The organism is Klebsiella michiganensis (genome assembly GCF_002925905.1).
Taxonomy (GTDB): domain Bacteria; phylum Pseudomonadota; class Gammaproteobacteria; order Enterobacterales; family Enterobacteriaceae; genus Klebsiella; species Klebsiella michiganensis.
This window is the reverse complement of sequence record NZ_PRDB01000008.1, coordinates 229,925-283,119: the sequence shown is the minus strand read 5'-3', so window position 1 is coordinate 283,119 and position 53,195 is coordinate 229,925. Positions and strand designations below refer to the sequence as shown.

The 53,195-nt window shown below is 57.3% G+C and carries 44 protein-coding genes (1 of these 44 cut by a window edge); 23 read left to right on the top strand and 21 right to left on the bottom strand.

Translation table 11 applies throughout. The features are described 5' to 3' along the window. The 4 genes from CDA56_RS18385 to CDA56_RS18370 all read right to left on the bottom strand — a co-directional run. On the bottom strand, positions 1-719 hold a 719-nt coding region (locus CDA56_RS18385), incomplete at its 3' end, for an aminoimidazole riboside kinase (protein WP_104011388.1). 281 nt (positions 720-1,000) lie between these two features. After that, complete coding sequence (locus CDA56_RS18380) at positions 1,001-1,792, bottom strand: ABC transporter ATP-binding protein (RefSeq protein ID WP_025107094.1); 792 nt, start codon at positions 1,790-1,792, stop codon at positions 1,001-1,003. Then, on the bottom strand, positions 1,789-2,871 hold the full coding sequence (locus CDA56_RS18375) for a FecCD family ABC transporter permease (protein ID WP_032748538.1): 1,083 nt from the start codon (positions 2,869-2,871) through the stop codon (positions 1,789-1,791). Before CDA56_RS18375 ends, CDA56_RS18380 begins: the two co-directional genes overlap by 4 nt. A gap of 6 nt (positions 2,872-2,877) precedes the next feature. Then, complete coding sequence (locus CDA56_RS18370) at positions 2,878-3,996, bottom strand: ABC transporter substrate-binding protein (RefSeq protein WP_103814643.1); 1,119 nt, start codon at positions 3,994-3,996, stop codon at positions 2,878-2,880. A 274-nt stretch (positions 3,997-4,270) separates the two neighbouring features. Between CDA56_RS18370 and CDA56_RS18360 the strand changes: the two genes are divergently transcribed. The 10 genes from CDA56_RS18360 to CDA56_RS18315 all read left to right on the top strand — a co-directional run bounded on the left by CDA56_RS18360 (position 4,271) and on the right by CDA56_RS18315 (position 16,763). Beyond that, positions 4,271-4,663, top strand: coding sequence for a hypothetical protein (locus CDA56_RS18360; RefSeq protein WP_004130158.1), 393 nt, complete (start codon positions 4,271-4,273; stop codon positions 4,661-4,663). Positions 4,664-4,970: 307 nt separating this feature from the next. Beyond that, positions 4,971-5,453, top strand: a complete 483-nt coding sequence (locus CDA56_RS18355) for an RcnB family protein (protein WP_014228264.1) — start codon at positions 4,971-4,973, stop codon at positions 5,451-5,453. 441 nt (positions 5,454-5,894) lie between these two features. Next, positions 5,895-7,073 carry a M20 aminoacylase family protein gene (locus tag CDA56_RS18350; RefSeq protein ID WP_103814641.1) on the top strand — a complete coding sequence of 393 codons (1,179 nt, stop codon included), beginning with the start codon at positions 5,895-5,897 and terminating at the stop codon, positions 7,071-7,073. Between the two features lie 19 nt (positions 7,074-7,092). Beyond that, complete coding sequence (locus tag CDA56_RS18345) at positions 7,093-7,869, top strand: ABC transporter substrate-binding protein (protein WP_004848539.1); 777 nt, start codon at positions 7,093-7,095, stop codon at positions 7,867-7,869. A gap of 131 nt (positions 7,870-8,000) precedes the next feature. Next, positions 8,001-8,954 (top strand): aldo/keto reductase, encoded by a 954-nt coding sequence (locus CDA56_RS18340; RefSeq protein ID WP_014228266.1) that lies wholly within the window; start codon positions 8,001-8,003, stop codon positions 8,952-8,954. 342 nt (positions 8,955-9,296) lie between these two features. After that, on the top strand, positions 9,297-11,534 hold the full coding sequence (locus CDA56_RS18335) for a TonB-dependent receptor (protein ID WP_103814638.1): 2,238 nt from the start codon (positions 9,297-9,299) through the stop codon (positions 11,532-11,534). 267 nt (positions 11,535-11,801) lie between these two features. Beyond that, positions 11,802-13,178, top strand: a complete 1,377-nt coding sequence (gene pheP / locus CDA56_RS18330; RefSeq protein ID WP_103814636.1) for a phenylalanine transporter — start codon at positions 11,802-11,804, stop codon at positions 13,176-13,178. A 150-nt stretch (positions 13,179-13,328) separates the two neighbouring features. Beyond that, the gene (locus CDA56_RS18325; RefSeq protein WP_014228269.1) at positions 13,329-14,570 is read left to right on the top strand and encodes an MFS transporter; all 1,242 of its coding nucleotides are present in this window, start codon (positions 13,329-13,331) and stop codon (positions 14,568-14,570) included. 16 nt (positions 14,571-14,586) lie between these two features. Next, complete coding sequence (locus CDA56_RS18320) at positions 14,587-15,612, top strand: sugar phosphate isomerase/epimerase family protein (RefSeq protein WP_103814634.1); 1,026 nt, start codon at positions 14,587-14,589, stop codon at positions 15,610-15,612. Next, entirely contained in the window at positions 15,612-16,763 is a 1,152-nt protein-coding gene (locus tag CDA56_RS18315; protein WP_103814632.1) for a Gfo/Idh/MocA family protein, read from the top strand. Before CDA56_RS18320 ends, CDA56_RS18315 begins: the two co-directional genes overlap by 1 nt. Positions 16,764-16,800: 37 nt before the next feature. On the opposite strand, the gene CDA56_RS18310 is transcribed toward CDA56_RS18315, so the two are convergent. Further along, entirely contained in the window at positions 16,801-17,217 is a 417-nt protein-coding gene (locus CDA56_RS18310; protein ID WP_014228272.1) for an Exc2 family lipoprotein, read from the bottom strand. A gap of 601 nt (positions 17,218-17,818) precedes the next feature. On the opposite strand from CDA56_RS18310, the gene CDA56_RS18305 reads away from it, so the two are divergent. Beyond that, positions 17,819-18,460, top strand: a complete 642-nt coding sequence (locus CDA56_RS18305) for a helix-turn-helix transcriptional regulator (RefSeq protein ID WP_025107086.1) — start codon at positions 17,819-17,821, stop codon at positions 18,458-18,460. Here the strand turns inward: CDA56_RS18305 and CDA56_RS18300 are convergent, their stop codons facing one another. The 7 genes from CDA56_RS18300 to CDA56_RS18270 form a co-directional block, all read right to left on the bottom strand. After that, a complete protein-coding gene (locus CDA56_RS18300) occupies positions 18,461-19,144 on the bottom strand; it encodes a fimbrial biogenesis chaperone (RefSeq protein WP_025107085.1) in 684 nt (227 codons plus the stop codon). Next, a complete protein-coding gene (locus CDA56_RS18295) occupies positions 19,141-20,775 on the bottom strand; it encodes a hypothetical protein (RefSeq protein ID WP_064374599.1) in 1,635 nt (544 codons plus the stop codon). Before CDA56_RS18295 ends, CDA56_RS18300 begins: the two co-directional genes overlap by 4 nt. Beyond that, complete coding sequence (locus tag CDA56_RS18290) at positions 20,765-23,302, bottom strand: TcfC E-set like domain-containing protein (RefSeq protein ID WP_046876903.1); 2,538 nt, start codon at positions 23,300-23,302, stop codon at positions 20,765-20,767. Before CDA56_RS18290 ends, CDA56_RS18295 begins: the two co-directional genes overlap by 11 nt. An 8-nt stretch (positions 23,303-23,310) precedes the next feature. Continuing rightward, the gene (locus CDA56_RS18285; RefSeq protein ID WP_025107082.1) at positions 23,311-23,988 is read right to left on the bottom strand and encodes an EcpB family pilus assembly chaperone; all 678 of its coding nucleotides are present in this window, start codon (positions 23,986-23,988) and stop codon (positions 23,311-23,313) included. A 64-nt stretch (positions 23,989-24,052) separates the two neighbouring features. Continuing rightward, positions 24,053-24,631 (bottom strand): common pilus major fimbrillin subunit EcpA, encoded by a 579-nt coding sequence (ecpA, locus tag CDA56_RS18280; protein ID WP_004111140.1) that lies wholly within the window; start codon positions 24,629-24,631, stop codon positions 24,053-24,055. 70 nt (positions 24,632-24,701) lie between these two features. Beyond that, the gene (locus CDA56_RS18275; RefSeq protein ID WP_025107081.1) at positions 24,702-25,319 is read right to left on the bottom strand and encodes a LuxR C-terminal-related transcriptional regulator; all 618 of its coding nucleotides are present in this window, start codon (positions 25,317-25,319) and stop codon (positions 24,702-24,704) included. A gap of 675 nt (positions 25,320-25,994) precedes the next feature. Then, the gene (locus CDA56_RS18270) at positions 25,995-26,393 is read right to left on the bottom strand and encodes an NUDIX hydrolase (protein WP_025107080.1); all 399 of its coding nucleotides are present in this window, start codon (positions 26,391-26,393) and stop codon (positions 25,995-25,997) included. A 211-nt stretch (positions 26,394-26,604) separates the two neighbouring features. Here CDA56_RS18270 and CDA56_RS18265 point away from each other — a divergent pair, with 211 nt between their 5' ends. Continuing rightward, positions 26,605-27,585, top strand: a complete 981-nt coding sequence (locus tag CDA56_RS18265) for a LacI family DNA-binding transcriptional regulator (protein ID WP_014228283.1) — start codon at positions 26,605-26,607, stop codon at positions 27,583-27,585. A gap of 5 nt (positions 27,586-27,590) precedes the next feature. Here CDA56_RS18265 and CDA56_RS18260 read toward each other — a convergent pair whose 3' ends face one another. Together CDA56_RS18260 and CDA56_RS18255 are read right to left on the bottom strand one after the other, a co-directional pair. Further along, entirely contained in the window at positions 27,591-28,835 is a 1,245-nt protein-coding gene (locus tag CDA56_RS18260; RefSeq protein WP_014837733.1) for a mechanosensitive ion channel family protein, read from the bottom strand. Positions 28,836-28,912: 77 nt separating this feature from the next. Beyond that, entirely contained in the window at positions 28,913-30,340 is a 1,428-nt protein-coding gene (locus tag CDA56_RS18255; RefSeq protein ID WP_103814630.1) for an MFS transporter, read from the bottom strand. Between the two features lie 109 nt (positions 30,341-30,449). Between CDA56_RS18255 and CDA56_RS18250 the strand changes: the two genes are divergently transcribed. Beyond that, positions 30,450-31,316, top strand: coding sequence for a helix-turn-helix transcriptional regulator (locus CDA56_RS18250; protein ID WP_025107079.1), 867 nt, complete (start codon positions 30,450-30,452; stop codon positions 31,314-31,316). Between the two features lie 263 nt (positions 31,317-31,579). Here the strand turns inward: CDA56_RS18250 and nfsB are convergent, their stop codons facing one another. The 3 genes from nfsB to CDA56_RS18235 form a co-directional block, all read right to left on the bottom strand. Then, positions 31,580-32,233: an oxygen-insensitive NAD(P)H nitroreductase gene (gene nfsB / locus CDA56_RS18245; RefSeq protein ID WP_103814627.1), complete on the bottom strand. Its 654-nt coding sequence runs from the start codon at positions 32,231-32,233 to the stop codon at positions 31,580-31,582. A gap of 118 nt (positions 32,234-32,351) precedes the next feature. Beyond that, on the bottom strand, positions 32,352-32,720 hold the full coding sequence (locus CDA56_RS18240) for an MmcQ/YjbR family DNA-binding protein (RefSeq protein ID WP_032694574.1): 369 nt from the start codon (positions 32,718-32,720) through the stop codon (positions 32,352-32,354). Beyond that, positions 32,720-33,301, bottom strand: coding sequence for a TetR/AcrR family transcriptional regulator (locus CDA56_RS18235; RefSeq protein ID WP_004848568.1), 582 nt, complete (start codon positions 33,299-33,301; stop codon positions 32,720-32,722). The genes CDA56_RS18240 and CDA56_RS18235 overlap by 1 nt, the downstream gene beginning before the upstream one ends. A 190-nt stretch (positions 33,302-33,491) precedes the next feature. On the opposite strand from CDA56_RS18235, the gene CDA56_RS18230 reads away from it, so the two are divergent. Together CDA56_RS18230 and CDA56_RS18225 are read left to right on the top strand one after the other, a co-directional pair. Beyond that, the gene (locus CDA56_RS18230) at positions 33,492-34,592 is read left to right on the top strand and encodes an MBL fold metallo-hydrolase (RefSeq protein ID WP_014228309.1); all 1,101 of its coding nucleotides are present in this window, start codon (positions 33,492-33,494) and stop codon (positions 34,590-34,592) included. Positions 34,593-34,624: 32 nt separating this feature from the next. Continuing rightward, complete coding sequence (locus CDA56_RS18225) at positions 34,625-34,966, top strand: RamA family antibiotic efflux transcriptional regulator (RefSeq protein WP_004848570.1); 342 nt, start codon at positions 34,625-34,627, stop codon at positions 34,964-34,966. 36 nt (positions 34,967-35,002) lie between these two features. Here CDA56_RS18225 and CDA56_RS18220 read toward each other — a convergent pair whose 3' ends face one another. After that, positions 35,003-37,147, bottom strand: a complete 2,145-nt coding sequence (locus CDA56_RS18220; protein WP_103814625.1) for a TonB-dependent siderophore receptor — start codon at positions 37,145-37,147, stop codon at positions 35,003-35,005. A gap of 153 nt (positions 37,148-37,300) precedes the next feature. Between CDA56_RS18220 and CDA56_RS18215 the strand changes: the two genes are divergently transcribed. After that, a complete protein-coding gene (locus tag CDA56_RS18215) occupies positions 37,301-38,923 on the top strand; it encodes an alpha/beta hydrolase-fold protein (RefSeq protein ID WP_103814623.1) in 1,623 nt (540 codons plus the stop codon). Here CDA56_RS18215 and CDA56_RS18210 read toward each other — a convergent pair. Beyond that, the gene (locus CDA56_RS18210) at positions 38,852-39,100 is read right to left on the bottom strand and encodes a DUF1158 domain-containing protein (protein ID WP_004848573.1); all 249 of its coding nucleotides are present in this window, start codon (positions 39,098-39,100) and stop codon (positions 38,852-38,854) included. The two genes, CDA56_RS18215 and CDA56_RS18210, sit on opposite strands and share 72 nt — an antisense overlap. A gap of 494 nt (positions 39,101-39,594) precedes the next feature. Here CDA56_RS18210 and CDA56_RS18205 point away from each other — a divergent pair, with 494 nt between their 5' ends. From CDA56_RS18205 to CDA56_RS18195, 3 genes are all read left to right on the top strand, one after another. After that, positions 39,595-42,318 carry a cation-transporting P-type ATPase gene (locus CDA56_RS18205; RefSeq protein ID WP_170064941.1) on the top strand — a complete coding sequence of 908 codons (2,724 nt, stop codon included), beginning with the start codon at positions 39,595-39,597 and terminating at the stop codon, positions 42,316-42,318. 69 nt (positions 42,319-42,387) lie between these two features. Then, positions 42,388-43,470, top strand: coding sequence for an efflux RND transporter periplasmic adaptor subunit (locus CDA56_RS18200; protein ID WP_103814621.1), 1,083 nt, complete (start codon positions 42,388-42,390; stop codon positions 43,468-43,470). 10 nt (positions 43,471-43,480) lie between these two features. Further along, complete coding sequence (locus CDA56_RS18195) at positions 43,481-46,573, top strand: efflux RND transporter permease subunit (RefSeq protein WP_103814619.1); 3,093 nt, start codon at positions 43,481-43,483, stop codon at positions 46,571-46,573. 620 nt (positions 46,574-47,193) lie between these two features. Here the strand turns inward: CDA56_RS18195 and CDA56_RS18190 are convergent. Together CDA56_RS18190 and CDA56_RS18185 are read right to left on the bottom strand one after the other, a co-directional pair. Continuing rightward, positions 47,194-47,913 carry a phosphodiester glycosidase family protein gene (locus tag CDA56_RS18190; RefSeq protein ID WP_103814617.1) on the bottom strand — a complete coding sequence of 240 codons (720 nt, stop codon included), beginning with the start codon at positions 47,911-47,913 and terminating at the stop codon, positions 47,194-47,196. A gap of 51 nt (positions 47,914-47,964) precedes the next feature. Then, positions 47,965-49,080: a YbdK family carboxylate-amine ligase gene (locus CDA56_RS18185; protein WP_103814615.1), complete on the bottom strand. Its 1,116-nt coding sequence runs from the start codon at positions 49,078-49,080 to the stop codon at positions 47,965-47,967. A 514-nt stretch (positions 49,081-49,594) separates the two neighbouring features. On the opposite strand from CDA56_RS18185, the gene CDA56_RS18180 reads away from it, so the two are divergent. The 4 genes in view from CDA56_RS18180 to CDA56_RS18165 are tightly spaced (at most 18 nt apart) and all read left to right on the top strand, a layout consistent with a single transcriptional unit that may run on beyond the window. Beyond that, the gene (locus tag CDA56_RS18180; protein ID WP_014228317.1) at positions 49,595-51,259 is read left to right on the top strand and encodes an ABC transporter substrate-binding protein; all 1,665 of its coding nucleotides are present in this window, start codon (positions 49,595-49,597) and stop codon (positions 51,257-51,259) included. A gap of 18 nt (positions 51,260-51,277) precedes the next feature. Beyond that, positions 51,278-52,231 (top strand): ABC transporter permease, encoded by a 954-nt coding sequence (locus CDA56_RS18175; RefSeq protein ID WP_004848587.1) that lies wholly within the window; start codon positions 51,278-51,280, stop codon positions 52,229-52,231. A gap of 2 nt (positions 52,232-52,233) precedes the next feature. Next, complete coding sequence (locus tag CDA56_RS18170; RefSeq protein ID WP_103814613.1) at positions 52,234-53,127, top strand: ABC transporter permease; 894 nt, start codon at positions 52,234-52,236, stop codon at positions 53,125-53,127. 3 nt (positions 53,128-53,130) lie between these two features. Next, positions 53,131-53,195, top strand: the start of a protein-coding gene (locus tag CDA56_RS18165) for an ABC transporter ATP-binding protein (RefSeq protein WP_103814611.1). It continues 979 nt past the right edge of the window; the window shows 65 of its 1,044 coding nt (coding positions 1-65); it begins with the start codon at positions 53,131-53,133; the stop codon falls past the right edge of the window.

Sequence of the window (53,195 nt, the reverse complement as noted above, 5' to 3'; positions counted from 1 at the left end):
GGCTTGGCGCTGAAATGGGTAAACTGCTGCTGAAAGGCGGCAAGTACGCCGGCTTTGCCCTGGGTCACCAGCAGCAGTTCAGGCTGATAGCGTTCGGTCACGCTGGCGATTCCGTAGGCTAAATCATCACTGCCGCTGATGAATACCAGCTCCTCTTCCGACAGCTTCACCACGTTGGCCATGCGCAGGGCGCGATCGAGGCAGGCGTGCAGCAGCTCCTGATCCTGCCAGAGGTCCGGGCGGATATTGGGGTCAAAGCTGACCCGGCCGCCGGCATGTTTGATGCTTTCCATCGCCGAGAAGGTGGTGCTGCGGCTGGGCTCGGCGCTGAGCGCGATGGAGCAGACGTGCAGCCACTGGTTGGCGGTAAACTGCGGCAGGTCTTCTTCCGCCAGAAACAGGTCCGCGCTGGGGCGCACCATAAAGGTAAAGGTACGTTCCCCCTGATCGTCAAGGTCGACCACCACGGTGGAGGTACGGTGCTGGCCGTCGAGGCGCATATGGCTGACGTCGACCTGCTCCTGTTGCAGGGTATGGCGCATAAAGCGGCCAAACGGATCGTCGCCGACGCGGCCGATAAATCCGCTGTCGCCGCCAAGGCGGGCGATACCGACCGCCACGTTAGCCGGGGCGCCGCCGGGGCAGCGCAGCAGGCGGCCTTCGCTCTCCGGCAGCAGGTCCACTACCGCGTCTCCCAGAACCCAAACTTTTGCATTCATGTTGAAAATTCTCCATAGCTAAACTTAATTAAACCGGTTTAGCACATTAAAGCATAGCGACAGAATGAGGGGAACGTCACGGGCGGAAAAGTGCCAATCAGGACATAAAAACGTGAGCTGGTTAGCAAAAGAGCGATGATTCGGCCAGGCGGGAGGGGCTTACGGTGGCGGCGGGCGAGATGGCGGCATAACGCGGTAGGCCGGAGAGGCGCAGCGCGCCGCCTCCGGAAAAGCCCTGGAGAGAGGGGATCTCAGGGCTTGATGTTCAACGCCGCAGCCGCTTAAGCCCCCGCCGCCAGACCGTCGATAATCACCTGCATCACCCCCTGAGAACAGGGCTCGATGCGCCCGCGCACGCCGTAAACCGCCGCCAGAGCCTGCGGGGTAATCACCTCGGCCGGCGCGCCGTCCCCCAGCAGTTGTCCCTCTTTCAACATCAGCACGTGATCCGCGTGGCGCAGGGCGATATTGATGTCGTGAACCACCACCAGCGTGATGATGTTGCGCCTCTGCGTCTCCTCACGCACCAGATCCATCACGTGGAACTGATAGTTTAAATCCAGCGCGCTAAGGGGCTCATCCAGCAGCAGCAGGGCTGGCTGACGGATAAGCGATTGCGCCAGGCCGACGAGCTGCTTCTGCCCGCCGGATAGCCGGTCGAGGTAGCTCAGCGCCAGATGTTCAATGCCTAGCTGGCGCAGCAGAGACATCACCTGTGCCTGATTTTCCGGGCTGTGCGCTCCTCCGGCGGCGCGTTGAGCGACAATAATCGACTCCAGCACCCGCAAGTGCACGCCGGCGGGCAGCGTCTGCGGCAGGTAGACCACTTTTTCCGCACGCCGGGCAAAGGGGAGGGCAAGCAGATTCTCACCGTCCAGCGACAGCTCGCCCGCGGACGGCCCCAGCCCGGCCATCGCCCGCATCAGGGTGGATTTCCCGCTGCCGTTGGGGCCGAGCAGCGCGGTGATTTTACCGCGCTGCAGCCGCGGTACCGTCAGGTCGCGAATCACCTGACGTCTGGGATAACCGGCGCTGAAATGGGTCAGCGCCAGTCCGGATACAACATGGCTCATACGTGCCCCCGATGGCGCAAAATAATGCTCAGGAAAAAAGGCACCCCCACCAGCGAGGTGACGATGCCCACCGGAATCACTGCGCCGGGAATCAGGTTTTTTGCCGCAACCGAAGCCAGCGACAGGACGAGGGCGCCGATTAACGCGCTGGCCGGCAGGTAAAAGCGGTGATCTTCGCCGAAAACCAGCCTGGCGATATGCGGCGCCACCAGGCCGATAAAACCGATTGGGCCAACGAACGCCACCGAAATCGCCGACAGAACGCTGATGCGCAGCAGGGTGGTCAGGCGCAGGCGGCGCACGTTGATGCCGAAGCTGACGGCCCGGTCCTCGCCGAGGCGCAGCGCGGTCAGCTTCCACGCGCTGCGCATTGATAGCGGCATGACGACCGCCAGTATCGCAAGCAGGATCCCCACCTTTTGCCATGAAGCGCGGTCAATGCTGCCCATCGTCCAGAACACCAGCCCCTGGAGGGTATCTTCGTTGGCGACAAACTGCAGCATCGAGACCAGCGCATTGAAGGTAAACACCAGCGCGATCCCGAACAGAATGACGCCGGAGGTGGCGACCTGGGTCCAGCGCGTAATGCCGTCCAGAAGCAGCGCCGCCAGCAGGGCGAAGATAAAAGCGTTGGCCGAGACAAACCACTGGCCGGGAATGCCGGGAATCCCTATCCCCAGCACGATAGCCAGCGCCGCGCCGAATGCCGCCGCCGAGGAGACGCCGAGCGTAAACGGGCTCGCCAGCGGATTGTTAAGGATGGTCTGCATTTCCGCCCCGGCGAGGCCGAGAGCCAGGCCGACGACGATCGCCATCAGCGCATAGGGCATGCGGATATCCCAGACGATCGCCCGCGTCCCGGCGCTGGCGCTGGCCGGGTCGGTAAGGGTTTGCCAAAGCGCCTGCAGCGACAGGCCGGATGGCCCCATCACGAAGTCGAGCAGCAGCGAGGCGACAATCAACAGCGTCAGCAGCAGCAGCATGATGGCGCGGCGGCGCACAATGTGACGGTAGTTTGCCATTACGTCACGGCTATCGACGCCGAACGCGACGATATCGGATTCAGGAGAGAGACTCATGGCTAATTACTCACCTTGTTGCCAGGAAAAAACAAACGGCAGATCGGGAAGGGTGGTGAAATGACGGACAATGTAGTGCCAGCTATCGTCAGGGTTGAGGTCGCTGAAGGTCTGGGGATAGATATCCTTCGCCAGATACGCCATCCCGACGATATTCCACGGATGGTTGTAGAAGTGGTGGTAAATGCCGTAAGCGCGTTTTGCTTCAATCGTCGGGATGTTGCTCACGCCGGTGCGCGACAGCAGCCGCTCCGCCTGACGATTGACCTCCTGGGGATCGGCCTGTAAACCGAGCGGCAGCACCTGGCTATTCCCGCGTTTTGAACCGGTCATAATATAGGCATCCGGCTTCATGCTAATCACTTTTTCCAGCGACACAAAGCCGGAAGCGCCCGGCAGCAGCTGCGAGCCGATATTGTTCGCGCCGACGGCTTCGACCAGACCGCCCCAGCCGTTGTGGCCGTGGGTAAAGCAGCAGGCATCGCTATTACCCGCCAGCGCCTCGACAAAAACGTTAGCCTTCGGCGTGATGTTCGCGGTTTTCTGGCGGATGGCGTCCAGCTGCTGACGGTAATAGTCGGTATAGGCTTTGGCGTTTTCTTCACGGTTAAGGACTTTCCCCAGCAGATCGATACTCGGGGCGGTGTCTTTGCCGGGGTTGATTTCATAATCGACGAACAGCACGGGAATATTCAGCGCGCTGAGCTTGCTGATGACACCGCTCTCCTCCAGCGCGGGCTTCGCGCGAAGCTGGGCGATCATCAGGTCCGGCTGGCGGGAAATGACGCTCTCAAGGTCAACGTTGCCCTTATCGCTAAAGCCCATATCGAGGATCTGAGCGGATTGCGGCCACTTCTCTTGCAGCATTTTCCAGGTATTGATGTCCTGTTTTCTGGCCAGGTTATTCCATGCCACGACGCGCCTGAAGGGGTTGTCGCGGTCGAGCAGGGCCATGGCCATAATATCGCGACCATCCTGCAGGATAATGCGCTGTGGCTCATGCTGGAGCGTAATCGCGCGGCCGACGAGATCGGTGACGGTGAGCGGATATTGCGCGGCAAAGCTACAGAGAGGAGTGGAAATCAGGGCAGTAAGGATGAACGAACCTACTGATTTTCTTGCCATAATATGCGTTCCGTTTGCTAATTTATAAATATAATGATTCTGAGAATTATTCTCGTGTAAACATAAACGGCAAGTATATCAACGGCAAATGACTTAAAATGTAACAAATTTGTTGGAATTTATTCGCGCATTCAGAAGCGGGACGCGGCAGACCAAAAGTCGATAGAAAAGTCCGAAATCAGTTTTAAGAACAATCCCTAAAGCCAGACGGTAAAATCTTGTGCCATGCTAAATGCGACTCATAACATTAAGTTCGTTAGCGAGAGAGGACATTATGAAAAAAGCAATGATTGCGTTATCTGCGATTCTGGTAGCAGCTCCTGTTTTTGCTGCAACAACGACACACGCAACCGACGATACCGTCGCGGCGGCCCATGAAGGGGCGAATACCGCGAAAGAAAAACTGCACGAGGCCCAGCACCAGGGTGAAGAGCAGCAGCTGAAAGCCAAACACGCGGCAGAAGGCAAAAGCGACAGCGTAGGCAGCGAAGTCAGCGAAGGCGCGCAGAAAACCTGGAATAAGACCAAAGAAGGAACTGAGAAGGGCTGGAACGCGACCAAAGAAGGCACCGAAAAAGGCTGGAATAAGACCAAAGAGGTCAGCAAAGAAGGCTGGGATAAAACCAAGCAGGGTGCCGAAGAGCTAAAAACCAAAGTCACTGAGTAATCTCTGGCTATTTTCTAAAAAAGGTCGCGAAAGCGGCCTTTTTTGTTATTTGGTGCGCTTTGTTCAGCGTCGGGATAATATTTTTAAAACGTTATAATGCTCTCTCCCTGAATTTTTAGCCGCACTGCGGCGGCAGGTTCATAAGTCCCCGGGAGCACCGGTCGCCAGGTGAACGGGGGAATGCATCCAGCCAGGACATGCGCCTTAAAAGATGAAAGGTATAAGCCAGGAATTGTCCTGGTTATATTGTTACTCACTATTCCTCCACATTTTCCCGGTACAAAGGAAATATATCAGGAGGTGTATTATGAAAAAGATTCTTTCACTGGCGATTATTCTATCTTGTGCTTTGACTTCCGTCTCCTGGGCGGATGGTCCTGGCGGCAACAACCACGGTCAGCAGCAGGTCTGGCAGCAAGACGCCGGCCGCGGCGGCCCGGACGGCAACCGTCAGCAGGGGCCGGGCAAGGGGCCGCAGGCCAACAATCATCAGGGTAACGACGATAACCGTGGCCCGTCGCGCGGTGACAAGGGGCCGCAGGGTAACTCTCATCAGGAGCGCCATGAGCGGGACCATTTCGCGTGGAACGGCCATGATTTTCGCAAAGGTCAGCCGGCTCCGGAACGTTATCGCGGCAATGATTACCGGATAAACGACTGGAACGATCGCGGATTACCGGCACCGCCGCACGGGCAGCACTGGTCCTATATTGACGGTAACTATGTGCTGATTGCCGCCGCGACCGGGATTATTACGTCGATCCTGATTAACGGCGCGCTGAGCCACTAACCTTTTCTGCTTTAACCTCGCAACCGCCTCCTCCGGAGGCGGTGCTGTGCACCTGTTCGCGCTACCGATTTCCCCGCGTCTGAGGGACGGTAGTCCGGCCAGCCTGGCGCTATTGGGCACTGCCCACCCGCCCCTGTTCTCACATCAAATCCGCTTAAAAACCGCAAAGTTGAAAATATCATCCTTGCGCCTCTTCTTTGATGTTTTATCTGCTTATTTAGGCTTTATAAATGAGTATTGTGCTTCATGATTAATAAAAGGCAGAGAATGTAAGACGTTTCCTGGTTCAGGTGATAGTAAAACTCGTCCGCTTCGCCGTTAAATCGCTATGAATAAATCAGATGAAAACCCCGCGCGGAATAAGAAATCCTGCTTGCAATAAACCCTTAGCACGTTAAGTTATTAAAGCTTAGCACCTGATTCTATATCCCGGAGACCGGCATGACCGACTGTGTAATTCCTGAAATTAAAGCCACCGAAGATGAAATGATTGCGATCCGTCATTATTTGCACGCCCATCCGGAATTAAGCCTGGAAGAGTTTAATACCAGCGAGCTGGTGGCCGGAAAACTGACCGAGTGGGGCTATACGGTGACCCGCGGGCTGGCGAAAACCGGGGTGGTAGGAACGTTAAGCAAGGGCGATTCGCCGCGTACTATCGGCCTGCGCGCCGACATGGACGCGCTGCCGATTTTCGAAGCGACCGATCTCCCGTGGGCCAGCACCGTGGCCGGAAAAATGCACGCCTGCGGCCACGACGGCCACACTACCATTCTGCTGGCGGCGGCGAAATATATCGCCTCGCCGGCCTGCCAGTTCAACGGCACGGTACACCTGATTTTCCAGCCCGCGGAAGAAGCGATCGGCGGCGCGGATTTAATGATCAAAGACGGCCTGTTTGAGCGCTTTCCCTGCGAGCGCATCTTCGGCCTGCATAATATGCCGGGCCTGCCGGTGGGGAAAATCGGCTTTTACGCCGGGAATTTTATGGCCTCGGCGGATACGGTAAAAATCACCATTACCGGCTACGGCGGCCACGGCGCGCACCCCGAGCGCACCGTCGATCCCATTGTTACCGGCGCGGCGCTGGTGATGAATCTGCAAAGCATCGTTGCGCGTAACGTACCGCCGGGCGAAACCGCGGTGGTGAGCGTCGGCACCTTCCAGGCGGGTATCGCCTCCAACGTCATCCCTGAGAACGTGGTGATGGAGCTGAGCGTGCGGGCGATGAAGCCGGAAATTCGCGACCTGCTGATTACGCGGATCAAGGAGCTCGCTGATTTTACCGCCAAAAGCTACGGCGCCAGCAGCGAGGTAGCGGTTTTTGACTCCTATCCGGTACTGACCAACAGCGTCGAAGAGACCGAATTCGCCAAAGCGCTGGCGCTGGACGTCTTTGGCAAGGAGGGCGTGCTGGAATCCATTTCGCCGATGAACGCCAGCGAAGATTTCGCCTTTATGCTCCAGCAGCGCCCCGGCTGCTACTTCCTGCTGGGCAATGGCGAGAAAGGCGGGAAGGGCAGCTGTATGGTGCACAACCCCGGCTATGACTTTAATGATGACATTATTTCTACCGGCGCGACGCTGTTCGCCCGGTTAGTTGAAACACACTGCCGTTGATCTCTGGAGTCCGTAAATAATGAAAAAATCTCTTCTGCTGTGGGTCGCGCTGATGGCCTCAACTTCAGCCCTGGCCGCAGAAAATAAGGAAATTCGCTTTGGCGTCGATCCGACTTTCGCGCCGTTTGAATGGAAAGATCCGCAGGGTAAGCTGGCGGGTTTTGATATTGACCTCGGCAACGCGATTTGCGCCCAGCTGCAGGCGAAGTGCGTGTGGGTGGAAAGCAACTTCGACGGCATTATTCCGGCGCTGAAGGCGCGTAAGTTCGACGCGATCCTCTCCGGCATGTATATGACCGAGAAGCGTAAAGAGCAGATCGGCTTTAGCGACAAGCTGTACAACGGCCCGGTGTTCCTCGTGGCGCGTAAAAACACCCTGGCCGGGAATACCGTCGAGCAGCTGAAGGGCAAAACCATCGGCGTAGAGCAGGGCTCGGCGCAGGAGACTTACGTTAACCAGCACTGGCGCACGGCCGGGATCAATATCGTCGCCTATCAGGGGGCGGATCGCGTGGTTCAGGATCTGGAGTCCGGGCGTATTGACGGCGCGGTGCTTTCCGGGATGATGGCCGACTACAGCTTCCTGCAGCAGCCGCAGGGTAAAGATTTTGCCTTCGTTGGCGGCCACCTGAAGGACGACAAGCTGTTCGGCGCCGGCGCGGCGATTGGCCTGCGCAAAGAGGACGATGCTCTGCGCCAGGAGATAAACGGCGCGATTGCCACTATTCTCGCCGACGGCACCTATAAAAAGTTAGCCGGGAAATATTTTAGCTTTGACGTCTATTCCGGGACATAATGTTGTTATGCATTCAGCGGGCACGGATAGCCCGCTTCAAGCTTCCTTTTCTTACTATCCCGTAATTGTCCTTTTCTGGCCCTCACGGCGTTCCGAAGGATACTGAATATAAGCGATAAGGAGTGAACGGCATGATGACACGTCCCTTGGGCAAAACCGGATTTTCCATCGCCCCGCTGGTGTTTGGCGGTAACGTTTTTGGCTGGACCATCGATGAAAAAACCAGTTTTGCCATTCTTGATGCGTTTATAGACCACGGCTTCGATGCTATCGACACGGCGGATGTCTACTCCCGCTGGGCGGATGGCAACCAGGGCGGCGAGTCTGAAACCATTATCGGCCGCTGGCTACAGGCGCGGCCAGGCATGCGCGATAAGGTAAAGCTCTTCACCAAAGTGGGTTCCGATTTAGGCCTTCCCGGTCATAAAGGGTTGAAAAAAGCCTGGATCCAGCAGGCGGTGGACGACTCCCTGCGACGCCTGAATACCGATTATATTGACCTCTATTTCGCCCACTGGCCGGACCCGGAAACGCCGGTCGCCGAAACCCTCGACGCCTTCCACGCCCTACAGCAGGCGGGGAAAATCCGCGCCATGGGCGCCTCGAACCTCGATGCGCAGCAGCTTTCAGGCGCGCTGGAGGTGTCGCGTAAAAGCGGCCTGCCGGCCTGGCAGGTGCTGCAGCCGGAATACAATCTTTATCATCGCTCGGCTTTTGAGGGCGCGCTCTGCGACCTGTGCATCAGCCGCGATATCGGCGTGGTGACCTACTACAGCCTGGCGTCCGGCTTCCTGACCGGCAAATACCGCCAGCAGTCCGACCTGGCGCAAAGCCAGCGCGGGGGCGGTATCGGCAAATATCTCAATCCTCGCGGGCTGCGTATTGTCGATACCCTGGTTGAAGTGGCGGAGCAAAGCGGCGCTAAACCTGCCGAAGTCGCGCTGGCCTGGCTGATGAGCCGCGACGGCGTGACGGCGCCCATCGCCAGCGCCACCAGCCTCGCTCAGGTGGAGAGCTTTGCTCGCGCCGCCGCGCTGAGCCTGAGCGCCGGGCAGCTGGCGCGTCTGGATACCGCCAGCGCGTAGTGATTGAGGCCGGAGCCTGTCGGGTTCCGGCCTTTTGTCTCTCCGCGTTTTGCTGCGCGCGCTTCCTCACCTTTCGCCCAAACCTCTGCGGCGAATCCCTTTCAGCGAAAAATGAAACGTTTTTCCAGACGGCAAAAGCCAGGCTTGATTACGATAAGATAATGCGTATAGTTCTCATTCTTCTTCTTGTTTGCGGTTTTGTCAGGAGATAACCTGCGTACGTCGCGGGCTCACAGGGAAACGGCGAAGGCACTGGATGGGGCTCACAGGCGCAAGACCGGAAACGCGAATTTCGGCGGCGGAGTCACTATCGGATCGTTGATTTTGTTCAGGACTGATCTTATGAAACGCACTCTCCCGGCGCTGGCCGTCTCTGCCAACTTAAGCGGCTGCGCCGCACCGGCTTTCCCGCTGCGGAAAACGCTACTGGCGTTAACCGTTGGCGCAATCTCCCATTCGGCAACGGCGGCGGAAAACGTCGCCGAACGCCAGAAAAGCGAAGAAACGATGGTCGTTCAGGCCGCATCCGCCAGCGATTTTAAAGCCGGCGGCGATTTGATAGTGCCCGCCTATCTCGATGGTCAGATAGCCAACGGCGGCCGTCTCGGGATGCTCGGCGAACAAAACGCGATGGACGTTCCGTTTAGCATCATCGGCTATACCTCGAAGCTTATCGAGGATCAGCAGGCGAAAACCATCGCCGATGTGGTCAGCAACGATGCCGGGGTTCAGCCGGTGCAGGGCTACGGTAACTACGCCGAGACCTACCGCATTCGCGGCCTTAAATTTGACGGCGATGATATGACCCTGAGCGGGCTGGCGGGCGTGGTGCCGCGTCAGGTGGTGGATACCGCCATGCTTGAGCGGGTCGAAATTTTTAAAGGCGCCAACGCTCTGCTTAACGGTGCGGCCAGCTCCGGCGTCGGCGGGATGATCAACCTGGAGCCTAAGCGCGCGGAAGATACCCCGACCGCCCGCGTGGGCGTCGACTATACCTCGGATTCTCAGGTCGGCGGTACGCTGGATTTGGGCCGCCGCTTTGGCGACGACAACCAGTTCGGCGCGCGGGTGAATCTGGTGCACCGCGAAGGCGAGGCGGCGGTGGAGAGTGATAAGCGCAGAACCACGCTGGCCTCCATAGGGCTCGATTATCGCGGCGAACGGATGCGCAGCTCGTTTGACTTTGGCTATCAGAAAAAAACCTTCCACGGTAGCCCGATGGGCATCAACATTTCGGGCGTCGATTTTATTCCGCGCCTGCCGGATAACACCCACAACTACACGCAAAAATGGGCTTACAGCGATATCGAAAATGAGTTCGGTATGCTGAGAATGGAATACGACATTGTCGATAAATGGACCGCCTACGCCGCTCTGGGGGCGCAGCATGCCCATGAAATCGGTCTCTATAGCGCCTCGAAGCTGATTGACCGGGCGGGCAACGCCACGGCGGGGCGCCTGGACACCAACCGCTATATGGATACCGCCAGCGGCATGGCCGGGATACGCGGCGAATTCGCCACCGGTTTTGTGTCGCACAAGGTCAACGTCGGCTATTCGGCGAAAACCCAGAACGACAAAACCGCGTGGCGGATGTCGAAGGCGGCGGATAATCCGCTGGTGAATATCTACGATACCCGTCCGGTTGCGCCCCCGGCGAACGCATCATTCGGCGGCGACTATGGCGATCCGCTCACCAGCGGCCGCACCCGTTCCCAGGGCTGGCTGCTGAGCGACACCCTCGGCGTGCTGGACGATACGCTGCTGTTCACCGTCGGCGCCCGTCATCAAAAAGTGGTGGTGCGCAACTACGATAAAGTCACCGGCCTGCAAAGCGATGCGTATGACGATAGCCGCTGGATGCCGACCTATGGCGTGGTCTATAAGCCGTGGCAGGTTCTCTCTTTATACGCTAACCATACCGAAGCCCTGCAGCCGGGCAGCAATGCGCCAACCTCCGCCGCTAACTATGGGGAAAGCGTCGGAATTATTCACTCAAAACAAAACGAAGTCGGGATGAAGGCGGATTTTGGCCGCATTGGCGGCTCGCTGGCGCTGTTTGAAATTAAAATGCCTTCCGCCTTCCTGGATAGCCAGAAACGCTATGGCCTTAACGGCGAGCAGCGCAATCGCGGCGTGGAATTTAACGTTTTCGGCGAACCGCTGTACGGCCTGCGCCTTAACGCCAGCGCGACCTGGCTGAAAGCCGAACTGTCGAAAACCAAGGATGGCGTCAATGATGGTAAAACGGCCATCGGCGTACCGGGCTTCTACGCGGTGCTTGGCGCAGAGTATGACATCAAACCTATCGACGGCCTGACCGCCACCGCACGCCTCAATCACTCGGGTTCGCAGTATGCCGACCAGGCGAACAGCAAGAAGATTGATAGCTTCACGACCCTGGATCTCGGCGTGCGCTATCGTCTGGCGCTTAACGAGAACCAGAATCAGATGACGGTACGCGCGGGCGTCGATAACGTGACGGATGAGAACTACTGGTCCGGCGCAGACGACAGCGGAACCTATCTGTTCCGCGGCGAACCGCGCACGTTCAAGGTTTCGGTCGGCTACGAATTTTAAGGCAAAACCGCAGGAGCGGGCAGGGCGGCTCGCCGGTTGTAATAAATCAATGAATGTATAAAGCCAGGGCATCTGCGGCTTGAAGTATGACGATTTTATACCCTAAATAATTCGAGTTGCAGGAAGGCGGCGACGCAGGGAATCCCCAGGAGCTTACTCCAGTAAGTGACTGGGGTGAGCGAGAAAAGCCAACGCACATGCAGCTTGAAGTATGACGGGTATAAGTGTTAAAAGGTGCCCCTTCATATATACACACAGGGGAGCGACGTGAAAGACGCGTCAACATCGTCGGATGCCGTAGAGGAAAGCGGCCCGACGCTTCATCGCGGTTTACAGAACCGACATATTCAACTTATCGCCCTTGGCGGCGCCATCGGTACCGGCCTGTTTCTCGGCATCGGGCCGGCGATTCAAATGGCGGGACCGGCCGTACTGCTCGGCTATGCCGTCGCCGGGATCGTTGCCTTTCTGATCATGCGCCAGCTGGGCGAAATGGTCGTCGAAGAACCGGTTTCAGGCTCCTTTGCCCACTTTGCTTATAAATACTGGGGCCCGTTCGCCGGTTTTCTTTCCGGCTGGAACTACTGGGTGATGTTCGTGCTGGTCGGGATGGCGGAGCTGACCGCCGCCGGGATCTATATGCAGTACTGGCTGCCGGATGTGCCGACGTGGATCTGGGCCGCCGCGTTCTTCATCATTATCAACGCCGTAAACCTGGTGAACGTGCGCCTGTACGGCGAAGCGGAGTTCTGGTTCGCGCTGATTAAGGTGCTGGCGATTATCGGCATGATCGGCTTTGGCCTGTGGATGCTGTTCGGCGGACACGGCGGCAGCAAGGCGGGAATCGATAACCTGTGGAAACACGGCGGTTTCTTCGCCACCGGCTGGCACGGCCTGATCGTGTCGCTGGCGGTGATCATGTTCTCCTTCGGCGGACTGGAGCTTATCGGCATTACCGCCGCGGAAGCGCAGAACCCGGAAAAGAGCATCCCGAAAGCGGTCAACCAGGTGGTATACCGTATTCTGCTGTTTTATATCGGCTCGCTGGTGGTTCTGCTGGCGCTCTATCCGTGGGTGGAAATTAAATCCGACAGCAGCCCGTTCGTGATGATCTTTCATAATCTCGACAGCAACGTGGTTGCTTCCGCGCTGAACTTCGTGATTCTGGTAGCGTCGCTGTCGGTTTATAACAGCGGCGTTTACTCGAATAGCCGGATGCTGTTCGGTCTGTCGGTACAGGGCAATGCGCCGAAGTTTCTCGCCCGCGTCAGCAAGCGAGGCGTGCCGGTTAACTCCCTGCTGCTCTCGGGGATTATCACCTCGCTGGTGGTGCTGCTTAACTATCTGCTGCCGCAGAAAGCCCTCGGCCTGCTGATGGCGCTGGTGGTAGCGACGCTGCTGCTGAACTGGATTATGATCTGCCTGGCGCACCTCAAGTTCCGCGCCGCCCAGCGGCGCAAAGGGCGCGAATCGAAGTTTAAAGCCCTGCTGTCGCCCGCCAGCAACTATACCTGTATCGCCTTTCTGGGGCTGATCCTGGTGCTGATGTGCACCATTGACGGAATGCGCCTGTCGGCGATTCTGCTGCCGGTGTGGATCCTGTTCCTGTTTGTGGCCTTTAAAACCCTGCGCCGTTCGGCGTAGCACGATCGCCCCGTCGTCCGGCGGGGCATTATCTCTTTTTATTGTGATCTTCTTCGCGCTTAGCGTATTTTGCGCGCGACCTTCTTTTTGTAATCGATTACTTTTTATTTGAGCGTATTTGTAATCGATTACTTTTTGAGGGCGGTCGAAATGGTCACAACAACCGAAGGTCGTGAAAGTCCCCGCGTAGCCCACCGTTTTCTGGTGCCGCGGCTGTCGTTAATGATGTTTATGCAGTTCTTTATCTGGGGTAGCTGGTCGGTGACGCTGGGGCTGGTGATGACCCGCTATGAGATGTCGCTGCTGATCGGCGATGCTTTCTCCGCCGGGCCGATTGCCTCTATTCTCTCGCCGTTTGTGCTGGGAATGCTGGTCGATCGCTTTTTCGCTTCGCAGAAGGTGATGGCGGTGATGCATCTGGCCGGAGCGGTTATTCTGTGGTTTGTCCCGCAGGCGCTGGTGGCGCAAAACGGCGCGCTGCTGATTGGCCTGCTGTTCGGCTACACCCTGTGCTATATGCCGACGCTGGCGCTGACCAACAACATCGCTTTCCACAGCCTGGCGAACGTCGATAAAACCTTTCCGGTGGTGCGCGTCTTCGGCACCATCGGCTGGATTATCGCCGGTATCTTCATCGGCGTCACCGGTATCTCCGATACCACCGGCATTTTTACCCTGGCGGCGCTCTGCTCGGCGGCGTTGGCCGTTTATAGCCTGACGCTTCCGCACACGCCGGCGCCGGCGAAAGGGACGCCGGTCCAGTTTCGCGATCTGCTGTGCGCCGACGCTTTCGCGCTGCTGAAAACGCGCCACTTCCTGATTTTCTCCCTCTGCGCGACGCTGATTTCGATTCCGCTGGGGACCTACTACGCCTATACCGCCTCTTATCTGGCGGATGCCGGCATCGCGGACGTCAGCACCGCGATGTCGTTCGGTCAGATGTCAGAAATTTTCTTTATGCTGGTGATCCCGCTGCTGTTCCGCCGCCTCGGGGTGAAATACATGCTGCTGATCGGCATGGCGGCGTGGTTTGTGCGCTACGCCTTCTTTGCGCTGGGGGTCAGCGAAGAGGGGCGCTTCCTGCTCTATCTCGGCATCCTGCTGCACGGCGTGTGCTATGACTTTTTCTTTGTTGTCGGCTTTATCTATACCGACCGCGTGGCCGGTGAAAAAGTGAAGGGCCAGGCGCAAAGCATGATCGTGATGTTCACCTACGGTATCGGCATGCTGCTGGGGTCGCAGATCTCCGGCGCGCTGTACAACCATCTGGTGGCAGGCCAGAGCGTACCGCAGGCGTGGGTGACCTTCTGGTGGATCCCGGCGGTGGCCGCTGCGGTTATCGCGCTGATTTTCCTTTTCTCTTTCCAGTACAACGAGAAAGAGCAGCGTTAATTTTTCAGGAGGTGGTATGAAAACAATCAAAGGACCGGGCATTTTCCTGGCGCAGTTTATCGGCGCGCAGGCGCCGTTTAATACCCTGGAGGGCCTGGCGCAGTGGGCCGCCGGTTTGGGCTATCAGGCACTGCAGATCCCCTGTAACCATCCGGCGATTTTCGACGTTGAACGCGCCGCCGCGAGCCAGACCTACTGCGATGAGGTGAGCGGCATCCTGGCGGAACAGGGCCTGGCGTTCGGCGAGCTGTCCACCCATCTTGAGGGGCAGCTGGTGGCCGTTCATCCGGCTTATGATAAGGCCTTTGACGCGTTTGCGCCCGCCGCGCTGCGCGGTAACCCACAGGCGCGCCAGCAGTGGGCGGTAGAAAAAGTGCGCCAGGCGGCGGTGGCCTCGGCGCGTCTGGGGCTGAAGGCGCATGCCACCTTTTCCGGGGCGCTGGCGTGGCCTTATTTTTATCCGTGGCCGCCGCATAATCAGCCGCTTCTCGATGAGGCTTTTGATGAACTGGCTCGGCGCTGGCGACCGCTGCTGGACGTTTTTGACGAGCAGGGCGTGGATGTCTGCTACGAAATCCATCCCGGCGAAGACCTGCATGACGGCGTGACCTTCGAGCGTTTCTTGCAGCGGGTCGATAACCATCCGCGCTGCAATATGCTCTATGACCCCAGCCACCTTCATCTTCAGCAGATGGACTACCTGGCGTATATCGATATCTATCATTCGCGAATCAAAGCGTTTCACGTCAAAGATGCCGAATTCCGCCGCGACGGGCGCAGCGGGGTCTACGGCGGCTATCAGAACTGGCAGCAGCGGGCGGGGCGTTTTCGTTCGCTGGGCGATGGGCAGATCGATTTCAAAACGATTTTCAGCAAGCTCACCGAGTATGATTTTGACGGCTGGGCGGTGCTGGAGTGGGAGTGCTGCCTGAAGGACGCCGAGGTCGGCGCGCGCGAAGGCAGCGAGTTTATCCGCCGCCATATCATCCCGGTCTCCGGGCGGGCGTTTGATGATTTCGCCGCAGGCAAGGAGGAGGAATAATGATTCAGGTCGGCATTATTGGCTCCGGATTTATCGGGCCGGCGCATCTGGAAGCGCTGCGCCGGGTGGGCGACATCGAGGTGGTGGCGGTGTGCGACGGTTCGCTGGAGATGGCGCAGCAGAAGGCGCGCCAGCTCAACGTGGCGCACGCCTACGGTAGCGTTGAGGCGCTGCTGGCGCATCCCGGGCTACAGGTGGTGCATAACTGTACGCCGAACCATCTGCATGCGCGGATTAACCGACAGATCCTCTCCGCCGGACTGCACGTCTTTTCAGAAAAGCCTCTCTGCATGACCGCGGAGGAGGCCCGTGAGCTGGTGGCGCTGGCGGAAAGCGCCGGGGTGATTCATGGCGTCAGCTTTGTTTATCGCCAGTTTGCCATGGTGCAGCAGGCGGCGGCGATGATGCGCAACGGCGATGTCGGGAGGCTGTTTGCGGTGCACGGCAGCTATTTGCAGGACTGGATGCTGCTGGAGACCGACTATAACTGGCGGGTGGATTCGGCGCAGGGCGGGGCCTCGCGGGCGATGGCCGACATTGGTTCCCACTGGTGCGATACGGTGCAGTTTATGACCGGCCGACGCATTGTGGAGGTGATGGCGGACCTCTCCATCGTCTGGCCGACGCGCCAGGCGCCCGTGGCCGGTGACGCGACGTTCAGCCAGCGTCGCGATGATATCGCGTATGAAGCGCGGCCCGTCGATACCGAAGATTTGGGGTCGGTCCTGTTTCGCTTCGACGATGGCAGCAAAGGGAGCTTTATCGTTTCGCAGGTCAGCGCCGGGAGAAAAAACGGCCTGACGGTGGAGATCGGCGGCAGCCGCTGTTCGCTGGCCTGGGATCAGGAAATGCCACAGCGGCTGTGGATTGGCCATCGCCAGGGGCCAAACCAGCTGCTGAGCGACGATCCGAGCCTGATGCTCGGCGAGGCCGCCGCCAGCGCCCACTTCCCCGGCGGGCATAATGAAGGCTGGCCCGATGCGTTTAAAAATATGATGCTGAGCTTTTATCAGGCGGTGCGCGCCGGTGAGATGCCGCCGGCATCGTCACGGCGTTTCGCCTCGTTCTACGAGGGGGCGGACGTGATGTACATCATTGCGGCGATAGTGAAAAGCCATCAGCAGCAGCGCTGGGTGAAGGTGGAAAGATAAGCCGAAGGCGCGGTGCGTATTTCGCGCACCCGCTGGGTTATTTCACGCCAAAATAGCCGTCGAGATACGTTCCGGCCAGTTCATTACCGAACAGCACGGCGTCTTTATTTTCCATTTCGTTATCCCATTTATCGCTGACGTTGCCGGTAAATGCGTGCTGGGTTTTTGTGCCCTCTGCCACCTGCTGCCTGATTGCGTCGGCGGTACGGCGGGCGTCGCTTTCGCTCATCCCCGACTTTCTGTCCTGCTGGCCGCGGGCATAGATGTCGGTAAAGTTCGGCAGATTTAAGCGGTAGTTTTCCTGACGGTTACTAACGAAGTTACCGCCGACGAAATCGCTGCGGTGTGAGACAAAATAGTAAGCGTGGCGTTCCGGGGAAGATTTTGAGGAGGTACAGCCGGAAAGGGCGGCAAGCGAACAGCCGAGCGCGATAAACGCTATTTTTAGTTTCATTGATATCATCATCCATAATTATTAGAACAGGTACACCGATCATTCGGCTACAGAACAAAACGGCTAATTATGTCTGTACGGTAGCACCTGAAGACCCATGAATCCAAGGGTCTTCAGGCAGCATTTTTTAGTTCTGCGCCAGCCCGCCATCAACGTAGTCTGGTGGTTGCTGACAGCCCCTCGGACCTTATCAGCGGCAATATCGACTACGCGTATTTATCGACTGGCTGGCGGAAGCATTTCCGGCGGCGGCGAGTGGGCTACTGCCCACCGGAGCCAGAGAATGACGATTGCCGGCGAATATTATGCATCGCGTGATGATAAATTAAGTCACAAAATTGTATGCTCGCTTCGAGTAAGGGAATCAGGGCAGTGATGTTTTGCTATATATGATATAGTTAAATTATATGAGGGTTCTATTAAAATATTTAATAAAAGGTGTTAACGCTATTTTTCCGAAGGTCTGGAAGTATAAATTAGTCTTTTGTTTTCTATGGTTATAGTAAATGTAATAGCGGCAAGAATTTTTGTTTATAGTATGTTTGATATTCCATATGTATCTTTTTGAAAATATTTTTTAGCCACTCAAGAGGTAAGCGTAATGCCGGCAGGTAACCATGAGATTAAATGTATGGCGTGTGGTTTAAACTGCCCTATTGAAGCGGAAGATAAAATGGAGCGATCCCTTTGCGGAGAGAGGAAGTTTTCTGTATGGCCAGATAAAAACTATTTTTTTAAGCGAGCGGTTAATGATTTGGTTTTTCGTGAAATTACCTGTTTTCTGCCTGAAGGAATGGTGGTGGTGGATTTCTCCCTCGACAATATTTTGTATTTTCTGCATGAGGAGTGGGCTGAAAAACTGCAGGAGACCGGGCTGAAAGTTATTTTACTCGCGGATAAGAGCATGCTGCCCATGGCTAATTTTTGGATGCTGCGCTCCGGATTATTATGGTCGGTGGTGGAAGTCAACGATAGCTTAAGCAGCTTAATCAAGAAAATAAAACGCATCATGCTGGGGCGAAATCTTCGCTGCCGGCGCACACCGTCGCTGACGGAGCATGAAATGAAGACGCTGCGCCTGCTGGCGGACGGGCATTCCAGCCAGGATATCGCCCGCATCATGGCGTGCGATACCCGCAGCGTCTACCGCTTTCAATACTCTTTATGCAAGAAGTTCGGCGGACTCAATCGCCTGCGCGAGCTGCGCTTCAGGCATAACATACCCGCTCTGGATCGGCAGTGATTAGTCAGAGGCATCGGTAAAGCAGCTGCTCCCTAAGCGATGGTATTTACCCAGTGCGACAATAAATTTTTTATTACCGTATTGAGCCTTAGGATCTTTCCAGCTTTCCCCTGGCAGCATGTAAAATTGCGTTGAACTTTCATCATCACCATTGCATCCTTTCTGGATAACAACTCTAAAAAAGGTGTTACCGGTATTTTTAATAGTGCCTGTTTCTTCGTTTATCTCATACTTGAACTGCGTTTTACGCGGGCGCACGATGAGAATGGTGCTCATAGACACTGAGGGAACGACATCCATTTGTTTCTGGTCCTGACGCCAGGGGAAAATCGTAACCGGGGTTTCCTTAAAAATTACCCGATAATATCTCTCAACGGCATCTTTAGGCCCACGGTAATAGAGTTTAAAATATTCCTGGCCATTCGCCTGTACCGTGAACTTCAGCGGCGACCAGACCAGATCTTTATCCTGGCCGGGAACAGGTCTTTCATCTCCGCTGCCCGGTCGGGAGATTTTATAAGCCGATATGGTATACAAATTGTTGTTTTTTGTATCATTGACTATTGGCCGGGAGATAAAATCTTTACTGGCATCCATATCATAGATAATAGAGTCAAAGTACACCGCAGACGCGGGCGGCATCCACAGCCCGCATAATCCGATGACAAGGATTTTTTTCATCATACCCCCCGATCGACGCCAATCCAGGTGGCGGTCACTTTCACATCTCCGGTAGCGTTGACGACACCCATCCAGTCATGGCCATTGGTGGTGAACTGTGAATGCGGGTCATCCATCGGAAACAGCAGTTTCAGCGTAGTGGTAAAAAAGAAACCATCGTTAATGTTGGCGTTCCAGGCCGTCTGAACCCAGGCGGCATTGGTCATATCGACAGGATCTTCGCCGCAGCTGTTGCGGACTTTTACCGCTTTACCGGTAGCGGACGTCCATTCGAGGTAGGCCGGGACAGGCACTTTTAGCGTCTCGTCCGCTGAGGTAAACAGGCAGTACGGCAGACCATACATGTTGATGGAGTCGCCGATGACCTGGGCGGTGATGCTATCGGCCTGACGCGATGCGGAGGTGGTGACTTTATACTCAAAGGTGATGGGCTCTTCGCTACCGATCTTGCCGGATGCTTGTGGATGCGAATGCCCGTCGCTGGCGACAATGCTGATGCCGTATTCCCGCGGGATGAGGTTAATTAATGTTGATGGCGTGAACTGATAATAACCCGATTGTGTGGTGACGGCGTTATCAAAATAGAAGGTAAACAGAGAATCCTTGTTGGTTAAATCCGTTCCCGCCTTGAGGACTTTTTGGAAAAAGGCGTTGGACAGGAACACGTAGACGTAGTTACCTGACGGTGTGAAAACCTGGTTATAGTCGACGGTAGTGCTACTGTAGTTGTACCAGGTTGCCCCATCACCGCTGAACCTTACTTCCGATGCGGAAGGAGAGAATCCCAACATTGCCGTATCAATGAGCATCCGGATATCAAGGCTGGAGGTGAGTACTTTGGTCTCCTGTAAATTGTAAGACACCATTTTACAGATGATTCCCGAAGCGCTCGTCAAACCGCTCCCTACCACGCCCATCTGGCATAAATCAGAGCCGAGGTTAACGCTTGGCGTGCCATCGCTGGCAATCCACACTTCTGCCATAGCACCGGTACTGTTTAACTTCAGATGCGAGACCTTTTCGAGGTTGAACGTGTAGTAGCGCCATGTTCCCCCGCTGGGGAGATCTTTACAGCGAACGCCGGAGGCAAAGTCATAATCGGTATTGGTATTCATGTAGCAAAGATTAAGCTGCAAAGAATCGATGGTCCCCACCGGCCGATCGCGAAAATACTCATAGGCCGACTGGCTCAGCGCGCCGGCGCCGTAATAACCGTTTGCTACGGTGTTGCCGGACATCGCGTGATAGTAGCCGTCTTTATCGATGACATCGGGAGAAATATAGCCAGACGCCGGGCAGTTTGCGCCCGTAGACATGCAGCGGATCCCGAGAAACGGCTGGTTAATGGGCGAATTCTCGATCCACAGGTCGAAGTAGCGGTTGGCGTAAGCCCAGCCTACGTAGGTTATATACCCCAGGCTACGCTGGTTAGTCGGATATTTTGTCCAGACGTTGGCTCCAGTGAAGCGCGGGTCGAGGGAGCTGGTGGTGATGAAATATTCGTCATCGACATCATTGTCGATAAACATATAGGAGTTGCTGCCGCTTCCGCTGTTGCTGGGGGTGAGCGCCATAGCCGGCGCAGCCAGCAGCCAGCCGGCCAGCAGCATGATGCTCTGGGGTTTAATAGACATTCTTAACATCTCCAGTCACTGATGCCGTTTGTTGTTGGATCTCACAAGGAATCTCCCCGACCCACACGGCGCCTTTCGCTTCATTCAGATCCAGATCCACTTCGCAAATGCCGCCGAATTTATCCACCAGGGTAATCACTGGATAACGCTTATCGACGTCCATGGCGAACTCACCGAGTTCGTCGGTTCGGGTTTTACCAATGTGGTTATGAATATCGGCGTTGGCGTAGTAACCGCCGCGACGGTCTTTCACCCGGCCAAATACGGTGACCAGCTGTTTGACTTCCGGATTAATCACGCTGACGTTGCCCGGATAGAGCACGACTTTGCTGCGGCGGTCGGTAACGATGTCGACGCTGTCTTCTGAGTTTTTGTCGTTCATCAGCTCCACCTTATATTCCGCGTAAGGCGGAAGGCTGATGAAGTTGCTTTTGCCGGTGAGGGGATAGCTTTGACCGTTGATCTGCGCCATCATCCGGCCCTTGCCGCTGAAATTGGTATTCACCACCAGGCCTGCGGTTTGGGTACCTTTTCCGGCATAGATATTTTTTTGCGTCCAGGCCACGCTGCCCTGCGAGCTCAGGCTGTAGTTTGAGCTGTGCTGCGATGAGCGGCTGACGGAGACGGTGCCGGCGTTATATTTGGTGTCATAGCTGACGTAACCATTGGTTGCGTAATCGTCGGCGCGATAGCTGCTATCGTCATTTTTATTCTGTTTAATTTGTTTCGAAACCGATGCCCCCACCTGGGTAATGGCGCTGTTGTCGAAGCTTTTGCGCAGCGTGGCGTTCGCCAGCATGTTTCCGTTCTGGCTGGACACCCCGGTGCTAAGCCAGGTAGAGAAGGGGATAGAGATATCAATATTGACGTACTTATCGCGCAGATTTTCGTGGTTGTTGTACTGATAATTCTGAATACCGGCGCGCAGAGAAATCGTCGCATAGCGATTGGCTAACAGCGATTGATCGTAATCGACGTTGGTATAGGTGCTTCCGGTATATTTATTATTGGTTCGGCTGACGCTCAGCGTACCGAGGAACGGCGCTATTTTGCGCAGGTTAGCGTTAGCGCCTACGGTAAAATAGTCGTTCTGCTGCATGGGCAGCGCGTTACCGATAGAACCATACTGGCGCGACCCCCACAGGCTGCCGTACCCATCCGGTAAACTCATATTGAAGGTGGAGGTACTCTGCCAGCTGCCGTCGGTAGCGAGCAGACCCTGCTGGTTAAAGCTGAACGAGTTGTTGAAAATAACGTTCGCTTCCGTTTCATTGACGCCGTTATTGTCAAAACCGTAGAGCGTGGTTTTCAGATTCACGCCGGAAAGCCAGGGTTGGCTGGTTGCAGCGGCGACCCCGGCAATCCACGTATTCCGTGTGCCATAATTGATGTTGTAGTTGTGGCGATAGTCCATCTTGTTGTATTCGAGGCTGCCCGCGAAGGTTTGCCATGAGAGATCGCCGGTGACGCTCGATTTTCGGGCGAACGTTTTATTGATGTTCGCCGTCCGGCTGCTGACCACGCGCCCGTTAACGACCACCTGTATATCAACGTTATAGATGCCAAACGGCAGGCGCGACGTATCCAGTTCGTAGCTGCCCATGGAGAAGTTTTGAATGCTGAGCAGTTTACCGTCACGGTAAACGTGCACTTCACCGGCGGCCGGCAGGAACACCGTTACGGGCACCAGAGCAAGCGTGTTGTCTTGCGTTTGTGAACTGCTTTTATTGCCATAGCTGATGCCGTAAATGCGGCTGGAGTTCAGGGCGCTCATGCTGGCGATCGATTGCAGATTCCAGGTATCCACCATCCCCATCGCCAGGCGGCGCCCCTGATAGTCACGTTCGTACATCGAGCGATACAGTTTGCTCTGCTGATTGCTGGTACCAATACCGTACAGAGAACCGTTGAAGTTCAGATGGTGCTCGCGCAGCGACCAGGTATTGTCCAGCGTCAGGTAGCTACTTGCGCTATCGGTATTCTCATATTTGTTGTAATAGCTTCCCATGGAGTAATTCAGTACGCTGGAGAGGTCCTGCGCAGTGGATTCTCCAAGTACGTTGGTACGCGGCAAAATAGCGGCCTGCATGGCCTCCCGGTTAACCGTCAATTCAAGATAAAATGAACGCGTATCGAGTGATAGCGAGGCGTCTTTGTTGATATAAACGCGCTGACCGTCGCCGATGCTTTTGTCCTGCATCTCGTTAATCAGCGATTTTATTTGCGGCGATAGTTCAGTTCGCTCTGGGAGATCGCTGAGGGTGATCTGGTTCAGGCGAAACTCATTATCCTTGATGGTAAGGATGGCATCAGCGATTTTTTGCTGGCTGCGTTGGGTACTATTATCGCCTTCATAACGAATAAAAACAGGGACCGACATGCCCTGATATAACGCGTTAGCAAATACCGAAGGAATAACATAGTTACTGACTTTAACTGGCGCTGTAGCATTAGCTGCCCAACCCTGGTTTACCGTAAGCAATAACCCAGCGAACAACGTCCCTTTGACATAACCAAGATTATCCATAATGTTACTCAGTTTACATTTATATATTGCTCACCGTGCCATATTCCAATTCGCGTTTTTTTGTTGGTGAGATCGGTATGCTTTATTTTTACGCTGACACCAGGCATGACATAATAGCGTTCACGGCAGCCTTGACCCTCATCCTTCGCTTTATCACGACAGGGCCCGTAGGAGATAACGCGGAATGAAGCGTTGCCGGTATTGGTCACCGTGTCATTATCGCGACGATAGTCAAATCTTTCTTCACGCGGCGCGACCACCAGAATGGTACCAATAATGGCAGAGGTCGTTGCCTCACCCTGTTTTTTCTTTTTACTGGCTTCGAACTCGGTCACAGGCTCATCGGTCCAGGATATGCGGTAATAACGTTCCTGGTTGTCCTGAGGTCCTTTGTAAAAAAAACGAAAGTTCTCTTTGGCATTTCCGGGTAATATCAGGCTGGCTGGCGTTGATAATAATTCCGATCTGCTCGCCATCGGGATAACAGTGCCGCCGGCCATAGGCGATGAAATACGCTCCACGCTGACGCTAACGTAACGCGCCGTATCGGTGGTATTAATGATTTCTTTTGCCAGAGTCGAGGCATCCGGCCCCATTATTGAGGTGACGTCTCCGACATTAATTGCATGGGAGGAGGGCGTCACGGTGAATAAGAAGAGAGAGAGTAATAATGGATTCAGTTTCATGGCGCATCCTTATAAGGAGGCCGAAGCCTCCTTGTCATACCGGACAGGTGTTGGCTACACCTGATTAGATAGTCCAGACCGCGTTGAACTGAACGCGAACGTCGCCGCTCCAGTAACCGTCGGTTAAATCTTTGAACTCAGCGGCGGTGCTGCCGTCAGAAGTCGCGGAGTCGACAGTGAAATCGAAGGAACCCTGAGTGCTGACGCGATCGGCGCCTGCGAAGGCGGTAGCGACAGCCAGCGCATCCAGACCCGCGGAGATGTTGTTGGCGGTATCAATCATCGTTACCGGGGTGGTTTTGTTCAGCGCGTTGCCGTTCCAGCTCACACCGACGGCCAGAGTAGAGGCATCAGTGGTACGGCTCAGGGTGTTGCTGACGATCTGAGAGGTCAGCGTGAAGTCGGTCGCGCCAGACTGGCCCTGGATGGTGATGTCAAAAGCGCCTTTCTGGGCGTTAAACGCTTCAATCCCTTCAGCGTACTGGAAGTTCAGGGATTTCAGCGGAGTGACAACCAGCGCGCTGGTGGTGTCTTTAGTTGCGCTTGCATCCCAGCTTGCAGTGGCGGAAGTGGTCACGTCAGCCATTGCGTTGGAAGAGATAAGAGCCGCAGCCACAACACCCGCTAATACGATTTTTTTCATTTTAAATTTCCTGAGAATAATTAAGTTAGTTCCATTTATGGAGTTATTGCTACAAATACTGATAATGACTTTATCCAGATAGAATAATGTTTAACTTCCCTCTGCCTCCCATCTTATTCTGCAAGCTGAGCTTGATTGCGTAGATCCTTTTTTCTGCCATCTGCAATTCGTTGGCTATTTGCTTAACCGACTTTTCTGCGAGTAAAAGATCGAGAACCAGCACTTCCTGGTCGCTGAGTTTTTGGCGGTAACCTCGACCATCTCTTTGACCGAGAAACGAAAGCTGTATTTTCTTTTCAATCTCGTCTCGGGTATCGCTGGTGTTGATAATCGAAACTATCTGCTGACAGCGGTGTTTCCAGAACAGCGCCAGCGGCTGCGCTAACCTGTCGGCAATCAACACTATCCGCAACCCTGTTTTGATCAGATATTCAATCCATTTATCATTGGTGAATAATCTGATGTTGTAGCGAGAAAAATCAACAAAAATAAATCCAGAATTAGAGAAGTTGTAGTGCTTGTTAATTAAAAAACAATGCACACCATTTTTTAAATAGATGTTTTTATCGGGCCATACGCAATAGCGAGTTTCAATGCAGTTAATCGATTTTATCGTAGGTCGTGGATAGATTTCGCATTGATACTGACAGCTTATGCAGTATACCTTCTCATATTTCTGTGGAGCCATATGTCGATTTATTTCCCTATATTGTATTACCCTATCGTTCAATGATGTGGCTATATTATGGCTAGTTAATAAATGTGACAACTTTAATTTCTGGAGAGTTATATAGATGAAAAATGTGTAAATTCTTAAGGGCTGAAATTGACTGGATTGATACTAACCTACTATTCTGAATAAGAAAAATCTTAAGGTGCAGGATTTTATGTCGATCGCTCCTTAAGAATTATCCATGGTGACCAGGAATTTTCTGGCTGAATGGGGGAGAATTGGTTAAAAAAAAACAGCACAATAAGTCAAAAAAAATGCTATCTCATCGCCGTTTGTTAATTTTGTGTTTTTGTTTTGTTTTATTCTGTGGTGTTTATTCTGTAATCACCTGTTTTTTGTAAGGGAAAGTTGCGATATTTTGGATTGTGGGGGAAAGGACCGTCTGGCGAAATATGATCTGGCGTACAAAACAGGGCGTTTTTAAGAACTAAAACGCGTCGGCGCTTGAAAAGGAGCGAATCAGAAGGATGTGCTAAATCTTAACCGGAAGAAGCGGACAAATGCTTCTCGGAGAGACGGGGCGCTGCAGCCTGAACGGGCTCTGCCTGCAGGCCGCCGTAGCGCCACCGGGACGATGGCAGCGTGAATGTGCAGACAAATTAGCCAATACTTTCGATGCGCCCCGGGCGCTTACGCCCCTTTCAGCAGAGGAAGCAGGTGATTCTCGGTAAGAGGAGCAAGCTTAATATGCCGATCCTGGCCCGGCGTATACCAGATAACTTCTTCTATTTCTGCCGTCGGTGTAAAGCTCGCTCTGTTGGTGGCTATCTGAAAGATATCCGCCGAGACCGTATGGCCCGGCTCGTTTGCCGCCGTATCGGTGAAGCGGCCTAACGGGACCAGTTCTTCAGGTGAGACGATGAAGTTGAGCTCCTCTTCGAGCTCGCGGATCAGCGCCGCTTCCGGGGCTTCCCCGATTTCAGGTTTTCCACCGGGCTGCATAAAGTACTCAGTCCCTCGTTTGCGTACTAAAAGACAGCGTCCTTGGCCGTCGGCGATCACTGCCGCCGCGATATGAATATTTTTTATTGTGTTCAAGAGATACCCCAGTTATATGCCGATGATGTTCAACGGCCGGCGTACGTTTCATCTCTCGCGAAACAACGCCGGCGCTATCATGATAGCGACCTTAGCGTGCTAATCAATCCCGTCGATTATCGCAAAACCTGCTGACGGCGCAGGCGGGGCTCATTTATGATAGCCTGCGAAATATAACGTCTATGCGGGAAGTGCAGCCTCTATGTCAATTCAGAAAATCGCTCGCCTGGCGGGCGTCTCGGTGGCGACGGTATCGCGGGTATTGAATAACAGCGATACCGTTAAAGCGAAGAATCGCGAACGTGTGCTGCAGGCGATCAAAGAGAGTAACTACCAGCCGAATTTGCTGGCCCGCCAGCTGCGAACGGCCCGCAGCAATATGATTCTGGTGATGGTCTCTAATATCGCCAACCCCTTTTGCGCCGAGGTGGTCAAGGGCATTGAAGAAGAGGCGGAAAAGAACGGCTACCGGATCCTGCTGTGTAATTCAGGTTCGGATTTAGCCCGTTCAACCTCGGGGCTGCAGCTGCTCTCCGGCAAAATGGTCGACGGTATCATCACCATGAACGCGCTCTCCAGCCTGCCGGAACTCACCACCATGATCGGCGACGCGCCCTGGGTGCAGTGCGCGGAATATGCCGATAACGGCAGCATCTCCTGCGTCGGCATCAACGACGTCGACGCGGCGCAGGGCGCCGTTTCCCGGCTGGTTGACGGCGGGCGTAAACGCATTGCTTTAATCAACCACGATCTCAGCTATCGCTACTCGCGCCTGCGCGAGCGCGGCTATAAAAGCGTTTTGCACGTTCGCGAACTGGCGTATCAACAGGTGATCTACGCCAGCGATCTGAGCGCCGCGGCCGGTAAACAGGCGATGGAGACGCTGCTGGCGCAGGAAGAGCAGCCGGACGCGGTGTTTGCCGTCTCTGATTCGCTGGCGGCGGGCGCGCTGCGGGCTATCGCTCAGGCCGGAATGCGGGTGCCGGAAGATATTGCGGTGGTCGGTTTTGATGGCACCGAACTGGCTGAAGTGGTATCGCCGCAGCTGACCACCGTGGAACAGCCTTCGCGCGAGATTGGCCGTACGGCGGTCACGCTGCTGATGAAAAGAATCGACAATCCCGACGCCGCGGTCGAGCGGGTGATGATGGACTGGCGCGTCATTTCCCGCGCCAGTGCCTGAGGATATTACTGAGACACCGCGCCCGCCAGCGAACGAATGTCGTTACCGGTAGGGGACTGATGGATACGCAGGCCGAATTCGTCAACCACGGCATAGACGTGATCGAATATATCCGCCTGAATGCTTTCATATTCCGCCCACACCACGGTGTTGGTGAAGCAGTAAATCTCAATCGGCAGGCCGCTGGCGTCCGGCGCCAGCTGGCGCACCATCAGCGTCATATCTTTGCGGATGCGCGGATGATTACGCAAATACTCCTGCAAATAGGCGCGGAAGGTGCCGATATTGGTCATCCTGCGCTGATTCAATATCGATTGATCGGCGGCGTTCTGCTGGTTCCACAGGCTGATTTCCTGATGACGTGAATCCATATACGGCTTCAGCAGCCTGGCCTGAATTAAGCGCTGCTGCTCCTGTTCATCAAGAAAATGAATGCTGGTGGTATCGATATTCAGGCTGCGCTTAATGCGGCGACCGCCGGATGCCGACATACCGCTCCAGTTTTTAAACGAGTCGGAAACCAGCGACCAGGTTGGAATGGTGGTGATGGTGTTATCCCAGTTGCGTACCTTCACCGTGGTCAGGCCGATGTCAATCACCGCGCCATCGGCGCCATATTTTGGCATCTCCAGCCAGTCGCCGAGCTTGAGCATATCGTTGGCGGAGAGCTGAATTCCCGCCACCAGGCCAAGAATAGGATCTTTGAATACCAGCATCAGTACCGCGGCCATCGCGCCGAGTCCGCTAATCAGAATCGCCGGCGACTGGCCAATCAGTAAGGAGATAACCAGAATGCCGACAATAATCGCGCAGACCAGCTTAATACCCTGAAATATCCCTTTAAGCGGCAGCTGAGAAGCGGTGGCGAATTTCTGCGATAAATTGAACACCACGTCCAGCAGCGAAAAGAAGGATAGCATCGCGTAGATCATCACCCACAGCTGCGCGCAGGTGGTGAGTATTTCCGCGGCCTCGCTGCCTTTTTGCAGCCACAACACCGCCTGCACGTTGACGATAATCCCCTGCAGGGTGAAGGCCAGACGATGAAACAGTTTGTTCTGGGTAATAATTTGCAGCCACAGGTGGCTACTGGCCTTCGCCCGCTTTTCGAAGGTGCGCAGCACCACTTTGTGCAGAATAAGATGAACGACAATCGCCGTCAGAAAAATAATGCCGAAGATAATAATGAGTGAGGTGGTGGGGGTAATTTTGATGCCTAATGCGGCGATTTGCGATATGAATTCCTGCATAACGTCTCCTTTACATCCAGCGGTTATGATGACCGCTGGATGTCTATTATGCAAATCGCAGGTTACGCCGTTGTGAATTATGGGGTCGCTACCGCCGGACGGACGTTAAGGTGATGGCGTAGCCACAGCGCGATGGCGCCCAGTACCAGCATCATCACCACTTCCACCGCCAGGAAATCGATCAGCGCCCGCGGATAGTCGCCGCCGCTGCGCTGGGCAAGGGTTAAGAATAGCGACCCGAGAATTGCCGGGCCCAGGCCCAGCGTCGCCTGCTGCAGAGTGCTGAGAATCGCGCTCCCGGCCCCGGCGTCGCAGGCGCTGATATCGCGCATCCCGATACGGTAAAAGCTGTTGACGATCAGCGCCTGCCCGTAGCCGATAAGCGCCGTGGAGGGGACCAGCGCCAGGGTGGTGGTGTGGATACCAAGGCGATAAAAGGTCGCGCTCAGCAGCAGCAGGCCGACAATCTGCACCGACAGGCCGGTCAGCAAAATGCGCCCCATGCTGTAGCGGGCAATCAGCTTCGGCGCGTACAGCGCGGAGATGAAGTAGGCCACGCCGAGCGCGATAAAGCTGTTGCCGGACTGCCACGGCGCCATCCCCAGACCGGCCTGCATGGTCAGCGCCATGCAGAACATAAACCCGGACCAGGCGCTGAAAAAGAGCAGGGCGATGGCCATGCCAAAGCGAATGCTGGTGAGCTTCAGCAGGCGAGGCGGCAATAGCGGCTGCTCGCCGCGCTGCTGTTTGCTCAGCGCGCTGGCCCGCATCCAGACCAGCAGCGGCAGCACCGCAGCTAATATCAGCTGCAGCGTCCACGGCCAGTGCAGCTCCGGCCCCAGCGCCATCGGAAACAGCAGGCAGCAGAGGATTAGCGCAAGGCTGAAGGTGCCCTGCCAGTCGATGCGCGAATGCGCTTCGCGCCGGGTCTCCGGGACGTATCGCGGGCTGAAGGCCAGCACCAGCAGGCAGATCGGCACGTTAATAAAGAAGGCATTTCGCCAGCCTAAACCGGCGATATCCGCCGAGACCAGCCAGCCGCCGCCCATCTGACCGACGATAAAGGCGATTCCGCCAATGCCGCCGTAGAGGCTGATGGCCCGGGCGTGGGCGGTGCCTTTGAGGGTGATATGCAGCGTAGCGAGAATCTGCGGCACGATCAGGGCCGCGCCGGCGCCCTGGACCGCGCGCGCCGCCAGCAGCGTGGAGATGGAGTTCGCCATCCCGCACAGCAGGGAGGCGACGCCAAAAATCGCCACGCCCCACATAAACAGACGGCGGCGGCCATAGTTATCGCCAAGCTTGCTGCCCATCGCCAGGCAAACGGCAAAGGCGACGCCGTACAGCGCGACGATCAGCTCCAGCTGGGTGGCGCTGGCGTTCAGCGACTGGGTGATGGAGTCCAGCGCGACGTTGGCGATCGAGGTGTCGATCAGCGGCAGCATCTGGCCGGTCAACAGAAGGAATAAACCGGCGCGGCCGGGTGAAACAGCAGACGAATTCATCGGATCTCTCCATTGCGTCATTCAGCGGATGGCCGTAGCATCACCGATAAATTAAACGGGTACCAGTTCCTGCTTATACTGGTATTGGCACTACCATGCTGGAGGTTTTATGACGACCATGCCGCAACGTGAATCGACGATTGCCGCGCCCGATGACGGCCGTAAACAGCTGGGGGCGTTTCTGCGTGCCCGGCGTGAGAGCCTCGATCCGCAGCGCCTGGGGTTACCTCGCGTCGGCCGGCGGCGCACGCCGGGCCTGCGGCGGGAAGAGGTGGCGATGCTGGCGGAGGTCGGCGTCACCTGGTACACCTGGCTTGAGCAGGGGCGGGAAGTGAATCCGTCCGCGGCCGTGCTGGTGTCGGTGGCGAACGCGCTGCAGTGCAGCCCACTGGAGACCCGGCACCTGTTTGTCCTGGCCGGACTGACGCCGCCGGAAGCCGCGCAGGTCACGGTATGCGAAGGCATCAGCCCGGGCACCCGGCGGATGCTCGATAGCCTGATGCCGCAGCCCGCCAGTATTCAGAAGCCGAGCTTTGATATTGTGGCCTGGAACGACAGCTTCTGCCGCCTGATGGGCATCGATTTCGCCACCATTCCGGAAGAGGATCGCAACTGCATTTATCTGTATCTGACCAATGAAACCTGGCGCAGCCGCATCGAGAATCGCGACGTGCTGGCGACGTTTGTCTCCTATTTCCGCGCGGCGATGGCGGAGCACCGCGGCGATCCGCTGTGGGAGAATAAGCTGGCGCGCTTTTTCGCCGCGTCGGCGGAGTTCGAGGCGCTCTGGCATCAGCGCTATGAGGTGCGCGGGGTGGAGAATCAGGTGAAACACTTTAACCATCCGCAGCTCGGACGCTTCAGCCTGCAGCAGATGTACTGGTACTCGGCCCCGCGCAACGGTTCGCGCCTGCTGGTCTATTTGCCGATGGATGAAACGGGCGAGCGGGCGCTGGCGTGGCTGCACACACACTAACGGAATGCTTATGAACGTGACCCGAAAAGAGCAGCGCATTATTATTCAGCGTACGCTCAACGCCTGGCGGTCATTGGCCGCTATGCGGAGCGCATCTGGCACGTGGAGGTATCCTGGCTGCAAAATACTGCGGGCTATCCCCGGGGGCGGCGCTTGACGCGCCTTACCCGGGCTACGGGTTCCCACAGTGTGTAATTTTGTAGCCCGGATAAGGCGACGGCCGCAATCCGGGGATCATCCTGACGTAAAAGAAAAGCAGAGAATTAAATCTCGGTAATGGTCGTCGCCTGCGGCAGGCGTGATTTCGGCAGGGAGGCGTTAAAGTCTTCAACGCTATGATGGCCGACCGGCACCACGACCAGGCTGGTGTAGCCCTTGGCCTTCAGGTCAAATTCGGCATCGAGAATTGCGAAATCGACGCCTTCAATCGGCACGGCGTCCAGGCCCATTGCCGCCACGCCCAGCAGGAAGTTGCCGACGTTGAGATAAACCTGCTTCGCCATCCACTGATCGTCGTCGTGCAGCTCTTTGCGGTGCATATCGGCAAAGAAGGTGCGGCCTTTATGGTTTGCCGCTTTGGCTTCGGCGTTAGCGAAGCGGCCATCGGCCTCTTCCTGATCGACCACGCGCTCAAGCCAGGCGTCGTCCATCGCGGTTTTGGCGCAGAACACCACCACGTGGGAGGCATCGAGAATTTTACGTTCGTTAAACACGTAGGTGCCGCTCGCCGCTTTGGCGACGCGCGCTTTGCCTTCATCGCTGCTGGCAACGATAAAGTGCCACGGCTGGGAGTTGGTGCTTGACGGGCTGTACTGCAGCAGCGTTTTCAGGTTTTCCGCCTGCTCGGCAGTTAGCTTTTTAGTGGCGTCAAATGCCTTGGTGGAGTAGCGCTTTAAGGCAACCGATACGATATCCATACTCTTCCTCACTGTTTACAACCCCTTGCGGGTGCGTTTCGTGAAGGAAGAGTACAGCGATGGCGGGCAAATGATAAGGGGCAAAAATGCGATAACACTTATCGCGCAGCGCTGAAAATCACCCCGGACGTAGGCGCTGCTGCTCTTTTTTGCTGAGTTTATCGACGATCAGATTCCACGAATCATCGATCAGCTCCGCTAGTAACTCGACGCTGATGTCCTCGCCGGGAACCACGGTGATCCAGTGCTTTTTGTTCATGTGATAGCCGGGCTCGATGCTGCGGTAAATCGCCTGATGAAGCAGCGATTTTTGCGGATCGCACTTCAGGTTGACCAGCGCGCGGCCGCGTACCGTCGCGGTGAGCATAAAAATCTTCCCGCCGACTTTAAACACATCGTACTCCGGGCCAAACGGCCAGCAGTGCTCGGTAAAGGGGAGCTCCAGCGCGATACGATGCGCGTTGTCATGCAGCGAGCGGTGATCCATCAGCTATTGTCCTCGGCAAGGGCCTGCCACATGGCTTCAAAGCCCAGCTCGACAAAACGGACGGCGCGCTCCGGCTCGTGGCTGGCGTATTCAATGGTGGTTTCGGCCAGCGAAAGAAACAACGCATCGCCGAAGGTACGGTACTCGTCGGATTGAAAAACGGGTTTGATTGAGCGCTGGCACAGTTCATTGAGCTCGGGAAACATCTCCTGGACGCGGTTGCGGGTTTCGTCGGTGATCCGTTCACTCAGCGCCATCCGGCGAATCGCTTTATGCTCCATGGGGTTACGCACGCCCCAGCCGATATAGCTATTCCAGATATTGCGCGTGTTCTCTTTTGGCCGGGTCTCGTTCGGGTTGAGACCCGCGATCATTGTCTGAACCAGGTCTGCTTTTATGGTCAGATAAAGCTCGTTGAGCAAATCGTCCTTGGTGGCAAAGTAGCGAAACAGCGTACCCTCGGCAACCCCGGCGCTGCGGGCGATGGCGGAGGTTGAGGCGGCGATTCCTGATTGGGCAAAGGCGGCGGTTGCGGCCTCCAGTAACGCTTGCTTTTTATCTTCACTCTTAGGACGAGCCACTACACTTTACCTCACTCATAATAAAACCACGATCTAAGCACGCCCGGTATGGGCGCTGCAACGCTGTCTGTCAAAATTTGAAAATCGTCTTGACGACTTTCAGCTTCTTCCTAATAATGAGTGCTTACTCACTCATAATCAAGCCTTATAACAAAAACCTCCAGGAAGGGGGATTTCGCCAGGTCAGGATATGAACCGTGTCACTTTCAGCGTGGTCGCCATCATGTTATTAGCGTCAGCAACAACTTTGCCGTTTGTGTTAAATGCCGGATTTGGTCAGGCGCCGCAGGGCGCGCAGCTCAGCCTGGTGGAGCAGTCGCCGCACTATCATGACGGTCAGTTTCACAATCAGCTTCCGACGCCTGGCTTTACCGGGCAAAAAAATATGCTGGCCGCATGGTGGGAGTTTCTGGTCGCCAAACGTGAAAATGCCAGACCGGCCCAGCCGCTGCCGCTGGTGAACACCGATCTGGCCAGCCTGCCGTCAGGGCAGGACGTGATGGTCTGGCTCGGTCACTCCTCCTGGTATCTGCAGCTGGCGGGCAAACGCATCCTGATCGATCCCGTATTTAGCAACTATGCCGCACCGTTTTCGTTTATTAATAAGGCCTTTGCCGGGGATTACCCGTGGCACGCTGAGGGCATGCCGGATATCGACCTGCTGATTATCTCGCACGATCATTACGACCACCTCGATTACGCCACCATCAAAGCTCTGATGCCGAAGGTCAAGCGCGTGGTGACGCCGCTGGGCGTGGGGTCGCACCTGCGCTACTGGGGAATGGAGAGCGCGATCATCAGCGAGGCGGACTGGAATCAGTCGCTGCAGGTGAGCGATGAGCTAACGGTACACGTCCTGCCCGCGCGCCACTTTTCCGGCCGCGGCCTCAAGCGCAACCAGACCCTGTGGGCCAGCTTTATGTTCGTTACCCCGCAGCAGAAAATTTACTACAGCGGCGACAGCGGCTACGGCCCGCACTTTAAAGCCATCGGCGAACAGTTTGGCGAAGTGGATTTGGCGATCATGGAAAACGGTCAGTATGACCAGGACTGGAAGTACATCCACATGATGCCGGAAGAGACGGCGCAAGCCGCTGACGATGTTCATGCACGCGCGGTGCTGCCGGGTCACGCCGGGCGCTTCGTGCTGGCAAAACACACATGGGACGATCCGTACAAAAGGCTGGCGGAGGCCAGCACAGGGCGACCGTGGCGACTGCTGACGCCAATGTTGGGTGAGCCGGTTTGGGTCGCCGATAAAACGCAATCATTTAACGCCTGGTGGCGCTAACGATGAGAGTGGTTCAGGAGGAGAGAGGACATATGACTATTTCCGCTCAGGTCATTGATACTATCGTCGAGTGGATTGATGATAATTTGCATCAGCCGCTACGTATTGACGATATTGCGCGCCACGCCGGTTATTCGAAGTGGCATTTGCAACGACTGTTTTTACAGTATAAAGGGGAGAGTCTTGGGCGCTATATCCGCGAGCGTAAGCTGCTGCTGGCGGCCCGCGATCTGCGCGATACCGATCAGCGGGTCTACGATATTTGCCTGAAATACGGTTTTGACTCGCAGCAAACCTTTACCCGCATCTTCACCCGCACGTTTAATCAGCCGCCGGGTGCCTACCGTAAAGAAAATCACAGCCGCGCGCACTGAAAAGCGCCCGCCGGGGGAAGACCGGCGGACGCTTTTTTACCAGGCGTAGTTGACCGTCGCCGTCACCGTCCGACCAATGCCGTAGAAGCAGGCGCTATCGCTGGCGCAGGAGGCCACGTATTTGGTATTGGCGAGGTTGTTGACGTTGAACTGCACTTTCGCCCCTTTCAGGCTCGAATTCAGCTCGCCTAACTCATAGCTGACCATAGCGTCGTACAGATCCACTGCCGGTACTTTAAACGTGTTTTTCGCATCGCCGTAGCTGGTGCCGATATAGCGTACGCCAACGCCCGCGGTCAGGCTTTTTAACGCGCCGTCCGGCAGGGTATAGCTGGTGAACGCCGAAGCCATATGGGTCGGAATGCGTGCCGGCGTTTTCCCTTCGGTACCGACGACGGTGGTATTGACGGTTTCCGCGTCGGTATAGGTGTAAGACGCGATCAGATTGAGGTTATCGAAGACCGTCGCGTGCGCTTCGGCTTCAACGCCTTTCGAGCGCACTTTACCGCTGTTTTCAAACCACCCGGCCGCGCTGTTGTAGGTCGCGACGTTGCTCTGCGTCAGATCGTACAGCGCGAGGGTCATTAACGCGTTTGGGTCAGGCTGGTATTTCAGACCCACCTCTACCTGTTTGCCTTCGCTGGGATCGAATGGTCCGACGCCCGGCGCGCGGTTGGTCTGTAGGTTAGGTTCGAAGGAGGTGCTGTAGCTGATATAGGGGGAAAGACCGGAATCAAAGGCGTACAGCAGGCCGGTGCGCCAGGTGAGCTTATTATCATTCTGCTGGGTGCTGCTGGCGTCGGTAAAATCGGTGGTGCGTACTTCCGCCCAGTCGTAGCGCCCGGAAACTAACAGTTCCCAGTTTCGCCAGCTCAGCTGATCCTGAATATACACCCCAACCTGGTCGAGATTTTGCTGTTCATTAGTGGCGGGACTGAAGACGCTTTCATCGACGCTAACCCCGTAGGTCGGGCTGCGCCAGTCGATATCGTACTGCGAGCCGCCGGCCCGACCAAGGTACTGCTTATCCTTACTGGTTTTGTAATCCACACCGCCAATCACCGTATGCGCCACCTGACCGCTGGCGAACTGCGCTTCAAGCTGGTTATCGATGCCAAACTCATCGGTCTGACGCTGTTCATGCTGGGCGCGGCGGGAGAGTACCGAGCTGTTGGCGGCGCTGGTGGAATAAACCAGGTAGCGATACTTCTGTTTGATGGTGGCGTAGCGGGCGTTCTGGCGCAGAGTAAAGGTATCGTTGAGCTGGTGCTCAAATTCATAGCCAATCATCGTTTGTTCACGCCACGACTGGTTGTAGCTGGGATCGCTGACGTTAAAATCGCGAGGAATATAGCTGCCGTCGACGCTTTCCACGGTACCGTAACGCGGCAGGAAGTTACGATAGCCGGCGTCCGGGTCTTTCTGATAGCTGGTTAACAGGGTAAAGCGCGTGGCGTCATCAGGATACCAGGTGAGGGCGGGGGCGATAGCCATCCGCGTCTCTTTATAGTCATCGATCTGGTTATTCTGGGTGCGGGCGATCCCGTTCAGGCGATAGAGCAGGTGGCCGTCATCGCTCAGCGGGCCGCCAACGTCGAAAGCCCCTTCGGCGAGCTGGTTATTGCCGGTACGGAACTGTACCTCATGAATTGGCTGGCTGGTCGGGCGTTTGCTGGTCATGCTAATCAGCCCGCCGGGGTTGACCTGACCAAACAGCACCGAGGCCGGGCCGCGCACCAGCTCGACGCGTTCCAGCAGCCACGGGTCGAAAGTGCCGGTTTGTGACGAGGCGGTAGCACCGTAGCTCAGGCCATCGAGGAATTTGGGCACGTAGCTGAAGCCGCGCACGAATACTTCGTCGTTGCGGTTAGATGAACCTCGGTATTCGGTAAAAACGCCCGCGCTATAGCGCAGCGCCTGGGAAACCGAGGTGACGTCCAGCGCCCGCATTTGATCGCGGGTGACCACCGATACCGACTGCGGCGTTTTGACGATCTCCGCAGCGGTCTTTGTTGCCGACAGGGTTTTTGTCGCCACTATTCCCTTCAGCGGCGCTGTAGGATCCTCGCCGCTGCCGGCGGTGACGACGATCGTTTCATCCGCTGCCAGCGCCGGCCCGCCAAACAGAGATGCCGCCACGCCCGCGGCCCAGAAAGCTGTTATCTTATTATATTTAAACATGTTTATTTTTTATCCTTGGTTGAATCGCCATCAAAAAACGCCCGCGTCGAGGGGAATCGACCGGCGGTTATCATTAACGGTGTTAATGTTATTGCAAATAGTTATTATTTGCATTAGCGTTATTAACAAATTCTTACAAGGAACTATTGGCTAATGAAGACGGCGTGGAGCGGCCTGCTGATTGGCATGAGTACCCTACCGGCGGCGGCGATGAACTGCGAATCTCCTTCGTTACAGGGGGAACTGGAGGGGAAGTTCGACGCCAGCGGCGAGGTCTGTTTTGACCTGCCGACATTGGGCGAGAACTACGTCGCGGCGACCCTCTCCGGCGTCACCGATGCCCGACTGCTGGATGACAATAACCGCCGTCTGCGCACGCTGCTGACGGGCGGTCCGGCGGACGGCGAGCAAACCCTGCTGTTTTCTCTGCCGGTAAATCGCGCCTCCTCGCTGGTGCTGCACGGCGAAGAGGGGGCGCGCTGGCGCTTTCAGTGGCAGATGCGGGAAACCACCGCTCTGGCCAAAGTTCAGCCGCTGGATCCGGTCAGCCCGCGCCTGCTGCGGCTGAAGCGTGAACTGGCGGCGGGAGGTTCAACGGCGCATTTCTGGCAGGAGCGCGAGCGGGAAGGGACGCCAATGGTGGAACCGGTGGACGCCGGCCATAAGCGGGTAACTTTCCTGTGGCGCGGGGCGAGCCGCAACGTGTTTATTCTGGGTTCGCCGGCGGGGGATCACGATCCGCTGTTTCGCCTCGGGGATTCTGACGTCTGGTTTCGCAGCTACGTGGTGCCCGCCGATACCCTCATGCAGTATAAGCTGGCCCCGGACGTGCCGCAGATAACCGGCAGCGCACGGGAGCAGCGGCGGGCGATTCTGGTCAGCGCCCAGGCTGACCCGCTAAACCCGAACAGCATCAATGCCGCCCACGACCGCTGGAATCGCCACTCTCTGCTGGCCCTCAACGCCGCGCGTTTTTGCACCGCCCAGCGTATGGCGCAGCCGCTACGCTACGGAACCTTAACCCGCCATCAGCTGCGCAGCGACTTTCTGCAAAATACGCGGGAAGTGCTGATTTATCGCCCGCGGTTGCCGCAGCCCGCGCGCTGGACCCTGCTGCTCTTTGACGGTAAAACTTACCAGCACGAGTACCGCCTCGCCAACGTGCTGAACGCCCTGATCGCCAGCCACCGGCTGCCGCCGATTAACGTGGTGTTTATCGATAGTCTCGATCATTCGCGACGGGCGAAGGAGCTGCCGCCAAATCCGCATTTTGCCGATTTTATGGCCCATGAGTTGCTGCCCTGGCTAAACCGCCAGGGACTCAGCCTGAGCCGGCAAAAAACCGTGGTCGCCGGCTCCAGCTACGGCGGGCTGGCCGCGTCCTGGGTAGCGCTGCGCTACCCCCGGCTGTTTGGCAACGTATTGAGCCTGTCCGGGTCATACTGGTGGGCGCCGCAAGGGGAGGAGGCCGGCTGGCTGACCCGCCAGTACCAGCAGTCGCCGCGCTATCCGGTGCGCTTCTGGCTGCAGGCGGGGAAATTCGAAACCAGCGGGCCGGACGGCGGCATTTATGCCAATACGCTTGAATTTGAGCGGGTGCTAAAAGAGAAGGGTTATACGGTGAGCTTCCATCCCTCCTCCAGCGGCCACGACTACGCCGCCTGGTGCGAAGCGCTGGTCAACGGCATGCGCGACCTGACCGGCTTAGCGCTCAAGGGAAAACCAGCGACGCCAGACCCAGCGCAGCAGCAGATATTCAACCGCGCCCAGCGCTAAAAACCACAGGCAAAAGATCAGGGTATAAAGCTGGTTGAGATCCATCAGATGGAATGTCGCAACCAGCTTCTGCGCCAGCGTCAGGCCCAGCGAGGGCGCCGGCAGCAGCAGGCAGGAGAGCAAAGCCAGCAGCAGAATGCCGGCGGCGCTGAGGAGCGTTTCTAGCGGATGTTTCATTATTTGTTAATCATCAGTTAAAAACATATTGTCCGGTAAAAAGAGAATCAATGCAATATCGTTTCGTACGTAATTATAATACGCATCAGATATTATATTTAAACGCCCTCGCTTATTCCCATGTTAATTATTTTGGTAATCTTTGTGATTAAGTTAATTACATTACAATGTAAATTAACGTCATTATTAAGCCAGCGCTTTTACAAAAGTATAGGTGCTATATCCCACCAGTGTAGCGATAATAATGGCCAGCAGGATGTACAGCACCAGACGGCGTCCGCGATAGATTCCAAACATAGTAGACCTCGTTTAGTTTTGGTTTATTAATATTCTGCAATAGTTGTTTTATAGAATTAACTTACCATAAATTTTGTATTGGCGAGAGAGTAAATATTGCGCAAGCTCAAATTATCTCCCGCCTGTTTGAAATTTTTCTCATTGGCCCGGAATGATTCCAGGCTTTCCGCCTCACGGAATTTTAAGGGAGATATATTTTGACCAAAACGATCAAAACTAATAATACCACCCCCTCAGGGGATGTCGCGCCACGCCGCGCATATCAGCAGACGGTTGATGCGGTGCTGGCGCAGAATAAAAGCCATGCCAACGGCCTAAGCGCCGCCGAGGCCGCCGAGCGTTTGAAGACCTTCGGCCCCAACGCCTTGCCGGAGAAAAAAGGCAAGCCGGCCTGGCTGCGCTTCCTTGCCCACTTTAACGACGTCCTGATTTTTGTCCTGCTGGCCGCCGCCGCGCTCACCGCGGTCATGGGCCACTGGGTCGATACGCTCGTCATCCTGGGCGTCACGGTGATCAACGCCCTGATCGGCCATATCCAGGAGAGCAACGCCGAAAAATCGCTGCAGGGCATCCGCAATATGCTCTCCAGCGACGCGCGCGTGCAGCGCAGCGGCAAGCATGAAACCATCCCGACCCGCGACCTGGTGCCGGGCGATATCGTGATTCTGCGCGCGGGTGACCGCGTGCCTGCCGATATGCGCCTGATTGAGAGCCATAATCTGCGGGTCGAAGAGGCGATTCTCACCGGCGAGTCGACGGTGGTGGATAAAACCACCGACGCGCTGGAAGGCGAACTGCCGCTGGGCGACCGTACCAATATGCTCTTCTCCGGCACCACCATCAGCGCCGGCGGCGGCGTTGGCGTGGTGACCGCAACCGGTCAGGAGACCGAGCTCGGCCATATCAACCAGATGATGGCGGGCATTGAGAAGCACCGCACGCCGCTGCTGGTGCAGATGGATAAGCTCGGTAAAGCGATTTTCGTTATCATCCTGGCGATGATGGCCGCGCTGTTCGTCTTCAGCCTCGCGCTGCGCGACATTCCTCTCGGCGAGCTGCTGCTCTCCCTGATTAGCCTGGCGGTGGCCGCCGTGCCGGAAGGCTTACCGGCGATTATCTCGATTATTCTCTCTCTGGGCGTACAGGCGATGGCGCGTCAGCGGGCGATTATCCGCAAGCTGCCGACGGTGGAAACCCTGGGCGCCATGACCGTGGTGTGCTCGGATAAAACCGGTACCCTGACGATGAACGAGATGACCGTCAAAGCGATCATCACCGCCGACTGCTGCTACCGCGTCGAAGGCGACAGCTACGAGCCTCAGGGTAACATCTGCCTGGAAGGCAGCAACGAGCCGGTGCAGATTAAACCGGGCAGCGTGCTGGAAACCTATCTGCGCACCATCGACCTGTGTAACGACAGCCAGATGATTCAGGACGAGCGCGGCCTGTGGGGCATTACCGGCGGGCCGACCGAAGGGGCGCTGAAGGTACTGGCGGCGAAAGCGCAGCTTGCGCCCGTCGATGCCCGCCTGGTCGCGAAAATCCCGTTCGACTCGCAGTACAAGTACATGGCGACCCACCAGAAAATGGGCGACGTCGAGCAGGTGCTGATTACCGGCGCGCCGGACGTGATTTTTGCCCTGTGCCGCCATCAGTTGAGCAAGCAGGGGGCGGTGCCGTTCGAGCCGCAGTACTGGGAAGAGGAGATGGCGCGCTTTGCCCGCCAGGGCCTGCGTATGGTCGCCGCCGCCTACAAACCGGCGAACGTCGGCAGCACCACGCTGACCCACGACGATCTGCGCGAAGGACTGGTCTTCCTCGGCATTGCCGGAATGATGGACCCGCCGCGTCCGGAAGCGATTGACGCTATCCACGCCTGCCAGAACGCGGGGATCCGCGTGAAGATGATTACCGGCGACCACCCGCAGACGGCGATGAGCATTGGCCAGATGCTGGGGATCACCAACAGCAGCCAGGCGATGATCGGCTATCAGCTGGAGCACATGGACGACGCCGAGCTGGCGAAAGCCGCCGTTGAGTACGATATCTTTGCCCGTACCAGCCCGGAGCACAAGCTGCGCCTGGTAAAAGCGCTGCAGGATAACGGTGAAGTGGTTGGCATGACCGGCGACGGCGTCAACGACGCCCCGGCGCTGCGCCAGGCCGACGTCGGGATCGCCATGGGGATTAAAGGCACCGAGGTGACCAAAGAGGCCGCCGACATGGTCCTGACCGACGACAACTTTGCCACCATCGCCAGTTCGGTCAAAGAGGGGCGTCGGGTCTACGACAACCTGAAGAAGACCATTCTGTTCATCATGCCGACCAACCTGGCGCAGGGGCTGCTGATTATCATCGCCCTGCTGGCGGGGAACATCATTCCGCTGACGCCGGTGCTGATTCTGTGGATGAACATGGCCACCTCCGCGACGCTCTCCTTCGGCCTCGCGTTTGAAGCCGCCGAGCGCAACGCCATGAACCGTCCGCCGCGTAAAACCGGCCAGCATGTCATGGACGCCTTCGCCGTCTGGCGCGTCGCCTTCGTCGGCACCATGATCGCCGTCGCCGCCTTTATGCTTGAAGCCTGGCTGGCGCCGCGCGGCCACAGTCCGGAGTTTATCCGCACCGTCCTGCTGCAGATGCTGGTCACCGCGCAGTGGGTCTATATGATTAACTGCCGCAGCAGCGACAGCTTCTCGCTGAGCATGGGACTGCTGCGCAACAAAGGCATCTGGCTGGTGAGCGGCGTGCTGCTGCTGATGCAGCTGGTCATCATCTACGTACCGGTGATGCAGACGATGTTTGGCACCGAAGGGCTGCCGCTGCGCTACTGGTTCATCACGCTGGTCATCGGTATCGCGATGTTCCTGGTGGTGGAAGTTGAGAAGCGCCTGACCCGTCGTTTCCGCAAAGCCGCGTAGCGTGTCTGACCCGCCCGGCGTCCCTTCTCCTGCGGGGAAGGGACGCCGCATCGTCGTAAGGAATTCCCCATGAACAAGATCATCCGCTCCGCCCTGCTGGTCTGCGGCCTGGCAGGCTACGCGCTCACCGCCGCCGCCGCGCCGGCTATTCCGGTGCGCGTTGCCACCGTGGAACACGCGCCGCATGCCGATGAACGGCAAATCTCCGGCCGCGTTGAGGCCATTCACTCCGTCGATATTCGCGCCCGCACCGAAGGAAAGATTGTGCAGCGCCACTTCCAGGATGGGCAGTACGTCAACCAGGGCGATCCGCTGTTTACGCTGGATGACGCCCAGCCGAAAGCCGCGCTGGCGCTGGCCCAGGCTGAACTGAAAAGCGCGCAGGCTTCGCTACGCCAGGCCCAGCAGCAGCTGAGCCGCTACCAGCAGCTGAAAAATAACCACGCAATCAGCCGCAACGACGTAGACACCGCGCAGATGCAGCGCGATGTCGCTGCCGCCGCCGTCGAGCAGGCCCGGGCGCGCATTGCCGCCCAGCAGATTACGCTCGGCTACACCCGCATTACCTCGCCGGTCACCGGGCGCGTCGGCCATAGTCCTTTTCACGTCGGCGGCCTGGTGAATCCCGCCAGCGGCGTGCTGGTCGATGTGGTCCAGCTTGATCCCATTCGCGTGGCGTTCTCTCTGGATGAAACCGCCTTTTTCGCGAAAGCGGGACAGCACACGGATATCGCCGCGCTGAAGCAGGCGTGGCTGGCGCAGGTGGATGTCGATGGGCGGCGTGAAGACGGCGCCCTGACCTCCGTCGATAACCGTATTGATAGCCGCACCGCCAGCGTGGCGCTGCGCGCTGAGTTTGCCAACCCGCAGCACCGTCTGCTGCCGGGCGGCAACGTCACGGTTTTCTTCCGGCCGCAGCGGCTTAAGGAGAGCCCGATGATCCCCGCCTCTGCGCTACAGCAGGATGCGCTGGGCTTTTACTGCTGGGTACTGACGGCGGACAACACCGTGACGATGCGCCGTTTAGCGCCCGCCGGTCAGCATGGCCAGAGCTTCGTGGTGGCCGATGGTCTGAAAGCGGGGGAGCGCGTAGTGACGGAAGGCGCCCAGCGCCTGCGTGACGGCGCGACCGTTCAGCTGCTGAGTGAATAAGGGAGAGGCGATGCTCACATTTTTTATCCGTCGCCCGCGCTTTGCGATGGTGATTGCGCTGCTGATGACCTTTGTCGGCGCGGTCTCGCTGAAGCTGATCCCGGTCGAGCAGTATCCGCAGATTACGCCGCCGGTCATCAACGTTAGCGCCAGCTGGCCGGGCGCCAGCGCGGCGGACGTGGCGGAAGCCATTGCCGCGCCGCTGGAGACCCAGCTCAACGGCGTCGATCATATGCTCTATATGGAGTCCACCAGTTCCGATGAGGGGACCTACAGCCTGAGCCTGACTTTTGCCGCCGGGACCGATGCCGATTTAGCCGCGATCGACGTGCAGAACCGCGTGTCGCAGGCGGTGGCGCAGCTGCCTGCCGACGTGCAGCAGAACGGCGTGCAGGTGCGTAAGCGGGCGACGAACCTGCTGATGGGCGTGAGTCTCTATTCGCCGCTCGGCACGCTATCGCCGCTGTTTGTCAGCAACTACGCCAGCACTCAGGTGCGCGAGGCGCTGGCGCGTCTACCCGGCGTCGGGGAAGTACAGAGGTTCGGCGCGCGCGACTACAGCATGCGCATCTGGCTGCGCCCCGACCGCATGAACGCGCTGAATATCACAACCGACGATATTGCCCAGGCGCTGCGCGAGCAGAACGTGCAGGGCGCGGCGGGGCAGGTGGGGACGCCGCCGGTATTTAACGGCCAGCAGCAGACGCTGACCATCAACGGTATCGGGCGACTCAGCGACGCCGCCGGCTTCGGGCAAATTGTGGTTCGCAGCGGCGAACGCGGCCAGCTGGTACGCCTGTCTGACGTGGCGACCATTGAGCTGGGCGCGCGCAGCTACAGCTCCGGCGCGCAGCTCAACGGCAAAGATTCCGCCTATCTCGGTATCTATCCGACGCCCACCGCCAACGCCCTGCAGGTCGCCATCGCGGTGCGCGCTGAGCTGACCCGGCTGCACGCGCGTTTCCCGGCGGATCTCACCTGGGAAGTGAAGTTTGATACCACCCGCTTTGTGGCGGCGACGATCAAAGAGATCGGCGTGTCGCTGGCGCTGACCCTTATGGCGGTGGTGGTGGTGGTTTCGCTGTTCCTCCAGAGCTGGCGGGCGACGCTGATTGTCGCGCTGGCGATCCCGGTGTCGCTTATCGGCACCTTTGCCGTGCTTTATGCGCTGGGCTACAGCGCCAATACCCTGAGCCTGTTCGCGATTATTCTCGCCCTGACCATGGTGGTGGATGACGCCATCGTGGTGGTGGAGAGCGTGGAAACGAAAATGGCGGAGGGGCTGGATCGAGGCGCCGCGACCGCCGAGGCGCTGCGGCAAATCGCCGGGCCGGTGATCGCCACAACTCTGGTACTGCTGGCGGTGTTTGTGCCGGTAGCGATGCTGCCAGGGATCGTCGGCGAGCTGTATCGCCAGTTTGCGGTGACTTTATCGACGGCGGTGACGCTATCGAGCGTGGTGGCGCTGACCCTGACGCCCGCGCTGTGCGCGCTGCTGCTGCGTCCGCGGCCGCAGCAGCCAGCCGCCATCTGGCGCGGCTTTAACCGCGGTCTGGATACGGTGCGCGATGGCTACGGGCGTCTGGTCGGGAGGATGAATCGTCGCCCCTGGCTGGCGCTGGCGGCGACGATGGCGGCGGCCGGGGTGGTGGTGTTTAGCTTTACCACCATGCCAAAGGGTTTTCTGCCGCAGGAAGATCAGGGCTACTTCTTTGCCAGCGTGCAGCTGCCTGAAGCCGCCTCGCTGGAGCTTACCGAAGCGGTGATGGCCCAGGCGCGCGAGCTGCTGTTGTTGAATCCGGCGGTTGAGGATGTGATTCAGGTCTCCGGTTTTAATATTCTCAACGGTACCAGCGCCTCGAACGGCGGATTTATCTCGGTGATGCTGAAGGACTGGCACCAGCGGCCGCCGCTGGAGGCGGTGATGGAAAAGGTGCAGGGCCAGCTGATGGGGCTACCGGAGGCGACGATCATGACTTTTGCGCCGCCGACGCTGCCGGGGCTGGGCAACGCCTCCGGGTTTAATTTACGTATTCTGGCCCAGGCCGGACAATCGCCGGCGGAGCTGGAGCAGGTGACGCATCAGGTGCTGCGGACGGCTAACCAGTACCCGCAGCTGAGCCGGGTATTTACCACCTGGAGCAGCAACGTGCCGCAGCTGACGCTCACCGTCGATCGCGACCAGGCGGCCCGGCTGAACGTACCGGTGGCGAGGATTTTCAGCAGCCTGCAAACCGCGTTTGGCGGCACCCGCGCCGGCGATTTCAGCATCAACAATCGTGTCTACCACGTGGTGATGCAAAACGAGATGCAGTGGCGCGAGCGGGCAGAGCAGATAAGCGAGCTGTACGTGCGCAGCGACAGCGGCGAGCGGGTTCGCCTGAGTAATCTGGTGACGATTACGCCGACGGTGGGCGCGCCGTTTATTCAGCAGTATAACCAGTTCCCGTCGGTATCGGTGAGCGGGTCGGCGGCCGAAGGCGTCAGCAGCCGGACGGCAATGGCGGTGATGGAGCAGATTTTACAGGCTAACCTGCCGCACGGTTATGATTACGCCTGGAGCGGCATCTCCTGGCAGGAGCAGCAGACCGGTAACCAGGCGGTGTGGATTGTGCTGGCGGCGGTAGCGATGGCGTGGCTGTTCCTCGTCGCCCAGTATGAGAGCTGGACGCTGCCGGCGAGCGTGATGCTGTCGGTGCTGTTCGCCATCGGCGGGTCGCTGCTGTGGCTCTGGTGGGCCGGTTACGCCAACGATGTGTACGTGCAGATAGGCCTGGTGCTGCTGATCGCGCTGGCGGCGAAAAACGCGATTTTGATCGTCGAGTTTGCCCGGGCGAAGCGCGAAGAGGGGATGTCGATCGTCGATGCCGCCCGCGAAGGGGCGACCCGCCGCTTCCGCGCGGTAATGATGACGGCGGTCTCTTTTATCATCGGGATTGTGCCGATGATGCTCGCCACCGGCGCCGGGGCGCAGAGCCGGCGGATTATCGGTACCACGGTGTTCAGCGGCATGCTGGTGGCGACGGTAATCGGCATTTTGTTTATTCCTTCGCTGTACGTGCTGTTTCAGCGGCTGCGCGAGTGGGCCCACCGCCGGATGTAGGTGCGCCGGGCACGGTGTCTGGAGATGTGCGGGTTTGGTAGCCCGGACAGGCGCGTCAAGCGCCGCCTCCGGGACGGTGTTGAGGGGTTCCGTTCACTATTATCCCGCAGAAAATGTCTCACCGTGGTAGGTGAACGGGTAAAGGGGGAGAAAACCGTCTCCCCCTTTACAATCCCCGCGGTCCCGCAAAGAAATCGGTGCTGCGCACTGCGCTCACCTCCCGGACCTCAGCCTGCGGTCGGCTCAACTCGACATTACTCGTCCCATCCCTGGGACTCGCCCCTACGGGGCCAGCGCAAGCGCTGTTCAAAATTGCTCCAGGCAATTTGGTCGTGTCTCGATTCGCCTCTGGCCGCCATCCCTGGCGGCCAGCCCTTGTCTTCATACCTCCGGTTCGCCGATTTCAGCGGGGGCCAGGGCATCGCTGCATAACACGTTGTTTCAGAGACATCTCCGGAGCTGCATGAAACTCTCCCGGAGGCGGCGCTTAACGCGCCTGTCCGGGCTACGGATTACCGGCAATCTGCGGCCCGGTAGCCCGGCTAAGCGCAGCGCAAGCCGGGAAGAAGCCACAGCAATACCACGTCACGGCATATTCCCCGCAGACGATGTTTTGCCGACTACCTGCGCTCCACCGCGATCATGGTGACGAACGGATGGTACTGCCACGGCACGCTGTCGCCTTTCTGGTACATCTTCGAAATGGTACCGTCGAGATAGAGCATCTGGCGCACGTTGAGCCTGGACTGCGCGTAGCAGGCAAAATCATAGAAATTGGTTTCGCGCGCGCTGAGCATAAAGACCACTTTGCCATCGCCGGTGATGCCCACGCCGTTACGCAGCTTGCGCGAGCTGGCGGACGGCTTCAGCCGCCAGTTGATCTTGCCGTTTTCAATCAGCATCGGCCCGGACTGCACGGCGTAGCGGATGGCCGGCGACGGCCTGAATTTATCGATGCTGACAATCCCCGCGTTTTGCCCGCGCAGATAAAACACCCCGCCGGGACGAATAAAAAAGTTGCCGCCGCCGGAAGCGCGGTTAAGCGGGGTCAGCTGCCTGCCTTTCTCGATATACAGCCCCAGCGGCGCGTAGGCTTTATCATAAATTCCGCCGTTCATCGCCATCTGCACCTGTCCGTTGTGGTCGATATCCGCCAGCAGGGCGCGCAGCGATCCCCAGGCTTTGCCGTCCTCTTTTTGCCAGTACATCACGATGCGTTCGCGCTGCGGATCAACGGTATAGCTTTGCAGCGTCAGCGACGGGTCGGTCAGCGAGCACTTCCCGCTGGCGAAAGCGGGCAGGGATAACAGCAGCAGCGGCAGAAGAGAGAAAAAGCGCACGACAGGTTCCAGACAGACGACGAAAGCGTGCAGTATAGCGTTTTATCGCCGCTACGCCGTCCAGATTTCGCAGTGCTTTTGTACCAGCCCGATCAATGAACCGCCGTTGGCGACAAACTCGCGCATCTGCTGCGGCTCGCTGCGATCCTGCTTCGCCTGGCGCACAATCGCCTCCAGCGCGCTGCCGGCATTCAGCTTGTGGGCGCTGGGGGCCAGCCTATCCGCCAGCTGTAAAATTTCTTCGCGCAATGTTCGTTGTTCGCCGCCGTTAACATCGGTATTGATCCCATCGAGCCCGTAGCGGCAGGCCTGATAGCGGTTGAAGGGGTAGAGCAGATAATCCTCGGGCTGATGCTTAAACGGCCGCTCCGTCAGCAGCCAGCAGGCGATGATCTGAATAAACCCGGCGATATTCACCGCCTGAGCAATCGTCAGCGGCGTATCCATCACCCGGACTTCGACGGTACCAAAGCGCGGGCTGGGGCGGATATCCCAGTGCAGATCCTTCATGCTGTCGATCATGCTGGTATAGCTAAGACGGCGAAACAGACCGGTAAAAGCCTGCCAGTTATTCACCCACGGCATCGGGCCGTTATCGGGATAGGCGGCAAAAAGGTTAAGCCGCGAACAGGCAAAGCCGCTATCGGTCCCGTCGAGCCAGGGCGATGCCGCATTCAGCGCGATAAAATGCGGTACGAAGCGCGACAGGCCGTGCAGAAGATAGATGGCATCATCGCCGTTTTGACACCCCACGTGCACGTGCTGGCCGAAGATCGTCGCCTGCTTCGCCAGGTAACCAAAGTGCTCGACGGTTTTCAGGTAGCGCGGGTTATCGCTGATCTGCTGGCGCTGCCAGCTTTGAAACGGATGCGTTCCGCCGCCGCAGATTTGCACATGATGGCGGGAAGCGGCGCGCAGCACCGCCTGCTGCATCGCACTCAGCTGCGCGGTGGCCTGGTGGATATCGCGGCAGACGCCGGTGGCGATCTCCAGCATGCTTTCGGTAATGTCATGCTTGGCCTCGCCCGCTTTCAGCGTGCCCTGCACCTCGTCAATCAGCGCGGAAGAGTCCTGGCTCAGATCGAAACCCGGCGGGTTGACGACCTGAAGCTCCAGCTCGATACCGAGGGTAAACGGCTCGGAGCGGTGAAAATCAGGTAACGGCATGGCGACTCCCTCTTTCTCTATATAAAGGAGTATATACCCTAAATAATTCGAGTTGCAGGACAAGGCATTTGTGCCTTGAACAGCGCTTGCGCTGGCCCCGTAGGGGCGAGGCCGCAGGCCGAGTAACGCGGCAAGTGAGCGAATCCCCGGGAGCTTACTTTGGTAAGTGACCGGGGTGAACGAATGCGGCCAACGCACATGCAACTTGAAGTATGACGGGTATAGAAGAGAACGCCTCAAACTGATGAACTGCCGGACATCATGAATTTAATTTATAGAAAATAACGCCACGTGATTATCCCTTTAAAAAGAAAGTAAGGCTGGTGCAATCCTGTAACAGAATTCCCGCCGGTGGTGCAAAAAGATAAGGTTATTCTATTTTTTAAATAAAATCATATAGATGATATAAGTCATTCTTATTTTATAAGCCATTTCACGCTTATTCCCCGCGCGTTCAGAACTGGTATGTATCTTGCCTGTTAAATAGCGACTTTTATTTAACAGGGACAATGTGATGCTGAAGAAAAAAATATTTTCGCGTAAATGCCATCTCGCCGTTGCTGTTAGCGGAGCATTGGCGCTGATCGCCTCTTTGCCGGCCAATGCCTCAACCCTGCGGATCGCCATGACCGCCGCCGATATCCCTTTGACCCTCGGACAGCCCGATCAGGGCTTTGAGGGCAACCGCTTCACCGGCATTCCGCTCTACGACGCCCTCGTTGAATGGGATCTCTCACAGGGAGAAAAGCCCAGCGGCCTGGTGCCGGGGCTGGCGACCGAGTGGCACGTTGACCCGCAAAATCAAAGCCGCTGGATTTTCACCTTGCGCCCGGGCGTTAAGTTTCACGATGGTTCAACGGTCAACGCCGATGCCATCGTCTGGAACGTGGATAAGGTGCTGAATAAAGCCGCGCCGCAGTATGCCCCGGGCCAGATAGGCAACACCCTCTCACGCATGCCGACCCTGACCGGCGCGGAAAAGATTGACGACCACACCGTGGCGCTGACCACCTCCGAACCGGACGCGCTGCTGCCGTACAACCTTACCAACCTGTTTATCGTTTCACCGACGGCGTGGCAGAAGCTGTATGACGCAGTGCCGGCAAACGCCGGCGATGCCGCCGCGCGTAGTAAGCAGGCGTGGACCGAGTTCGCCGCCCACGCGGTGGGCAGCGGTCCGTTCAAAATGGAAAAACTGGTTCCTCGCCAGCAGCTGATCCTCGATAAGAATCCCGACTACTGGAACAAAGATCGCATTCCGCGAGTGGACAAAGTGGTGCTGATCCCGCTGCCGGAAGCTAACGCCCGCACGGCGGCGCTGCTCTCGAAGCAGGTGGACTGGATCGAAGCCCCGGCCCCGGACGCGGTCGATCAGATAAAAGCCCAGGGCTTTAAAATCTACGCCAACACCCAGCCGCACCTGTGGCCGTGGCAGTTCTCCTTCGAAGAGGGCTCGCCGTGGAAAGATATTCGCGTGCGCAAAGCCGCCAACCTGTGCCTGAACCGCGCGGAGCTCAAAAGCTATCTCGGCGGCTATATGACCGAAGCGACCGGCGTCTACGAGGCCGGCAGCCCGTGGCACGGTAAACCCACCTTCCAGATCAAATATGACCCGGATACCGCCCGTAAGCTGATGACCGAAGCCGGGTATAGCGCCGGGAAACCGCTGCACGTTACGGTCGCCACCTCGGCCTCCGGCTCCGGGCAGATGCAGCCGCTGCCGATGAACGAGTACATCCAGCAGAGCCTGAAAAGCTGCTTCTTTAACGTCGACATTAAGGTCAACGAATGGAACACCCTGTTTACCAACTGGCGTCTCGGGGCGAAAGATCCGTCGGCGAAAGGGATCGACGCGATCAACGTCAGCGCCGCGGTTAACGATCCCTATTTCGGCATGATCCGCTTCTCCACCGCGAAGGCCTTCCCGCCGGTGGCGACCAACTGGGGCTACTTCTCGACCCCGGAAACCGAAAAGCTGGCGGCGGCGGTGAAACACGCGTTTACCCCGGCTGAAATGGATAAAGCCGCGGGTGAACTGCACGCCGCGCTGGTCGATCAGGTGCCGTTCCTGTTCGTCGCCCACGATGTCGGACCAAGGGCGATATCGCCAGCCGTCACCGGTGTGGTACAGCCGCAAAGCTGGTTTATCGACCTCAGCCTGGTGAGCAAAAAAGAGTAATCGACACGGGAGCAAGAGATGATCAATACGCTGCTATATCGCATCCTGCTGGCCGTCCCCACCATGCTCGGGGTGGCGGTGATCTGTTTTATGCTGGTGCAGATAGCGCCGGGCGACCCGCTGGTATCGGTGATGCCGCCGGACGCTTCGGAATCGCTGCGTCAGACCTTAATGCAGGCCTACGGCTTTGATAAACCGCTGCCGCTGCAGTTTGTGCACTGGCTATGGCGGGCGCTGCACGGCGATCTGGGCATGTCGGTCGCTACCGGGCGCCCGGTCATCGATGAAGTGATGACGGCGGTCACCTACTCTCTGCGTCTGGCGCTGCTGGCGACGGCGATCGGGTTTGCGCTGGGCAGCCTGTTCGGTTTTGTCGCCGGCTACTTTCGTAACAGCATTATTGACCGTCTGGCCTCGGTGCTATCCGTGTTTGGCGTCAGCGTACCGCACTACTGGCTGGGGATGCTGCTGGTCATCGTTTTTAGCGTCAAATTCGCGCTGCTGCCGGCGACCGGCGGCGGGCCAATCGGCGAGGTGGGCTGGCAGTGGAACTGGGAACACCTGCAGTTTATGCTGCTGCCGGCCTTCACGCTGTCGGTGATCCCGACCGGCATTATCGCCCGCACCGTTCGCTCGCAGGTGGCGGACATTCTCAGCCAGGAGTTTATCGTCGGCCTGCGCGCCCGGGGGCTCAACGAGTCGCGGATCTTTCTGCACGTGGTGAAAAACGCCGCCCCGACCGCGCTGGCGGTGATGGGGCTGCAGGTCGGCTATCTGATGGGCGGCTCGATTCTGGTGGAAACCGTCTTCTCCTGGCCCGGCACCGGTCTGCTGCTGAACACCGCTATCTTCCAGCGCGATCTGCCGCTATTGCAGGGCACCATCTGGGTACTGGCGCTGTTCTTTGTCCTGCTCAATCTGCTGGTGGATATTCTGCAAACCAGTCTCGATCCGCGAATTAAGAGGAGCTGACGATGGTGGATACCGTGACGACCAAAGGCATTACCGTCTCTGCCGCGACGGTTGCCAGACAAGGCTACTGGCGCGGCGTGTTTCGCCGCCTGCTGCGCGACCCGGGCGGCGTATTCGTCGGCGCGATCATTCTCATCCTGCTGGCGCTGGCGCTGTTCGGTCCCTGGCTAATCGTGAAAGATCCGTATCAAACATCGATGTTTTTACGCCTCAAACCGATTGGCGCCGACGGCTTTCCGCTGGGCTCCGATGAGCTCGGGCGCGATATGCTATCAAGGCTGATTCTCGGCACCCGGCTGTCGCTGTTTATGGGGATTGTCCCGGTGGTGTTCGCCTTTTTCATCGGCGGGGCGATCGGCATTACCGCCGGCTATGCGGGTGGTAAAACCAACACTCTGATTATGCGCACCGTGGACGTGTTTTACGCCTTTCCCTCGGTGCTGCTGGCGATCGCGCTCTCCGGCGCGCTGGGGGCGGGCATCGGTAACGCGCTGCTCTCGCTGACCCTGGTGTTCGTGCCGCAGGTGGCGCGTATCGCCGAAAGCGTCACCGCGCAGGTGCGGCATATGGACTATATCGACGCCGCCCGGGCCACCGGGGCCAGCGCGTTCACCATTATTCGCGTCCAGGTGCTGGGCAACGTGCTGGGGCCGATTTTCGTCTTCTCCACCGGCCTGATTTCGGTGTGCATGATCCTCGCCTCCGGGCTCTCTTTTCTCGGTCTCGGGGTTCGCCCGCCGGAGCCGGAATGGGGGCTGATGCTGAACACCCTGCGTACGGCGATTTATACCCAGCCGTGGGTAGCGGCGCTGCCCGGCCTGATGATTTTTATCACCTCCATTTCGTTCAATATCCTCGCGGACCGCCTGCGTGCGGCAATGGCGATTAAGGAGTAAGCGATGCAACCCTTTATCAATATCGACCTCGGCGGACCGGCGCAGCCGCTGCTGAAGGTCAACAATCT

Excerpts from the sequence above, each read along its gene's own strand:
- CDA56_RS18370 (WP_103814643.1), bottom strand. The coding sequence starts at position 3,996 with ATGGCAAGAAAATCAGTAGGTTCGTTCATCCTTACTGCCCTGATTTCC.
- CDA56_RS18340 (WP_014228266.1), top strand. The coding sequence starts at position 8,001 with ATGATGACACGTCCCTTGGGCAAAACCGGATTTTCCATCGCCCCGCTG.
- CDA56_RS18265 (WP_014228283.1), top strand. The coding sequence starts at position 26,605 with ATGTCAATTCAGAAAATCGCTCGCCTGGCGGGCGTCTCGGTGGCGACG.
- CDA56_RS18375 (WP_032748538.1), bottom strand. The coding sequence starts at position 2,871 with ATGAGTCTCTCTCCTGAATCCGATATCGTCGCGTTCGGCGTCGATAGC.
- CDA56_RS18215 (WP_103814623.1), top strand. The coding sequence starts at position 37,301 with ATGAAGACGGCGTGGAGCGGCCTGCTGATTGGCATGAGTACCCTACCG.
- CDA56_RS18275 (WP_025107081.1), bottom strand. The coding sequence starts at position 25,319 with ATGGCTCCACAGAAATATGAGAAGGTATACTGCATAAGCTGTCAGTAT.
- nfsB (WP_103814627.1), bottom strand. The coding sequence starts at position 32,233 with ATGGATATCGTATCGGTTGCCTTAAAGCGCTACTCCACCAAGGCATTT.
- CDA56_RS18230 (WP_014228309.1), top strand. The coding sequence starts at position 33,492 with ATGAACCGTGTCACTTTCAGCGTGGTCGCCATCATGTTATTAGCGTCA.
- ecpA (WP_004111140.1), bottom strand. The coding sequence starts at position 24,631 with ATGAAAAAAATCGTATTAGCGGGTGTTGTGGCTGCGGCTCTTATCTCT.
- CDA56_RS18290 (WP_046876903.1), bottom strand. The coding sequence starts at position 23,302 with ATGGATAATCTTGGTTATGTCAAAGGGACGTTGTTCGCTGGGTTATTG.
- CDA56_RS18210 (WP_004848573.1), bottom strand. The coding sequence starts at position 39,100 with ATGAAACATCCGCTAGAAACGCTCCTCAGCGCCGCCGGCATTCTGCTG.
- CDA56_RS18185 (WP_103814615.1), bottom strand. The coding sequence starts at position 49,080 with ATGCCGTTACCTGATTTTCACCGCTCCGAGCCGTTTACCCTCGGTATC.
- CDA56_RS18170 (WP_103814613.1), top strand. The coding sequence starts at position 52,234 with ATGGTGGATACCGTGACGACCAAAGGCATTACCGTCTCTGCCGCGACG.
- CDA56_RS18355 (WP_014228264.1), top strand. The coding sequence starts at position 4,971 with ATGAAAAAGATTCTTTCACTGGCGATTATTCTATCTTGTGCTTTGACT.
- CDA56_RS18325 (WP_014228269.1), top strand. The coding sequence starts at position 13,329 with ATGGTCACAACAACCGAAGGTCGTGAAAGTCCCCGCGTAGCCCACCGT.
- CDA56_RS18200 (WP_103814621.1), top strand. The coding sequence starts at position 42,388 with ATGAACAAGATCATCCGCTCCGCCCTGCTGGTCTGCGGCCTGGCAGGC.
- CDA56_RS18250 (WP_025107079.1), top strand. The coding sequence starts at position 30,450 with ATGACGACCATGCCGCAACGTGAATCGACGATTGCCGCGCCCGATGAC.
- CDA56_RS18225 (WP_004848570.1), top strand. The coding sequence starts at position 34,625 with ATGACTATTTCCGCTCAGGTCATTGATACTATCGTCGAGTGGATTGAT.
- CDA56_RS18175 (WP_004848587.1), top strand. The coding sequence starts at position 51,278 with ATGATCAATACGCTGCTATATCGCATCCTGCTGGCCGTCCCCACCATG.
- CDA56_RS18260 (WP_014837733.1), bottom strand. The coding sequence starts at position 28,835 with ATGCAGGAATTCATATCGCAAATCGCCGCATTAGGCATCAAAATTACC.
- CDA56_RS18305 (WP_025107086.1), top strand. The coding sequence starts at position 17,819 with ATGCCGGCAGGTAACCATGAGATTAAATGTATGGCGTGTGGTTTAAAC.
- CDA56_RS18345 (WP_004848539.1), top strand. The coding sequence starts at position 7,093 with ATGAAAAAATCTCTTCTGCTGTGGGTCGCGCTGATGGCCTCAACTTCA.
- CDA56_RS18335 (WP_103814638.1), top strand. The coding sequence starts at position 9,297 with ATGAAACGCACTCTCCCGGCGCTGGCCGTCTCTGCCAACTTAAGCGGC.
- CDA56_RS18180 (WP_014228317.1), top strand. The coding sequence starts at position 49,595 with ATGCTGAAGAAAAAAATATTTTCGCGTAAATGCCATCTCGCCGTTGCT.
- CDA56_RS18310 (WP_014228272.1), bottom strand. The coding sequence starts at position 17,217 with ATGAAACTAAAAATAGCGTTTATCGCGCTCGGCTGTTCGCTTGCCGCC.
- CDA56_RS18255 (WP_103814630.1), bottom strand. The coding sequence starts at position 30,340 with ATGAATTCGTCTGCTGTTTCACCCGGCCGCGCCGGTTTATTCCTTCTG.
- CDA56_RS18380 (WP_025107094.1), bottom strand. The coding sequence starts at position 1,792 with ATGAGCCATGTTGTATCCGGACTGGCGCTGACCCATTTCAGCGCCGGT.
- CDA56_RS18240 (WP_032694574.1), bottom strand. The coding sequence starts at position 32,720 with ATGGATCACCGCTCGCTGCATGACAACGCGCATCGTATCGCGCTGGAG.
- CDA56_RS18285 (WP_025107082.1), bottom strand. The coding sequence starts at position 23,988 with ATGAAACTGAATCCATTATTACTCTCTCTCTTCTTATTCACCGTGACG.
- CDA56_RS18295 (WP_064374599.1), bottom strand. The coding sequence starts at position 20,775 with ATGTCTATTAAACCCCAGAGCATCATGCTGCTGGCCGGCTGGCTGCTG.
- CDA56_RS18195 (WP_103814619.1), top strand. The coding sequence starts at position 43,481 with ATGCTCACATTTTTTATCCGTCGCCCGCGCTTTGCGATGGTGATTGCG.
- CDA56_RS18220 (WP_103814625.1), bottom strand. The coding sequence starts at position 37,147 with ATGTTTAAATATAATAAGATAACAGCTTTCTGGGCCGCGGGCGTGGCG.
- CDA56_RS18320 (WP_103814634.1), top strand. The coding sequence starts at position 14,587 with ATGAAAACAATCAAAGGACCGGGCATTTTCCTGGCGCAGTTTATCGGC.
- CDA56_RS18315 (WP_103814632.1), top strand. The coding sequence starts at position 15,612 with ATGATTCAGGTCGGCATTATTGGCTCCGGATTTATCGGGCCGGCGCAT.
- CDA56_RS18360 (WP_004130158.1), top strand. The coding sequence starts at position 4,271 with ATGAAAAAAGCAATGATTGCGTTATCTGCGATTCTGGTAGCAGCTCCT.
- CDA56_RS18300 (WP_025107085.1), bottom strand. The coding sequence starts at position 19,144 with ATGATGAAAAAAATCCTTGTCATCGGATTATGCGGGCTGTGGATGCCG.
- CDA56_RS18350 (WP_103814641.1), top strand. The coding sequence starts at position 5,895 with ATGACCGACTGTGTAATTCCTGAAATTAAAGCCACCGAAGATGAAATG.